Genomic DNA, 57,671 nt, shown 5'->3' with positions numbered 1-57,671 from the left:
CCGCCAACGTTTCGATGCGCTGGGCGTGCACCCAGACGACATCAAATCCCTGGAAGACCTGGCGAAATTTCCCTTCACCACCAAGACCGACCTGCGCGACAACTACCCCTACGGTATGTTCGCCGTGCCGATGCACGACATCGTGCGCCTGCACGCTTCCAGCGGCACCACCGGCAAGCCGACGGTGGTGGGCTACACCCAGAACGACATCGACACCTGGGCCAATGTCGTTGCCCGCTCGATCCGTGCCGCTGGCGGCCGCCGCGGCGACAAGGTGCATATTTCCTATGGCTACGGCCTGTTCACCGGCGGCCTCGGCGCCCACTACGGCGCCGAGCGCCTGGGCTGCACGGTGATTCCAATGTCCGGCGGCCAGACCGAGAAGCAGGTGCAGCTGATCAAGGATTTCCAGCCGGACATCATCATGGTCACGCCGTCCTACATGCTCAACATCGCCGACGAAATCGAACGCCAGGGCATCGACCCGCACAAGCTGGCCCTGCGCCTGGGCATTTTCGGTGCCGAACCCTGGACCGGCGAACTGCGCAGCGCCATCGAGAATCGCCTGGGGATTACCGCGCTGGATATCTATGGCCTCTCGGAAATCATGGGCCCGGGCGTTGCCATGGAGTGCGCAGAAACCAAGGACGGGCCGACCATCTGGGAGGACCATTTCTACCCGGAAATCATCGATCCGGTCACTGGCGAAGTGCTGCCGGACGGGCAGATGGGCGAGCTGGTGTTCACCTCGCTGAGCAAGGAAGCCTTGCCGATGATCCGCTACCGCACCCGCGACCTGACCCGCCTGCTGCCAGGCACGGCGCGGCCGATGCGGCGGATCGACAAGATCACCGGGCGCAGCGATGACATGTTGATCATCCGCGGGGTGAACGTGTTTCCGACGCAGATCGAGGAACAGGTGCTGAAGATCAAACAGCTTTCAGAGTGTTATGAGATTCATCTGTATCGCAATGGCAATCTGGACAGCGTTGACGTGCATGTGGAGCTCAAGGCCGAGCATCAGTATTTGAGCGAGGATCAGCAGAAGGCGGTTTGCGCTGAGTTGAGCCGGCATATCAAGACGTATATCGGGATCAGTTCGCGGATTGTTTTGCAGCCTTTGCATTCGATCAAGCGGTCTGAGGGCAAGGCTTGTCATGTGATGGACAAGCGTCCCAAGGGATGACTGCTGCACCCCTTTTTGGCCCCGCTTTGTCGGGGCTTTTTTTTTGGGTTTGATTGGGGATATATCCGCTTTTTTGTTATGGCTGGTCAGTTCCGCCCTTACGGCAGGTTGCACTGATTTTCCTGTAGGAGCTGTCGAGTGAAACGAGGCTGCGATCTTTTGATCTTGCTTTGTGTACATATCCTTTGCTGCGGTTACGGCTGCTTATGGTTCCGCCCTTACGGCGGGTTGCACTGATTTTCCTGTAGGAGCTGTCGAGTGAAACGAGGCTGCGATCTTTTGATCTTGCTTTGTGTACATATCCTTTCCTGCGGTTACGGCTGCTTACGGTTCCGCCCTTACGGCGGGTTGCACTGATTTTCCAGTAGGAGCTGTCGAGTGAAACGAGGCTGCGATCTTTTGATCTTGCTTTGGGTACATATCCTTTGCTGCGGTTACGGCGGCTTATGATTCCGCCCTTACGGCAGGTTGCACTGATTTTCCTGTAGGAGCTGTCGAGTGAAACGAGGCTGCGATCTTTTGATCTTGCTTTGTGTACATATCCTTTGCTGCGGTTACGGCTGCTTATGGTTCCGCCCTTACGGCAGGTTGCACTGATTTTCCTGTAGGAGCTGTCGAGTGAAACGAGGCTGCGATCTTTTGATCTTGCTTTGCGTACATATCCTTTGCTGCGGTTACGGCGGCTTATGATTCCGCCCTTACGGCGGGTTACTTTGAAAAGCGCAAAGTAACCAAACGCTTTGTGCCCTACCACTCGGCACCTCGCCTAGGCTCGGTGTGCCCTCACTCCGGCATTGCTCCGCGGGTCGCCGCGATGGGCCGTCCCTGGCCCAGCGCGGCTAAACCGGCATCCTTGCCGGTTTACCCGCTACGCAATACCTGCGTTCGGCCAGCGTGGTTAATGGGCGTCCGTGATCAACAACCGTGCCGTGGCGGCCTGCGGGCCGACCAAGGCATCAAGCCGGCGCGCTGCGCTTATCTGGACGTGCCTGGCCTCTTGCATTGCGCTAACCCTCTGTAGGAGCGAGCCTGCTCGCGATGGACGTGAACGATTACGCGTACTTCTTGAATACACACGACTCTCTGTAGGCGATAGCGCCCGCGAGACCGCCATCGCCGGCAAGCCGGGCTCCTACAGGGGTTTTCGTTGTGCCAAACAGTGCGTTCACGTAACACCACCAATGCAAAGCCGAACTACCCGTCAGGTCGGCTTTAAGGCCGCCTCGGCGAGGTTTTTGATCGCGGACGCCCCGTTAACCACGCTGGCCGAACGCAGGTATTGCGCAGCGGGTAAACCGGCAAGGATGCCGGTTTAGCTGCGCTGGGCCAGGGATGGCCCATCGCAGCGACCCGCTGCGCAATGCCTGCGTTCGGGCACACCGAGCCTAAGCGAGGTGCCAAGTGGTGGGGCAAAGACCTTTTGGTTACTTTTGGGGCCGTTTGCCAAAAGTGACCCGCCGTAAGGGCGGAACCCTAAGCAGCCATCACCGCAAAAACGGATATACACCCACCTCCCAAAGCGATACACAAAAACTACACGACACGATATTTTGTGTTTGATATTAATTTCTGTATCGCTTATAAAGTTCTCCATGCCATCAAACAGATTCACGGCGGGAGACCCCCCATGTACGCACAGCTAGTAGAAACAGGCGTAAAGCGCATAAAAGACCTGTCGGAGATGTCCGACCAGGAGCGCGCATTCCAAGAAAAAATCGATTCAGAAATCAAGATCGAAGCAAAAAACTGGATGCCTGACGCCTATCGCCAAACCCTCATCCGGCAAATCTCCCAACACGCGCACTCGGAAATTGTCGGCATGCTGCCCGAAGGCAACTGGGTCACCCGCGCGCCTTCGCTCAAACGCAAACTGCAACTGATGGCCAAAATCCAGGATGAAGCAGGACATGGCCTGTACCTCTACAGCGCCATGGAAACCCTGGGCGCAGACCGTGATGAGGAAATCGCCAAACTGCACAGCGGCAAGGCCAAGTACTCCAGCATCTTCAACTACCCGACCCTGAACTGGGCCGACATGGGCGCGGTCGGCTGGTTGGTGGATGGCGCCGCGATCGTCAACCAGGTGGTATTGCAGCGCACCTCCTATGGCCCCTACTCCCGGGCCATGGTGCGGATCTGCAAGGAAGAAAGTTTCCACCAGCGCCAGGGCTACGAAATCCTCCTGACCATGATGCGCCACGGTAATCAGGCGCAGAAAGACATGGTCCAGGACGCCATCAATCGCCTGTGGTGGCCGTCATTGATGATGTTCGGTCCAAGCGACGAACACTCACCCAACAGCGCCCAGTCCATGGCCTGGAAGATCAAGCGCCAGAGCAACGACGAACTGCGCCAGCGCTTCATCGACCAGACCATCCCGCAGCTCGAACTGCTGGGCTGCACCTGCCCCGATCCGGACCTGAAGTGGAATGCCGAACGTGGTCACTACGACTTCGGCGAAATCCAGTGGAGCGAATTCTACGAAGTGCTCAAGGGCAACGGTCCGTGCAACCAGGAGCGGGTCGCCACCCGGCGCAAGGCCATCGAAGACGGCGCCTGGGTCCGCGAAGCCGCAGTGGCCCACGCCCGCAAAAAACATAACAAAAACGCCGCCTGATTCGGCTACCTGATCTGGAGACACTGTCATGTCCGAATGGACCCTTTTCGAAGTCTTCGTGCGCAGCAAGCACGGCCTCAACCACAAGCATGTCGGCAGCGTGCATGCCGCCGACACCACCATGGCTATCGAGAATGCGCGGGAGCTGTACACCCGTCGCAGCGAAGGTGTAAGCCTTTGGGTGGTGCCCTCGGCGCTGATCACCGCGTCCTCGCCGGACGAGAAAGACCCGTTGTTCGACCCGGCTGACGACAAGGTGTATCGCCACGCCAGCTTCTATGAATTGCCAGCCGAAGTCGGGCACATGTGAGGTCGACCATGAACTCCAAGACTGATCTGATCGAATACTTGCTGCGTCTCGGCGACAGCGCCCTGATCCAGGGCCAGCGCCTGTGCCAATGGTGCGGCAAGGCGCCGGCGCTGGAAGAAGAGCTGGCATTGATGAACGTTGGCCTCGACCTCGTCGGCCAGGCCCGCAACTGGCTGGAATACGCGGCCGAACTGCTGGACGACGGCCGCGACGCCGATCACCTGGCGTTTCGCCGGGATGAACGGGCCTATCGCAACCTGCTGCTGGTGGAACAACCCAACGGCGACTACGCGGTGACCATCCTCAAGCAATTCCTCTACGACGCCTGGCATCTGCAGGTGCTCAAGGGTCTGAGCCAGTCCAGCGATGAACGCATTGCCGGGATTGCCGCCAAGGCCGTCAAGGAAGTCACCTATCACCTGCGTCGCTCAGGCGAGTGGGTTGAACGCCTGGGTGACGGCACCGAGCACAGCCACCAGCGTATGCTCGCGGCGATTCCCGAGGTCTGGCGCTTTACCGTCGAACTGACCAGTGCCAACGACAGCGAACAACGCCTGCACGCTGCCGGCATCATTGCTGACGCTGCCCAAGTCGCCGCCGCCTGGCACACCACCGTCAGCGAGATCTTCGCCAGCGCCACCCTGCCAGTGCCCGCCGCACCGAGTTACTTCTACCTCGATGCGCGCAAGGGCTTGCACTCCGAACACCTGGGCATCCTGCTGGCCGAGATGCAATGCCTGCCACGAGCGTACCCCGATGCAACCTGGTGAGCTGATCGCCAGCGACCTGGGCGCGCGGCCGCCACAACCGAGCGACCTGGCAGCCGCCTGGGCCACCCTGGCGAATGTCATGGACCCGGAAGTGCCGGTGGTCAGCGTGGTCGACCTGGGCATCGTACGCGATCTCGCCTGGCAGGCCGGGCACTTGCACGTGGTGGTGACGCCGACCTACTCCGGCTGCCCCGCCACCGAAGTGATCGAGAGCGACATCCGCGCCGCCCTGGAGCTCGCCGGGTTCAGGGCGCCACAGCTGGAGCGCAAGTTGACCCCGGCGTGGACCACCGACTGGATCACCCACAGCGGCCGCGAACGCCTGCGCGCCTACGGTATTGCGCCGCCTGATGGCAGTACCAGCAAACGCAGCCTGCTGGGCGAAAGCCCGGTGATTGCCTGCCCGCAATGCGGCAGTGCGCACACCGAAGTGCTCAGCGAGTTTGGTTCCACCGCGTGCAAGGCCTTGTATCGGTGCCGCGACTGCCTGGAACCGTTCGATTATTTCAAGTGCATCTGAGCGGCGCCTGGCCGTCCCAGCTGGAGAACAAGAATGAGTAAATTTCACAGCCTGACCATCAAGGACGTGCGCGCCGAAACCCGTGACGCGGTGTCCATCGCCTTCGAGATTCCGCAGCATTTGCAGGACAGTTTTCACTTCACCCAGGGCCAGCACCTGGTGATGCGCACGCAGATGGACGGCGAAGAAGTGCGCCGCTCCTACTCGATCTGCACCGGAGTCAATGACGGCGAATTGCGCATCGCCATCAAGCGCGTGGTCGGCGGGCGTTTCTCCGCGTTTGCCAACGAGCACTTGAAAGCCGGGCACAGCCTCGAAGTGATGCCGCCTGCCGGACACTTTCACGTCGACCTCGACCCCTCGCGCCACGGCAACTACCTGGCGGTAGCGGCGGGCAGTGGCATTACGCCGATCCTGTCGATCATCAAGACCACCCTGCAAACCGAGCCGCACAGCCGCGTCACCCTGCTGTACGGCAACCGTTCCAGCTCCGGCGCGCTGTTTCGTGAGCAGCTCGAAGACCTGAAAAACCGCTATTTGCAGCGCCTCAACCTGATCTTCGTGTTCAGCCGCGAACAGCAGGACGTCGACCTGTACAACGGCCGCATCAACTCCGAAAAATGCGCGCAACTGTTCTCCCGCTGGCTCGACGTCAAAGCGCTCGATGCGGCGTTCATCTGCGGCCCGCAGGAGATGACTGAAACCGTACGTGACAGCCTCAAGGCCAAAGGCATGCCGGCCGAGCGCATTCACTTCGAACTGTTCGCCGCCGCCGGCAGCCAGCAAAAACGCGAGGCTCGCGAGGCGGCCCGGCAGGTGGATGCGGCCGTCAGCCAGATCACCGTGATCAGCGATGGTCGCGCCCTGGCGTTCGACCTGCCACGCAACAGCCAGAGCATCCTCGACGCTGGCAATGCCCAAGGCGCCGAGCTGCCCTATTCGTGCAAGGCCGGAGTGTGCTCGACCTGCAAATGCAAAGTTATCGAGGGTGAGGTGGAAATGGACAGCAACCATGCCCTGGAAGACTACGAAGTGGCCGCCGGGTACGTGCTGTCGTGCCAGGCATTTCCGGTGAGCGACAAAGTGGTGCTGGATTTCGATCAGCTCTGACACCCCGCGATCCCTGTGTGGGAGCGGGCTTGCTCGCGAATACGGTGTGTCATTCAGCACACATATCGACTGACACGACCTCTTCGCGAGCAAGCCCGCTCCCACAGGGGACTGAGGTATGCCCGAAACCTGTTTCACCCAAAACAAAAACAACAAGGAGAGCCGTTATGACACCCCAAGACATCGACCTCATCCGCCAACATCCCGATTTCATCCAGCTGGTGCGCCGCAAACAAAACCTCTACTGGTCACTGTCGCTGATCATGCTGGTGATCTACTTCGGCTTCGTCCTGTTGGTGGCGTTCTCCCCCGCCACCCTCGGCCAATCCCTCAGTGGCGGAGTGACCACCGTGGGTATGCTGGTCGGTGTAGTGATCGTGGTGCTGGCGTTCGCGCTGACCGGTTTCTACGTCTATCGCGCCAACCACGTGATCGACCCGCTGAACGAAAAACTCAAGCAGGAGTGCGCCCGATGAGCCGGCTCCTGGCGTTGTTGCTGCTGCCACTGGCAGCGGTCACTGATCTTGCGGTAGCCGCCGACGGCGCGTCCCGTCCACTGAACTGGAACGCCATCGGCATGTTCCTGGTGTTCGTCCTGTTCACCCTCGGCGTCACCCGCTGGGCGGCGCTGCGTACTCGTTCGGCCAGTGATTTCTACACGGCGGGCGGTGGCATGAGCGGGTTCCAGAATGGCCTGGCGATTGCCGGCGACATGATCTCGGCCGCCTCATTCCTGGGCATCTCGGCGATGATGTTCCTCAATGGCTACGACGGCTTGCTCTATGCATTGGGCGTATTGGCCGGCTGGCCAATCATCCTGTTCCTGATTGCCGAACGCCTGCGCAACCTGGGTAAATACACCTTCGCCGACGTGGTGTCCTACCGCCTGGAACAGACCCCGGTGCGCCTGACCTCGGCCTTCGGCACCCTGACGGTGGCGCTGATGTACCTGGTGGCGCAGATGGTCGGCGCCGGCAAGTTGATCGAACTGCTGTTCGGCATCGACTACCTCTACGCAGTCATGCTGGTCGGTGTATTGATGGTGTTCTACGTGACCTTCGGCGGCATGCTCGCGACCACCTGGGTACAGATCATCAAGGCAGTGATGCTGCTGTTCGGCACCACATTCATGGCCTTCATGGTGCTCAAGCATTTCGGTTTCAGCACCGAGGCGATGTTCGCCGGCGCCACCGCCGTGCACGCCAAGGGCAACGCGATCATGGCGCCCGGCGGCTTGCTGTCCAACCCCATCGACGCTATCTCCCTGGGCCTGGGCATGATGTTCGGCACCGCCGGCCTGCCGCATATCCTGATGCGTTTCTTTACCGTCAGCGATGCCAAGGAAGCGCGCAAAAGCGTGTTCTACGCCACCGGTTTCATCGGCTACTTCTATCTGTTGCTGATCATCGTCGGCTTCGGCGCAATCGTCATGGTCGGCACCGATCCGGCATTCCGTGACGCCAATGGCGCGATCATCGGCGGCGGCAACATGATCGCCGTGCACCTGGCCCAGGCGGTGGGCGGCAATCTGTTCCTCGGCTTCATTTCGGCGGTGGCCTTCGCCACCATTCTCGCCGTGGTTGCCGGGCTGGCCTTGTCCGGAGCGTCGGCGGTGTCCCATGACCTGTATGCCTGCGTGATGCGCAAGGGCCAGGCCACCGAGCAGCAGGAGATCCGCGTGTCGCGCATCGCCACGCTGTGCATCGGCGTGCTGGCGATCATCCTCGGCCTGCTGTTCGAATCGCAGAACATCGCCTTCCTTTCCGGCCTGGTGCTGGCGATCGCGGCCTCGGTGAATTTCCCGGTGCTGTTCCTCTCGATGTACTGGAAGGGCCTGACCACTCGCGGCGCAGTCACCGGCAGCCTGGCGGGCCTGGTCTCGGCGATTGTCCTGCTGGTGCTGAGCCCGGCGGTATGGGTCAACGTCCTGCATTACGACCGGGCCCTGTTCCCGTATTCCAACCCGGCGCTGTTCTCCATGAGCCTGGCGTTTTTCAGCGCCTGGCTGTTCTCGGTCACTGACACCTCCCCCCGGGCAGCACTTGAACGCGGCCGCTACCTGGCGCAGTTCATCCGCTCAATGACCGGTATTGGCGCCTCGGGCGCCAGCAAACACTAACGACTTATTTGATAATCAGGAGCCTCCGTGATGTCCTCTTCACCTACACAGCACGCCCCTACCCTGCAAAGTTTCATCGCCAGTCGCTGGATCGGCCAACACGGCGCCCAGGTGCTGCGCAGCGCCATCGACGGCCATGAAATTGCCCGCACCCATGAGGAACGCCCGGACTTCGCCGAAGCCGTTGAGCACGGTCGCCGCCAGGGTGTCAGCGGGTTGATGGCGCTGGATTTCCAACAACGCGCCCAACGCCTCAAGGCGCTGGCCTTGTACCTCAGCGAGCGCAAGGAACAGCTCTACGCCATCTCCCACCACAGTGGCGCCACCCGCGCCGACAGCTGGATCGATATCGAAGGCGGCAACAGCACGCTGTTCACCTACGCCAGCCTCGGTGCCCGGGAATTGCCGTCGGGCAACATCGTCCATGAAGGGCCGGCGCTGCAACTGAGCAAGCTCGGGACCTTTGCCGGCACGCACATCCTGGTGCCGCGCGGCGGCCTGGCGGTGCACATCAACGCGTTCAACTTCCCGATCTGGGGCATGCTGGAAAAATTCGCCCCGAGCTTCCTCGCCGGCATGCCGTGCATCGTCAAACCGGCCAGCGCCACCAGCTACCTGACCGAAGCCGTGGTGCGCCTGATGGACCAATCCGGCTTGCTCCCTGCGGGCAGCCTGCAACTGATCATTGGCGGCACCGGCGACCTGCTCGACCGTCTGCAGGGCCAGGACGTGGTGACCTTTACCGGATCCGCCGACACCGCCGCCAAACTGCGGGTCAATCCGAACCTGATCCGCAACTCGGTGCCGTTCAATGCCGAGGCCGACTCGCTGAACTGCGCGATCCTCGCCCCGGATGTCACTCCGGATGATGAAGAGTTCGAGCTGTTCATTAAGGAAGTTGCGCGGGAAATGACCACCAAGGCCGGGCAGAAATGCACCGCCATCCGCCGCGCGATCGTGCCGGCCAAACACATCGATGCGGTGGCCACCCGCCTGCGCGAGCGCTTGCGCAAAGTCGTGGTCGGCGACCCGTCGGTGGAAGGCGTGCGCATGGGCGCGCTGGCTTCCCACGATCAGCAAAAAGACGTCACCGAGCGTTTGCAAAGTCTGCTGCAAAGCAGCGACCTGCTGTTCGGGGCCAGCGATGGATTTGAACCGCGCGGGGAAAACGTCGACCGGGGCGCGTTTTTTGCGCCGACCCTGTTGCAGGCCCGCGACCCGCACGCTGAAGGGGGTGCACATGACATCGAGGCGTTCGGCCCGGTCAGCACCCTGATGGCCTACGACGATCTGGACGAAGCATTGGTGCTGGCTGCTCGCGGCAAAGGCAGCCTGGTCGCCAGCCTGATCACCAAGGACCCGCTCATTGCCGCCAAGGCGATTCCGGTGGCCGCGGCCTGGCATGGTCGCTTGCTGGTGCTGGACCGCGAATCCGCCGCCGAATCCACCGGCCACGGCTCGCCCCTGCCGCAACTCAAGCACGGTGGTCCGGGCCGAGCCGGCGGTGGCGAGGAGCTGGGCGGCCTGCGCGCGGTGAAGCACTACCTGCAACGCGCGGCTGTGCAGGGGTCGCCGACCATGCTGGCGGCGGTTACCGGTGAATATGTGCGGGGCGCCAAGGTCATCGAAACCGAGGTGCATCCATTCCGCCGATTCTTCCAGGACCTGCAGATCGGCGAGTCGCTGCTGACCCATCGACGCACCGTCACCGAAGCGGACCTGGTGAACTTCGGCTGCCTGTCTGGCGATCACTTCTACATGCACTTCGACGACATTGCCGCCAAGGAATCGCAGTTCGGCAAGCGCATCGCCCACGGTTATTTTGTTCTGTCGGCGGCGGCCGGCCTGTTCGTCTCCCCCGCGCCCGGGCCGGTGCTGGCCAACTACGGGCTGGATACCTTGCGCTTCATCACTCCGGTGGGGATTGGTGACACGATTCAGGCGCGCCTGACCTGCAAGCGCAAGATCGATCAGGGCAAGAAGAGCCCCCAGGGCATCCCGCAGGGGGTGGTGGCCTGGGATGTGGAGGTGACCAACCAGTTGGGTGAGTTGGTGGCCAGTTATGACATTCTGACCCTGGTGGTGAAGCGCGAGAGCTAACCCATCCCCCTGTAGGAGCGAGCCTGCTCGCGGTGGTCGTTAACGATTACGCGGCAAGTCTGGCTCCGCGCGGTGTTCTCGAGCCCATCGCGAGCAGGCTCGCTCCTACAGGTTTATCTCATTAATGGCTACGCAACCACTCGATAAACAACGCAAACAACTCTGACTGCGACCCCACTTCAAGCTTCAAATACAGATTCTTGCGATGCATGCGCACCGTCTCCGGCGAAATCCCAAGCTCGCTCGCCGTGGACTTCACCGAGTGCCCCCGCAGCACCATGTGCGCCACCTCACGCTCGCGTTCGGTCAGCAAATCGCAGCCGAAGTGCTCGAATGCCGACTGCACCCGCTGCTTCAGATCATCCCCCACCCTTGCATCCTGCGGCCCCTGGACGGTCGCGATCCGCTGCATGCCGCGCAGGCTGAATTCACTGATAAATTCACGCACCAGTGGCTCGACCGCTCGCAACAGATTCAGCTGTTCACCGCGCAGGCTTTCACCCCCGAAGCCCTGAAACAGGCTGACCGATATCTTCGTGTCATTACCGGTATCGACAATGTAATAACTGTCTTCCGAGCATCCCGCCTTCAGGTAATAGGCGCGGTAATACTCACTGTCGAAAAAGTCATCCGGCGCTATTTCCTCCAGGTGATAAAAGCCCTGGGCCAAACCCTGTTCGACCGCCAGGCAGAACGGATCGAGCAAATATCCAGCCGAAAAATAGCGCTCGAGAATCGACACCTGGTATTCCTGCGCGATGCCCCGCTGGTACAGCAGTTGCGGCGGCCGCTCGCGGTGTTCTAGGCTGATCATCACCGATTCGATACCGACCAGATGCTCCAGGGCCGAGGCCAGGTAATCCAGCGCATCGGGGGCGTCGACATGGGCAAACGCCTCGCGCATCTGCCCGTGCCATTTGTGCAGCGCCCCGAAGGGCAATGCGATCAGCGTATCGTCGTGTGGTTTGCTCATGCCCCGCAGTCTAGCGGGTGATCCGGCGCCTGGTAACAGCCTGTTCGGCAAAATCATTGGCCCTGGTACTGCCCGCTCGCCTGCAGTTCGGCCGCCACCTCGAGAATGCACTCGCGCAGGGTCTCGACGATTTCATCGACCTGGGCACAGGTCAGGATCAACGGCGGCGACATGACATTGAGGTGCATGATCGGACGCACCAGCAAGCCTTTGGATTGCGCCCGGGAATGAATCCGCTCGCCAATGTTGATCTCGTCGGCAAACAACGCCTTGGTGCGCTTGTCCGCCACGAATTCGACGCAGGCCATGAATTTCTGGCAGCGCACATCGCCTACAAGCGGCAGGTCGCCGAGGGTGGCCAGGCGCTCCTCCAGATACGCACCGACCCGATCGACGTGTTCCAGCAGCTGTTCGCGCTCGATGATTTCGATGTTCTTCAACGCCGCCGTGCAGCACACCGGGTGCCCGCTGTAAGTGAAACCGTGGCTGAAGCAGCGGCCCTTGCCTGGCTCGGCGATGACTTTCCAGATGCGCTCGGAAAAGATGCAGGCGCCCAGCGGCAGGTAAGCCGAGGTCAGGCCCTTGGCGGTGGTGATGATGTCCGGCTGCACCTCGAACAGATCCCACGAGGCAAAGAATTTGCCCAGGCGCCCGAACGAGGTCACCACTTCGTCGGCGACGAACAGGATGTCGTAGCGCTGGCAGACTTCCCACATGCGCTTGAGGTAGCCCTTGGGTGGAATGATCACTCCGCCCGAGCCCATGATCGGCTCGGCGAAGAACCCCGCCACTCGATCGGCGCCGATGGCGAGGATCTTGTCTTCGAATTCCTGGACCAGGAACTCAAGAAACTGCGCCTCGTTCATGCCGTCCGGAGCGCGGTAAGGGTTGGGGTTGGACACGTGGTGGATGCGGTCGTGGGCGTAGTCGAATTCCGGGACGCGGTCGGCGGCCTTGTTGCCGATCGACATGGTCAGGGTCGTCGAGCCGTGATAGGCGTTGTAGCGGGCGATGATGTGCTTTTTTTCCGGCTTGCCGCGGCAGTTCTGGTAGTACTGGATCAGCCGGTAGGCGGTGTCCACCGCCGTGGAGCCGCCGGTGGTCAGGAACACGTGATCGAGATCACCCGGGGCCAGGCTGGCGAGCTTTTCGCAGAGCTGGATCGCGACGTTGTTCGACATGTCGCAGAACGGGTTGGAATAGGCCAGTTGGCGCACCTGGTCGGCGATCGCCAGGGCCATTTCTTCGCGGCCCAAACCGATATTGGTGCACCACATGCCGCCTACTGCGTCGAGAAAGCGATTGCCCTGGGTGTCGAAGATGTAAGCGCCATCACCGGCGACGATGTTCAGTGAACCCTGCTCGGCATGTTCGTCAAACATGTGATAACCGTGCATGTAGTGGGCTTTGTCGGCCTTGACCAGGCGCGACTCTTCAGCCGCAGACAGAATGTGTTGAGTTGGAGTTGCCATAGGAAAAACCTCGAACCGGATGGTTTGAACGATCAAATTCCGCTTTTTACCGTGCTCCAGACTCGCGTCATCGCGCGCATGTCCTTGGCATCCTGGGTCTTCTGCGGGAACAGGCGCTCGCGGGTCTCGTCATCGGGATAAATCGCCAGGTTGTTGCGCACTTCGGCGTTTACCAGGGGCGTGGCGGCCGCGTTGCTGTTGGCGTAGTGGATGTAATCGGTGACGTCGGCCATCACCTGGGGCTGCATCAGGTAGTCGAGGAACTTGTGCGCGTTAGCGACATGCGGCGCGTCAGCCGGGATGTACATGTTGTCGAACCAGATCAGGCTGCCTTCCTTGGGTATGAAGTACGCCAGGTTGATTTTCAGCTTGGCTTCTTCGGCACGGGCCATGGCCGTGGCGTAGTCGCCGGACCAGGTCATGGCCATGCACACATCGCCATTGGGCAGGCTGGTCAGGTAGTTCACCGAGTCGAACTTGCGAATGTACGGGCGCACCGACAGCAGCAACTCCTGCGCGGCTTTCAGGTCTGCCGGTGCAGCACTTCGCGGGTCGCGGCCGAGGTATTTCAGGGCCAGGGGAATCACTTCGGTCGGGGCATCCACCAGGGTCACTCCGCAGTCGGCGAAGCGCGAGACGATCTTCGGATCGAAGATCATCGCCAGCGAACCGATGGGCGCGTCCGGCATGCGTTCCTTGATCTTGTCGACGTTATAGGTGATGCCATTGCTGCCCCAGGTGTAGGGCGCGGAATACTGCGTGCCGGCGTCAAACCCCTGCAGGTCCTGCAGCACCTTGGGGTCGAGGTTGGTCCAGCCCGGCAGCAATTTCTTGTCCAGCGGCTGGAATACTTTGGCCTGGATCAGGGGGGGGGCGAGGGAGGCGTTGAGCACCACCAGGTCATACCCGGAATGCCCGGTAAGCAACTTCGCCTGCACCGTTTCGTAGGCATCGAAGGTGTCGTAGATGACCTTGATGCCACTGGCTTTTTCGAAGTCGGAAATGGTTTTCTCGCCTATGTAATCCGCCCAGTTGTACAACCGCAGCGTTTTCGCAGCGTCGACCTCGGCGCCGTGGACGCTGAGTGACAAAGGGACAAGGACTACACTGAAAATCAACTTGAAAGCCTTGCGCATGGCACATTCACCTTATCAAGCGTTCTTTATGACCGGATGCAGCCACTATTGAGCGATCAGGCGAGCGACGCTATACCCCGAATGGGTGTGTGGCCACCCTAGCGCCCGTAGACATGGCAAAAAGAAGCAGGTGCGTTGACCCGTTTTGTCATAGATCCGGCGCGGGTCTCGCGCTTAGAGTGGCCGACGCACCGAACAACAGAGTCGCTCATGAACGATCTGATCCAGCAGGACCGCAACGCCGGCGTACTGACGCTGACGTTTAACCGTCCCGACAAACTCAACGCGCTGAACAACGCCATGTACACGCAGCTGGCCAACCTGTTGCTGGCCGCAGACGAGGACCCGGCCATCGGCGTCGTCATCATCACCGGTGGCGACAGCTGTTTCACCAGCGGCAATGACCTGGTGGATTTCCTGCAGAACCCGCCCACTCACCTGGACAGCCCGGCATTTCGCCTGATGCAGGTGGTGACCCAGCTGCAAACGCCACTGATCGCGGCGGTGTCTGGCGCGGCTATCGGCATTGGCACAACCTTGCTGTTGCACTGCGATCAAGTAGTGGTCAGCCGCAACGCCAAGCTGCGCATGCCCTTCGTCAACATCGGCCTGTGCCCGGAATTCGGCGCCACGCTGCTGCTGCCGCGCCTGCTTGGCCACGCCCGCGCCTCCCGTTTATTGCTGCTGGGTGAAACCCTGAGCGGCGCCGACGCCGTGCAGTGGGGCCTGGCCAATGAACTGTGCGACGACGGCGCGCAATGCCTGGTTGCCGCCCGGCAACTGGCCCAACGCCTGCTGGCGTTGCCGCAAGGGGCATTGCGCCAGTCCAGGCAATTGCTCAAACAGGCTTCGCTGGCGGAACTGCAAGCCACCATACGCCAGGAAAACCTGCTATTTATCGAACGCCTGAACACTCAGGAAGCGCAAACAGCGCTGAACGCCCTGCTCAATCGCAGCACTGAAAAGAATCCGTCGAAAGGAACACCCCCATGAACACTCCAGAAGTTTTTGTCGTCAGCGCCGCTCGCACCGCCATTGGCACCTTTGGCGGCTCGCTCAAAGACGTGCCACCGGCCGACCTCGCGACGACTGCGGTCAAGGCCGCCTTGCAGCGCTCGGGCGTCGATCCGGCGCAGATCGGCCACCTGGTGATGGGTAACGTGATCCCTACCGAAACCCGCGACGCCTACATTTCCCGGGTGGCGGCGATGAATGCCGGCATCCCCAAGGAGACGCCCGCCTACAACGTCAACCGCCTGTGCGGGTCCGGCTTGCAAGCGATCATCAGCGCCGCCCAGACCTTGCTGCTCGGCGATGCCGAAATCGCCATCGGCGCCGGTGCCGAGTCCATGAGCCGCGGGCCGTACCTGCTGCCATCGGCGCGCTGGGGCTCGCGCATGGGCAACGTCCAGGCCATCGACTACATGCTCGGTATCCTGCATGACCCGTTCCACGGCATTCACATGGGCATCACCGCCGAGAACGTCGCCGCGCGCAACGGCATCACCCGCGAAATGCAGGACGCCCTCGCCCTTGAAGATCAAAAACGTGCGGCGTTTGCTATTGCCAATGGGTATTTCAGCGAGCAGATCGCTACGGTGGAAATCCAGGGACGCAAGGACACCATCCTGTTCAACGTCGACGAGCATCCTCGCGCAACCTCCCTGGAACAGCTGGCGCAGATGAAGCCGGCGTTCAAAAAGGACGGCTCGGTAACGGCGGGTAATGCTTCGGGGTTGAACGATGGTGCGGCGGCATTGGTGATGGCCACCGGTGATGCGGTGCAGCGCAATGGCCTGCGTCCGCTGGCGCGTTTGGTCAGCTATGCCCACGCCGGCGTCGAACCGGAACTGATGGGCCTGGGACCGATCCCGGCGACGCGCCTGGCGCTCAAGCGCGCGGGGCTGTCGGTGCAGGATATGGACGTGGTAGAAGCCAACATCGCGTTTGCCGCCCAGGCTTGCGCCGTCAGCCAGGAGCTGGACCTCGATCCGGCCAAGGTCAACCCGAACGGCTCGGGGATCGCGCTGGGGCATCCTGTCGGCGCGACCGGAGCGATCATTGCCACCAAGGCGATTCATGAACTGCAGCGGATTAACGGCCGGTATGCGCTGGTGACGATGTGCATTGGCGGTGGCCAGGGGATTGCGGCGATTTTTGAGCGGGTTTGAGGATGGGCCCTATGTTTTGAGCGTCGGGCTCGCTTTATCGCTGAAATGAGCGGTAGAGCTGCTCACGGCAGAGGCCGAACACTCCCATTTCAAACAAGGGGCGCCAAAAAGGCGCCCTTCTTGTACCTAGGCCTGCCCCTGCAGCCTACGACCGACAGCATCCATCAAGTCGCAACAAGGCAGCACCACCTGCGCTAGCTCGCTGCGCGCCAGTGGCAACCGAATGCAAAACTCAACGCCGTTTGACTCATTTTTCGGGCAATCCCACTGGCGGATGCAAATTGTCGAGCGCGCGGTTGACCAATAGCTCGCTCAGTGCGGACAGCTGCTGGATGGCCAGGATCACATGGCGACGTGGGCCTTCCAGTTCGCGGGCCAGGTCGGTGGCCATGACGCTAAGTGAGGCGAGGGTTTCCGAGGCGTGACACAGCATGGACTCGGTATCTACATCTGGAACCACGGCGAAGAAGTGGCTGGCCGGTTCGGGACGAGCGGAATTGCGTAGGGGCACGCTGACTAGCTGTTCGGCGACTTTTGTGGTGGCGGATAGACCGACGGTGCTATCGAGTGAAAAGTTCGGGTTTGCTGCGGCATTGGGTACAGTCTTTTTCACACCTGAGCTCCTTGCAAAAATAAATAACGCGCCCCACTCGTTCATCCGGGACTCGATGAGCGACTGTACGCGTATTAACGGCAAGGGAAAAACAATATAACCCAAAACAATAACCATTAATCAAACTTTTAAACAGATGTCCATTATGATGATTAATACTGATTAAAATTTAAACAGCCATATCAATGGGACTGTGGCCAGCGCTGAAGCAGAACGATATTGAGGTCTCCAGAGCTTCAGATGAAAAAAATCAACACCTTTCCGTAGGAAAATTCCCAAACTCAAGACCAATTTACTTTACGAAACATTATTTAACGTTCTACCAGGGTGCGAAAGCCCCGATCACGTACATAATTCAGAACAAAAAATGAGTGCAGCGCATTTGACTCAGCTTCTTATCCAACATGGAAGATTGCTTAATAAAAATAATGGTGATCAAAAATGCACAGAAAAGAGAAAACAGAAAACTTAAGAAATAACATCAGATACTTAATAAAAAGCCGCGGCACAACCCAGCTCTCTCTGTGTAATTCAGCGGGCTTAACCCGAACAACAATTTATAACATCCTGGAAGGTAAAGTCGTAAACGTCCAGCAATCAACTGTGCGCAAGATTTCTGATTTCTTTGGAGTTTCGTATAAAGAAATCGAATATATAAACCTTGAAGAAAAAGAAGTGATCGAGAGCAGCATATCCGTACAAGGCAATATGAATCCAGCAGCCATCCCAATAATCAAAGAAAGTTTACTTATCCAGAACCTAAACAAAAGAATTGGCGAGCTAGCGACACTTTACCCCCTTACCTACTACTTCGGCAGCGCATGCAATTTGATCGGCGTCCTTTTGGAGTGCGAAATTACAGGAGCCCATGAACCAGGCGACTTGCTAATCATCAATAAGAGCTTGGTAAATTGCGATCGACAGAAGCTGATATACAACAGATCCACAGAAAAACTTTATATAACCACGAACAGTTTTTTACCATCAGATGATTTTTGCGTAGTGGGAGCAATCATCGAGGAAAGATTTAATGGCTAAAGATGATTCAGTCGAAAATAGCAGATATAAATTGCTTGGGTTTGAAAATGACAAAAAACTAGCCATTATCATGATTATGTCAACTGGAAAGATTATAAAAATTTCATTAAACGAGTTAATAAAAAACGAGATACTCGACAATTTGAATAAAGCAGAAATAAAAACTATATATAGAAAATTCTACTCTGGCGGGACTGCGCCATCAGCATATGAAGTGAACGACCGCCACGAAAATTCATGGATGATTTTTGTTGCGCTAAATTTGCTGCTTTTCAGCTTGTATATATTTACCAATTTCGCAGCCGCAAAACCTTTTTACATAGAGCGATTAGGCACCATTATTACACCCGGGACATTTTTATACCCACTGACATTCTTGATAGTCGACTTATTAAACGAATTTTACGGCTTCAGATTGGCAAGAAAAGCAATCCTCTTCGCATTTTCCAGCAACGCCTTGATATTTTTTCTCTTGAGTGCCACGAGCTACCTTCCAGATCTGCCGGGGTGGCAACTCGATAATGCTTACGGGGAATTGGTCACCCATATTACATCCGTATTGGTGGCATCCTCCGTCTCCTTCCTATTCTCCGAATACGCCAACTCCTACTTGCTGTGCAAAATCAAAGAGCTGACAAATTCTAAATATCTTTTTATTAGAGTATTTCTCAGTAGTTTTTTTGCCGTGGTAATAGACAGCTTTCTTTTTTGCATCATTGCATTTTATGGCACTATGCCAGACAGCGAAATAATGCATATAATTTTCATTCAAATAGCGATAAAAATGTGTTTTGCTATTTTTAATATATTACCCGCCTACGGTGCGCGGGCCTTGTTCAAGAAACACGTAGCTGAACTCAGAACTGCGTAAGGCTTGTTAAGGAGTTAACAACAAGCCAACTCCTCAGCTGAACGTCTGAAGAGATCGCGTTTCGAACCTGTTGATTATGGATAGGCATTTGGGCGTGGTCACGGCGGCAATGGATACAGCGAAAACTTCGTCCTCCGCTTGGACGAGTCCGGCGAAAGTACATGGGAGGTGGCGTTTGTGAGGGCGTAAGGAACGACATCCCTGTCGTTTCGAGCTTTGCCACTGCGAGCAAGCTCACTCCTACCAGTTACATCAGAGGTTGCCCTCGTCGACGCCTGCCTGCAGCGCCTGGGTGTCGAATCGGCTGCCTACGCTGACCGGGCCGAAGTTGAGGGTTTGCAGGTCGCTGGTCGACTCGTTCGACGTGTTGCCACCTGCGGCCGCTTTTTGTGGCAGTTCCAAACCGGCCTTGATCCGGTGATCGAGGTTGCTCAAGGTGGTGGTATCGACCTTGGAGTCGCCCAGGTCAACGCGACCCTCTGGCGAGGCGATGCGGGCCCCCGTCAGTTGCGTTGCGCCGGCCACGGCGAGGTTTACGCCTTGGATACTATTGATGCCGGAGACCTGGCCCACGCTGTCCTTGTACGCATAGTCGCCGTCAAACTTGAGGGTCGGCTTGTAATCAAAGGCCTTGGGGGTGGCGTTCGCTGTGAGACTGTCGGGCTCGACCGCTGCAGGTTTCTTGCCGGTCAGGCTCAGGTCAACATCGAAGCGTTTGTGGTTCAACTGGTCCTGACGGCTTTGCACCTTCAGGTCGCCACCCACCTTGCCGCTGACCGCATCGGCATCGATCCGCGCCCCCGCCAGTTGCACGTCACCGGCGCTGTCGAGCACTACGCGATCGGCCTTCGTCAGGCTGTTTTGCGCAGTGGTGCTGCGCAGGTTGTCGATCCCCACCTTGGCCTGGCCATTGAAGCCGTAGTCAGTGGACGCAAGCCCATCTGGAGCTGCGGCTGTCGGTGTGCTGCCGCCCAGGTTACCACCGCCTTTGAGCTCGACATTCCAGTTGTCGCGGGTCTTGCTCGACTGGGCCGATTCGAGATTGATCCCGCCCTCCCCAGCGACCAAACGTACGTCCGGTGCACCAGATTGCGTGCCCTCCAGGCGAATCGACTCACCACCCAGGGTGATCCGTTCCTGGCTGGAGATCTTGCCGCCCGCCAGGGTACTGGAGGTTTCATTGACCCGGCCAACGTTCACGTTGGCGTTGAGCAGGCCCTTCTTCTCATCCGTCATCTCGCTACTGGTTTTGCTGCCGCCCAGGTTCAGGCCGCCACCCAGGTTAAGCCCGCGAGTCTGTTCGGTGTCGGCGGCGGCTTGCAGGTCGAGTTTGCCGTCGCTGATCAGCTCAATCGGTGCTGGTGTATCGATGGCTGTACCTTGATGAACCTGGTCGCCGCCACTGTTCAACTGCACTGGACCGCTGCCCTTGATACTGGCGACCCGGGCCTGGCTGTTATCGGTGCTGGCATTTTTGTAATCCAGCTGGACGCCACCGCCCACATCAATATTGGTGCCCTCTGCCCCCGGCAAGGTACCGCCTTTCACCCAGGCACTGCCGCGCAAACTGGTATCCTCGCTGCGCTCACGGTCGTTGGCCTGGTTCATCACCAGGTCGCCACCGGTCTGGACCTTGACGCCGGCCTTGCCACCGTCCAACTCGCTGCCCTCGAACCGTCCGTCACCGCCCAGCTCGATGTTCACACCCTGGTTGCCGGCATAGCGCCCGACTACCGCAGTGGACGTCTCTTTGTGCACGCGGCTGCTACCGCCTTCGCCGCTGCCAGTGACATTCACGTCTTCGCCGGTGGTGGTGTAGACGCGCACGTCGACCTTGGCATCCACCGCCGAGTCCGTCCGGTTGTGGGTGTTGCTGGCCGCTTCGGCGATCAATTGCTCGGCGCTGATGTTCAACGCACCGTTTTTCGCATCCCAGCGCGTCCCCTCGTCCCGGAGCGTGCCTTTGACGTTGACGTCCAAGGCGCCACCGGTGATCTGGCTGACCAGCGCGTTGCTGTTGTGCTCTTCGGAGCCAGCGCTTTTGTGGACCAGGCCAAGGTCGATCCCAACGTTAGGTTTGCCCAATTTGCCCAAGGCTTCGATGTCCGGCATGTTGCCGGTGAGCACGTCCTTGACGGCGCCGATAAGCGGCGGGACGATGTCTTTGTATTCAACGTTAATACCAGCATCGACTATGGAGTTGTTTTCCGTATGAGAGCTGTCGTCGGTGTCCTGCGCCGTCCGGTTTTCGACTTCGTCTGCCTCCAGTTTTACTCCCTGGTTGCCAGTCACCTGTGCCCCTGCGGTGACTAACTTGTCGGCAGTGATGTTGACTTGGCCACTGCTTTCAACTGTGGTGGTCTGGGCGGTGGTTTTGCTGGTGGTGTCCTTCGACGCCGAATGGCCGATTTCGGAGCCGCTGCCCAGGCGATCGACGCCGCCGGTGACGTAGAAACCACCACCGGTGGTGCTGTTTTCCAGCGAAGTGTCGAGGCGGTTGTTTTCCTCCAGGAGTTCGACCGTCTTGCCGCTGAGGTTCACATCACCCTTGGTGGCTTCAAGTTCGGCGCCTTTGATTTTCAGATCGCCGCCGGCGCTGACCTGCAATTGGCCACCGCTGAGGATGGATTTTTCATTGAGGGTTTCATTACGGCGCTCGGTCTTTTCATTGCCCGCGTACCGTACACCGGCACGGTACTGACCGGCGCCATGTTCCTTGGCGTAGCCGTCAAAACCGCGATCCTTGGTGGTGTCTGTGCGGTTGGTCTGGTCCTGCGCCGAGCTCACCTTCACGTCTTCCTGCGCATCGGCAGAGAGCGTGCCACGCGCCTTGATCGTCGAACCGACGACCTCGATGTCCTTGCGACTCCTGACGGTGAGGTTGCTGTCAGAGCTCAACTTGCTGCGCAGGGCGGTGCTGTTATCGCTGTCGTGGCTGGAGACTTTTTGCACGATGCCGAGGAATTTGTTGTCCTTGTTGTAGGTTGAGGATCGAGAAGTCTGCTCTACCCCGTCGACGACCAGCGATCCAACGTCGCTGATGACGGCCGAATCGGTAGCACCGCGAGCCTGGCTGCCGCTCACATGCACGTCGTCGGCCTTGATGATCAGACGACCCGATGCGTTGATGGCGCTGCCCTGGTGCCAGGTTCCCAACTGATCTTTCTGGTCCTTCTTGCCGAAAAATGCACCGCCGACCAGATCACCGCGGTAACGGTCATCCTTTGCGCTATTGGTGCGGGTGGTGGTCGCGATTTCCACGCGTTCTGCGGCCATCTGGATGTCGTGATCACTGTCAAGCTTGGCGCCTTCAGTGCGCAACAATTTGCCGGCGGACAAGGTGATGTTGTCGCCCAGCAGCTCGGTGATCACGCTGTTCTGTTCCTCTGAGCGGGTTTCCCAGTTTTGCCTCCAGAGAAACTTGCGCTCCTTACCCTCATGGATATCGGTAACGCTTTCGGTCGCGGCAGTGAGGCGCAGGTCCCCGGCACTGTCCGCCAGCAGCTGCTGCCCGGCTTTGATTTTGGAGGCCTTGATGTCCATGTCGGCGCCCGATGACAGATGCACGTCGCGACTTCCCGTGACCCGGTTGCCGTGATGACGCAGTTCGGTGTGAGTCTGCTTTTGCTCGAAGTTTTTTTTCCAGGTACCTGGATCTTGTTCGAACGTCTCACGAATCTTGCGACTTTCTACAGTCGTCAGCGTCAGGTTACGTCCAGCCTGAGCCTGGACATCCCGGGCCGACACATCGGTGGCGGCCAGGGTCATATCGCCGCTGCTGTGCAGGCCGATATCGCCCTGGCTACTGCTGAGGCTCGCGCGGATAATGCCGCGCTCGTTGGGTGCAGCCTTGCCACTGATCACCAAGTCGCCTGCGGAACGAATCTGCACACCGTCGCGGCCATCGACCTTGACCGCACCGACCCGCACGCCCGCGCCATCAGCGGTACTGACTATATTGATGCGTCCGGCCTGCATGGCTCCGAACAATTTCGCATCGATACGCCCTTCTGCGCTGTGCCCGATAGGGTCGACATACGTCACCCGGCCACTGGGATAGTCCACCGAGTTGCGTCCCAGGGTCACGTTCAACTGATCCCGGGCGGCGATCTTGCCCTCACTGTCGATGCGCGGCGCGATCAGGTTGATCGAACCTTCGCGGTTGTGCAGGCCGGCACCCTGAATCGCCAACTCGCCGCTGACATTACGGGTGCTCAAGGCCTGCAACTGGCCGTCGATGATTTCCGGACGCCCGACCACCAAGTGCGCGTTCGGCGTGTTGATGAAGCCGCCACCGTTGACCGACAGGCCATTGGGGTTGGCCAGCACGTAATCGGCAGAACGGCCGAATATCTCCTGGGTACCGTTGATGGCCGAGGCATTACGGCTGATCACTTCGTTGAGAATCACACTCGCCGCCTGGCCCTGGAACTGCGGGTTGGCGGCCAGTTGCCCGGCCAGTTGCGACGCGCCGGCCTGCAACGCGTTGTTCAACACCAGGCCCTGACGATCGACGTTGTAGTCGAGGAACTGGTTGTGCGACAGGCCCGATCCGTTGGGCGCAACAATGTTGACGATTGGCACGCCGTTGCTGGTCTGTAACTGCGCGATACCCCCCGGGCCAGGAGCAACCACGATCCCCTCGGCCAGCACATTGGGCAACGGCACGACGAGCAGCAGGCTGGCAATTGCCCAACGCAGCTGGCCTCGTGGCGATAGATGAAATGCGAATCTTTGTGCAGGCATAAAAACCTCTCAATTCAGGTGCAGTGTCGCGGCGCGCAGGAAGGATTGCCGTGGCTGGCGCGCACAGGACCAGCGACGGGTTTGTGGTGCTCAGATCTGCAAACCGACACGCATCAGCCATACCGCGGGCTCGGTTCTGAAACCGTCAGGCGTGTTGAGGCTGCGTTGGTAATCAACGTCCACTTGCAGGTTTTTCCAGGCGAAATTAACCCCCAGGCCAGCGCCATTCAGACGTTGGCTGGGGGCATCGCGATCGGGCTTGATCCAGCCGCTGTCCAGGCTCAGGCGTGGGGTGATGCGCAGCGGTTGATCTGTGCTCAGCGGCAGGCGCAGCGTGTTGCGCCAGACGGCGCCCGTGGCTCCGGATGTGCTGTTGAGCCGATAGCCGCGCACCGCTGAATCGTCGGTGCCCAGCAGTTGTTCGATGGCGGGCAGCGGGTCCTGGCTGTACTGCACGTTAAGCTGGCTTTGCCACTGCCAGACTTGCTGTCCGAGCTGGCCATTACGCCACTGGCCGAGGCCGGCGCGGTACTTGCGAAACTGTGCCCTGGGTTGGCGTGTGTTCTGGCGATCAGCGTCATCATCCGCGCCGAACCAACGCAAGCCCTGGGCGTAGTTGACGTCCAGGTTCCATATCGCGCTGTCGAGCCAGAACAGGTTCAACCCGGCCTCGGCTACGGTGAGGGTCGGGCTCTGGATGGCCAGGCGGACATCCTCGACAAAGCTGTCGACATCCTTGTGCGCCAGCTGCAGGTTGGCGCTGAGCAGCTGGTTCTGGCCGCGCCATAACACCCGGTCGGCGCGCAGGGCGAACTGATCGCTGGTCCCGTCGGTTTGCAGACGCAGTGCGCCGATCTTGAACGGCGCCCGATATTCGGCATGACTGGCCAATACACTCCAGGTCCAGTAACCGTAGGGGACGGCGTAATACAGGCTGACGCTGCGGCCGAACCGGTCGCCGTGGTTGAGCGTGTCGCTGAAACCGACGCTCAACACATCGTTTAACTGCAGCGGAGAATCAAACACCAGGCTCGAAGTGCTGCGGTCACGGCCAGTCCTGGCGCTGCCGAGGTTGTCCAGGCCCAGGTTCAATACCCAACGCGATTGGCCGGCAGTCCGTGGTTTCAGGATGATCCGCGAAGCACCGGGCTGCTCGCCGGGGACGATGTCGGCGCTGAGGTCGAACGAGCGCAGGCGGTTCAGTTGATCCAGCCCCTGCTCCAGATCCCGCAGGTTAAGCACCTTGCCGAGCATGCCCGGGAATGCGCCAGCGAGGGAAATGGGCAGGCTCTGATCCGCGAGCTCGATGGCTTCGACGTAACCTTCGTCGACCAGGATATCCAGGGACTGCCCGGCTGCAGGTGGGGCGCTCAGGTAGGGTCTACTGGCGATGTAGCCCGCCTGCACGTACAGCTCGGTGATGGCCGCCAGTAACCGATTGATCTGGCTGGGCCCCATGCAGGACATTACCAGTGGACTGATTTTGCGGTCGAGGGCTTGCCGGTCGATCAGCGTTGCGCCACCGACTCGCACCCCGGACAACGGCCAGCAGCGCTCATCGGCAGCGACGCCAGCGGACTTGATCGGCACTTCTGGCCCTGCCCCCAAGCTGCCACGCTCCAGTTGGCGACTGCGCTGTTCCAACTGCAATTGCTGCAGGTCGCGCTGTTGCTGCTGGTGCTGGCGCAACACCTCCTGGCCGGGCGTTGCCAATTCGGCGGCATACAACGGCGATGCACTGAGCCCTATCAGCAGCGATGCCGCAAGGTACGAGCTGGGGCGGGGATGACGAGGTACAGCGCGAATGAAATTCGGCACCTGACTTCCTGACGGTTCTGAAAAAGCGTGGTGCCCTTTCGTCTATGGAATTCATCGTCAGGGGGCGGCTCGGGCTTATGCAATATCGCGATTACACTTCTTAAACACATCTAACATTTTGTATAACCTGACCTCTGTGCCTCACATTTTTCCTTCCAGATTCCTACTTCTTCTCTACGAATTTCCCTACGCACAGCGGCCTACATCTGACAGTCGGTAGGAAAAATAAATTGCCAGAAAATATTACATGCGTCATATTACCATCGTAATAATATCTCGCCTCCACAGGTAGTTCGTCATGACCAGCATGCCAAGTCCCGATCCTGAAGTTGCTGCCCTGGCACCCTCCAGATCTCCCCTGCGCAAGCGCTTATTGCTGCTGACAACTGCCCTAACCGCGCTGATTTGCGCGGGCCTATACGCTTCACACTGGTGGACCAGCGGTCGGTTCATCGAGGAAACCGACGATGCCTATATCGGTGCCGATGTGACGGTGATCGGCCCCAAGGTCGCGGGCTACATTGAGCAAGTACTGGTCACCGACAACCAGCAGGTCAAGGCCGGTGACGTGCTGATCCGGCTCGATTCACGGGACTACCGCGCCCGCCTGGCCAAGGCGGAGGGCGCGGTGGCTGCCGAAGAAGCATTGCTGGCGAACCTCGACGCCACCGAACAATTGCAGCACGCAGTGATCGGCCAGGCGCGCGCCGGGATCGACGCCACCAGTGCTGAAACTGCCCGCTCACGTGATGACAACGTGCGCTACAAGCGCCTGGTCGGCAGCAACGCGGTATCGGTGGAAAGCGCCCAGCGGGTGGATGCCACTTACAAGACCGCACAAGCCTTGAGCGCCCGGGCCCAGGCCGAACTGCTGGCCGCGCAACGCCAGCTCAACGTGATCGCGACTCAGAAGCAACAGGCTCGCGCCGCCCTGATTCAGGCCCGCGCCGAGCGCGACCTGGCGCAATTGGATGTGGGCTACACCGAGCTGAAAGCGCCGGTAGACGGTGTGGTGGGCAACCGTCGGGCGCGGGTCGGCGCTTTTGCTCAGGCCGGCTCGCAATTGCTCTCGGTGGTGCCTGCCAGCGGCCTGTGGGTGGATGCCAATTTCAAGGAAGACCAGCTGGCGCGCATGACTGCCGGGCAGCGGGTGATCATTCATGCGGACGTGCTCTCCGGCCGTGAATTCCATGGCCACCTGGACAGCCTTGCACCGGCCAGCGGTGCGCAATTCAGCGTGCTGCCGCCGGAGAACGCCACCGGCAACTTCACTAAGATCGTGCAGCGGGTGCCGGTGCGCATCCTGCTCGATCCGGCAGACGGCGTGCTTGGCCACCTGCGTCCGGGGCTGTCGGTCACCGCCGAAGTGGACACCCGCGCCGAACCGGCGGCGCCGGCCGTGGCCAGCGCACCATGAGCCGTGCCCTCGCCGCGCCCGCGCAACCGTTCGATGCCGCCACGATGGCCACCGGCACCAAGGTCTTCGCCTTCGCCAGCATGTGCATCGGTATGTTCATTGCCTTGCTGGACATCCAGATCGTCTCGGCATCCTTGCGTGACATCGGCGGCGGGCTGTCTGCCGGAACCGATGAAACCGCCTGGGTGCAGACCAGTTATCTGATCGCCGAAATCATCGTCATCCCGTTGTCCGGTTGGTTGTCGCGGGTGTTCTCGACCCGTTGGCTGTTCAGCGCATCGGCAGTCGGTTTCACCCTGGCCAGCCTGTTGTGCGGGCTGGCCTGGAACATCCAGAGCATGATTGCCTTCCGGGCCCTGCAAGGATTTCTCGGCGGCTCGATGATCCCGCTGGTGTTCACCACCGCGTTCTTTTTCTTCACCGGCAAACAACGGGTGATTGCGGCGGCGACCATCGGCGCGGTCGCGTCCCTGGCCCCCACTTTAGGCCCGGTGATCGGTGGCTACATCACCGATGTTTCATCCTGGCACTGGCTGTTCTACATCAACCTCGTCCCGGGGATATTCGTCGCCGTGGCAGTGCCCCTGCTGGTGAAAATCGACCAACCTGAACTGTCGCTGCTCAAGGGCGCCGATTACCTGAGCATGTTGTTCCTTGCGCTGTTTCTTGGCTGCCTGGAATACACCCTCGAAGAAGGCCCGCGGTGGAACTGGTTCAGCGACTCGACCATCCTCACCACCGCATGGATCAGCGGCCTGTCGGGCCTGGCATTTATCGGCCGGACCCTGCACGTAGCCAATCCGATCGTCGACCTGCGGGCCTTGAAGGACCGCAACTTCGCCCTGGGCTGTTTCTTTTCGTTCGTCACCGGCATCGGCCTGTTCGCCACCATCTACCTGACGCCGCTGTTCCTCGGCCGGGTACGCGGTTACAGCGCGCTGGATATTGGCCTGGCGGTGTTTTCCACCGGGGTGTTCCAGGTCCTGGCCATTCCGCTGTATGCCTTCCTGGCCAATCGCATCGACCTGCGCTGGATCATGATGACCGGCCTGGGCCTGTTCGCGCTGTCGATGTGGGATTTCAGCCCGATCACCCATGACTGGGGCGCCAAGGAACTGATGCTGCCCCAAGCCCTGCGCGGCATCGCCCAGCAACTGGCCGTGCCCCCCGCCGTTACATTGACCCTCGGCGGTCTGGCCCCGGCACGACTTAAACACGCCTCGGGCCTGTTCAACCTGATGCGCAACCTCGGCGGCGCCATCGGCATCGCCGCCTGCGCCACCATCCTCAACGACCGCACCAACCTGCACTTCACTCGCCTGGCGGAAAACCTCAACAGCACAAACGAGGCGTTGAATCAGTGGTTGTCCCAGGTTGGCCACAACTTTGCGACGTTGGGCCAGAGCGGTGACATCGGCGTGACGGCGAGCCTGCGGCAGTTGTGGTTGCTGACGTATAGGGAAGCGCAGACGCAGACGTATGGCGATGCGTTCTTGATGATCATGGTGTGTTTTGTGATTGCGACAGCGATGGTGCCGTTGATGCGCAAGGTGCAACCGCCGGCAGCGCCTTCGGCGGATGGGCATTGAGCCGTTCAGTTCATGATCGACGTACTGGGGGGGCAAGCACCTCACCCATCCACAGGAGCCTCATGACCTCACGAACTTCCTGCATGTTGCGCCGGCCAGCGCGGTTATAGCGCTCCCAGGACTTCTTGAACTCGGCCGTGCGGTCAGTCCGCTTTGGGAGTGGCGCACGTTTTTCGTTCGGCTGCTGGGTTTGCGACTTCGCCATCGAGATCCTTGAACAGCTCGTCTATCGAATCAAACCGACTACAGATCTGGGCAGCCTGCGCTAATGCACGGGCGGCTTTTTCCGAAGGAACATGCACCTCGAAAGGCAGCCCTTGCGGTGCAACAACCTGGCGGAGAAAAAGGCGCATAGCGTCGCTGAGGCTCAGGCCACAAGCCTTGAGCACATTAGTGCGCTTTCCTTTAAATCCACCATCCGGCCTGCCTCGACAGCAAAAAGCCCACCTGAGTGGGCTATGGCGCTGCATCTACAATTCTGCTCAGTCCTGCGGCATCTTGCGAAAGCCCACCGCCAGACGGTTCCAACTGTTGATGGTAGTAATCGCTACAGTCAGGTCGACCATTTCCTTGGCGCTGAATTCCGCGGCCAGTTGCTCGTAGTCCTCATCCGGCGCGTGGGTCTGGCTCAGCAGGGTCAAGGACTCGGTCCAGGCCAGGGCGGCGCGTTCACGCGGGGTGAAAAACGGAGTTTCGCGCCAGGCAGACAGCGTGTACAGCCGACGCTCGGCTTCGCCGCCTTTGCGCGCATCGGCGCTGTGCATGTCCAGGCAGAAGGCGCAGCCGTTGATTTGCGAGGTGCGCAGCTTGACCAGTTCGATCAGGTTTTTTTCCAGCGGCAGTTTCGAGACGGCGGACTCCAGGGCGATCATGGCTTTGAGTGCGTCTGGGGAAGCGGTGTAGAAATCGATCCGAGGTTTCATTGCGGGCTCCGGGGACAAGTGAATGTGGAGCTACGTTAAACCCGCTGCTGGCCTGCACAAATAGCCAATATTCAAGAAGTCGGGTAGGCCACTAGCCTTCCCTGTGGCGACGCAGCCACTGCAGGAAGCCTTTTTTCTCCTGCACTTTTGGCGTTTCCTGGGTCAGGCTGCGCGCCTTGTTCAGGCGGAAATCCAGCAGCGCCGTCATGGCTTCGCTGATGTCGTGACGCGCATCGAGGCAGGGTTTCAGGTAATCCTTTTCGATGCGGTACAAGCTGCAGAAGGTTTTGGCGGTGAAGTCTGCCGGCAGCGCGGTATCGGAGAGGATGCCGCCTTCGCCGATCACTTCCCCCGGGCCCATGCGTCCGGACTCGAACTTGACGCCCTCGCGGCTGAGCTCGACGGACACTACGCCGGATTCGATGATGAACAGATGATCGCTGACCTCCCCTGCCGGAAGAATCAACTCACCGGCGCGGAAGTTCTGCAGCTTCATGTTCTGACTGAAGGTCTCTTTTTCATCCTGGCGCAAGGTCGAGAATATGCTCGAGCTGTCCAGCAACGCCATAGGCCGCGACAGGCCGGCCGGCGCGTTGGATTCGACGCTCGACAGCAGGCTCACTCCCGACGCCTGCAAATGACGGAACGCCAGGTCAAACAGCTGGTTGCGCACCATGCGCTTCTGCTCCATGGACGCCACAAACCCGCTGATCTCATACTCCACACCCGCCGCACTGGAGCCTTTGAGTGCGACGCTCGGCGCCGGTTTGGCCAACAGATAACGGCAGCCCTGCATGGCCCGCTCCAGTGCATCGATGACTTTTTGCGGTCGCGCGTGCGGGCTCAGCTGCAGGCTGATCGAGACGCCGAACATGTCGGTCGGACGGCTGAAATTGATGATCTTGGCCTTGGCCGCCAGCGAGTTGGGGATCACCGCCATGCTGCCCTGGGCGGTCTGCAGGCGCGTGGCGCGCCAATCGATGTCAGTCACGCGGCCTTCGGTGCCGTCGATGGAGATCCAGTCATCCAGTTGGTAGGGCTTGGTGGTGTTAAGGACGATCCCGGAGAACACGTCGCTCAGGGTGCTTTGCAGCGCGAGGCCGACGATGATCGCCAGGGCACCGGAGGTCGCCAGCACGCCCTTGACCGGCAAATCCAGCACGTATGCCAGGGCGGCGATGATTGCGATGAGGAAAATCACGGCGCCGAGCAGGTCCTGGAGCAGGCGCCCGGTGTGCCCGACTCGCTGCATCATCACGGCGCCGATCAACACCGTGAGGGTACGTGCGCCGAACAGCCACCAGCCGATCTGCAAGCCGGTCGCCGCCAGGTGCAGTGGCACGTTATCGGCCCAGGGCGCCGGCTCCAGAGGGTTCAAGCCTTCGTTGAACAGCAGGACGCTGAACAGCGCGAAGATGACCAGCCGCACCATCAGTTTCCAGTTGCTGCCATTGGCACTGATCAGCCGCCACAGCCCGAGATCGATGAGGATCAGGACCAGCGCACAGAACAACGGGTGATCGGTGAGCAATGACAGCATTGAGCGGCTCCGACAAGGTACGAATGGGCACAGTGTAGGAGCAATTGGGTATTTCAGGACAACGCAAAACATCCTGTGGGAGCGGCGATGCCGCTCCCACAGGATGATGCAAAGCTTACTTGCTGTTGGTCAGCGTGTTGTAGCTGGTCATGAGGTTGCGGTAGTCCGGGATGTGGTTGGAGAACAGAGTGGCCAGGCCTTCCACATCGTTACGCCAGTCGCGATGCAGCTCGCAGGCCAGGCCGAACCAGGTCATCAGTTGCGCGCCGGAGGACGACATGCGGTCCCAGGCGGATTGCCGGGTCAGCTCGTTGAACGTGCCGGAAGCGTCGGTCACCACGAAGACTTCAAAACCTTCAGCCAGGGCCGACAGGGCCGGGAATGCCACGCAAACTTCGGTCACCACACCGGCAATGATCAGCTGCTTCTTGCCGGTAGCCTTGATCGCCTTGACGAAATCTTCGTTGTCCCAGGCGTTGATCTGGCCAGGTCGGGCAATGTAGGGCGCGTCGGGGAACAGCGCCTTGAGCTCTGGCACCAGCGGGCCGTTCGGACCGGTTTCAAAGCTGGTGGTCAGAATGGTCGGCAGCTTGAAGTACTTGGCCAGGTCGGCGAGCGCCAGCACGTTGTTCTTGAAACGGTCCGGATCAATGTCGCGTACCAGCGACAACAAGCCCGCCTGATGATCGACCAACAGAACCGCGGCGTTATCCTTGTCGAGACGTTTGTAGGAAGTAGTCATGGGGTAATCCTCGCTATTTATTGATGCCGATCAGGCCGGCGCAGTGATTTGGGTTTTTACTTCAATCGCGGCTTGGCAAGCGTAGTCACACGAGCCAGCCGCGCCACAGCGGTGCAGCAATCAGTTCAACCGCTCATCCGGCCAAAGCGGCCCGATTGAAAGTCGGCAAAGGCCTGGTGGATTTCCTGCTCGCTGTTCATCACGAACGGACCATGGCCGACGATGGGTTCGTCGATGGGCTCGCCGCTGAGCAGCAACACCACCGCGTCGTTATTAGCTTCCAGGCTGAGCTGGTGACCGTCGCGTTCGAACAGTGCCAGCTGTCCTTCGCGCACCAGTTCCAGGCCGTTGACCTGGACCGTGCCGCGCAGCACCACCAGTGCCGTGTTGCGGCCTTCGTGCAAGTCCAGGGTCAGCGATTTGCCACCTTTGAGGCGCAAATCCCAGACGTCGATCGGGGTAAAGGTGCGCGCCGGCCCGGTGTGGCCGTCGAATTCTCCGGCGATCAGGCGCAGGCTGCCGGCACCGTCCTTCAACTCGACGAGCGGAATGTCGCCGTCAAGAATCGTCTGGTACCCGGCGTCAGCCATTTTGTCCTTGGCCGGCAGGTTGACCCACAGCTGCACCATCTCCAGGGTGCCGCCGCTTTTGGCAAAGCCTTCAGAGTGAAACTCTTCGTGAAGGATGCCCGAGGCAGCAGTCATCCATTGCACGTCACCCGGACCAATTTTGCCGCCGCTGCCGGTGGAGTCGCGGTGTTCCAGTTCGCCCTTGTAGACGATCGTCACGGTTTCGAAACCGCGGTGCGGATGTTGACCAACGCCTCGGCGCGCCGTAGTCGGGCTGAATTCAGCCGGACCGGCGTGATCCAGCAGAAGAAACGGGCTGATGTGCTTGCCCAGGTTGTCGTAGGAAAACAGCGTGCGGACCGGAAAACCGTCACCGACCCAATGACTGCGCGGGCTGGTGTAAATACCGATGATGTTTTTCATGAGGCCTCCGAATCTGTTGTTTGCTGCGATGGATAAAGCTTAAAACCGAAGCCTTTGGTGCGCTAGACTGCAAAAATCAGTCATAGCGTTCTATTTGGAGAACGATGGTGGAAGATCTCAACACCCTGTATTACTTCACCCAGGTGGTGGAGCATGGTGGCTTCGCTGCGGCCGGACGGGCCCTGGACATGCCCAAGTCCAAGCTCAGCCGCCGTATCGCCGAGCTCGAAGAGCGCCTGGGTGTGCGCCTGCTGCACCGCACCAGCCGGCATTGTTCGCTGACCGAAATCGGCCAGGCCTATTACCAGCGATGCCTGGCCATGCGGGTGGAAGCCGAAAGCGCCGCCGAACTGATCGAGCGCAATCGCTCCGAACCCCAGGGCCTGGTACGCATCAGTTGCCCGACCGCCCTGCTCAACTCCTGGGTCGGGCCGATGCTGACCCGCTACATGCTCAAGTACCCGCTGGTCGAGTTGTTCATCGAGAGCACCAACCGCCGGGTCGACCTGATTCACGAGGGCTTCGACATCGCCCTGCGCGTGCGCTTCCCGCCATTGGAAAACACCGACATGGTGATGAAGGTCCTGGGCAACAGCACCCAGTGCCTGGTGGGCAGCCCGGCCTTCGCGGCACGCCTGTCATCCCCCGCCACTCCGGCCGACCTCAGCGGCTTGCCGAGTGTGCACTGGGGTGCGGCGCAGCGCGATTATCAGTGGGAGCTGTTTGGCGCCGAGGGCGCCAGCGCACTGATTCGGCATGCGCCGCGCATGGTCACGGATGACTTGCTGGCGCTGCGTCATGCGGTCTTGGCAGGCGTCGGTGTGGCGCATCTGCCCAGCGTCGTGGTGCGCGATGACATTGCGGCCGGGCATTTGGTGGAGCTGGTACCGGGGTGGGCGCCGAAGTGCGGGATCGTGCATGCGATCTTCCCGTCACGGCGCGGATTGCTGCCTTCAGTGCGGGCGTTGATTGATTTTCTTGGGGAGGAGTTTAGTCATGCGGATATTGCTTAGGGGGTAAGAGGGATTGGGGGATCTTGGAAAGATCGCAGCCTCGTTTCACTCGGCAGCTCCTACAGGGTGGCGCCAGCACGGAGGGTGCCTGGTATGCCGCCATCGCGAGCAAGCTTTGCTCCCACAGGTATCACCTCCCAGAGATACTCAGTTCACACCGGAGAACTCAGACCAAACTCAGGAAAGGTGCACGACCAGAAGCGCAGCGCGCCGGCTTGTTGCCTTGGTCGGCCCGCAGGCCGCCACGGCAAGGCTCTTGATCGCAAGCGCCCCGTTAACCACGCTGGCCGAACGCAGGCATTGCGTAGCGGGTAAATCGGCAAGGATGCCGGTTTAGCTGCGCTGGGCCAGGGATGGCCCATCGCAGCGACCCGCAGAGCAATGCCTGGGTTCGGGCACACCGAGCCTTAGCGAGGTGCCGAGTGGTGGGGCAAAGACCTTTTGGTTACTTTTGGGGCGTTTGCCAAAAGTGACCCGCCGTAAGGGCGGAACCACAATCAGCTGTTACCGCAGCGATGGATATGTACACAGGGAAAGATCAAAAGATCGCAGCCTCGTTTCTCTCGACAGCTCCTACCAGCTCCTACAGCAGGCTGAGCTCCAGGCGGTGCATGGCTTGCTGCAACTGGTCGACGGCCTCGTCGATCAGGTGCTGACGGCCATCGCGACAAGCACCCTCCAGCTGCTCGCAGCGCTCGATCAGATTGCCCGCCCGGACCATCATCGCCCCGCCCTTGATACGATGCGCCAGTGCCTGCAGAGCCTGATAATCGCTGCGGGCATGGGCCGCAAGCAGTTCGTTGCGATCAATGCGATTGGTCACCAGTACATCCTGCAGCAGTTGCTCGATCAACTCTCGATCGGCACCAACAAACTGTTCCAGGCCGCGCAGGTCGATCTCGGCATTGGCGCGAACCTCGATCACTGCGGGCGTTGCTCCAAACCTCGACGCCAACCAGACATTGAGGTCGGCCAGGCTGATGGGCTTGAACAGGCAATCATCCATGCCCGCCTCCAGGCACCGAGCGCGCTCCTCTGGCTGGGCGTTGGCAGTAAATCCCAAAATCAGCATCCGCTGCAGTGCGCGGGCGCGCTCTTCATCCCGTATCGCTCCTGCCAATTCGTACCCGCTGAGCAGCGGCATGTTGCAGTCGGTTATGACCACGTCGAACTCATGCTCGCGCCACTGCCTAAGCCCCTCTTCGCCATTCTCGGCCACCAGAACCTGGTGCCCCAGGTAGCCTAGCTGGCGCGAGAGCAGCAGACGATTGGCCGGATAATCGTCGACCACCAGGATGCACAACGCCCGCACCGGAGCCTGCACAGCAGCGGGAACCTCACTGCTGGGCAACGGTTGCAACACCAGCAGATCAAGACTGATCACAATTGCGGTGCCGCGCCCCAGCGCGCTGTCGAGCAGCAGTTGCCCGCCCATTCTTTCGCACAATGTACGGCTGATCACCAGCCCCAATCCGGAGCCCTGACGCCCCGATTGTGGATTATTGCCAGCCTGCACAAACGGACTGAACAGGCGTTTCTGATCGAACTCGCTGATGCCGATACCGCTGTCCTCGACCCGCACGCTGACCGCCAGATGCCCGTCGCGGGCCGTTTCCACTTGCAGCGTGAGGCTCACACCACCGTGCGCGGTGAACTTGATGGCGTTGCTCAATACGTTGGACAGAATCTGTTTGAATCGAGTGGGATCGATCATCACGTCGCAGTCGCTGCCTGGCGCCAACTCGACGTGCCACTGCAGATTTTTCTGCCGGGCCAGGCCTTCGAAAACCCGGCACACCGAGTCGACCAAGCTGCGTAAATTAGCCCGTTCGGGGCTCAGCGACAGGTGCCCGGACTCGATTCGCGCGATGTCCAGGATGTCGCCGATCAAACCCAGCAGCTGTTGCGCCGCCGTGGACGCAACCTCGATCGCCGGGCGGTCGACGAAGCCCTGCTCGGCGCGCTTGAGTGCCAGCTCGAGCATGCCGATCATGGCATTCATCGGCGTTCGGATTTCGTGACTCATGGTCGCCAGGAAAGTCGTCTTCGCCCGATTTGCATCGTCGGCGGCGTCCTTGGCCTCCTGCAATTGCTGCAGCAACTGCTGACGCTGGCGAATCTGCCGGCGCTGCCAGACTATCCACGCCAGCGCCAGCAGCAGCAATGCCCCAGCGGCGGCGAACCCGCGCAGAATATCCTGGCGATGGCGCAACCAGTAGCTGGGTTCGACCATCAGGTCGTTGCGCCAATACTGAGTCATGTCTTCGATTTCTTCGGGCGAAATACTGAGCAGTGCCTTGTCCAGGATCGAGTGCAACTGCGCAGATTCACGACCGGTTGCCAGGGTACTGCGAGCCGGGTCGGTGCCGACGGTGCTGGTCACTTTCAGTCGCCCGGGGAACTGCCGCGAAATCATATAGCGGGCGCCGATCAGCGAATTGATCGCACCTTCTGCCTCGCCCCGGTCAACCATCTCCATCGCTTGCGCCGTCAGGGGTGCGGCGATCAATTTGATCTGCGGGTAGTGCTGACGGAGGAACTCTGCGGTGCTATTGCCCTGGGTCACCGCCAGGGTTTTTCCGGCCATTTCGTCAAGCGTCGCCGGGCTCCACGGCGCATCACGGATCACCAGCACGTTCGGGCTGGTCATGAATGGGCGAGTGAACTGCAAATCGATTTCGCGCTCACTGCTGGGGCTGATTCCGGCAATCAGGTCGACTTGCCCCGACTTTATCTGCTCGATCATCCGGCCCACGGACGGCACCGCCACGACGTCGAATTTCAAGCCGGTGCGCACACTGATCTTGCCCAAGACATCGGCGGTGATGCCCCGAAATTGGCCCTCACCGTCGATGAAAGAGATGGGCATCAGATTGTCGTTGATCGCCACTTTCACCCGCGGGTGCGCGTCGAGCCAACGCTGTTCGACCGCCGTGAAATGCAGCGACTGGGTGCCGGCAATGGAAGGCCCGCTGGCGCCCCATCGATGCAGGATATTCAGTCGTTCATCGATCGGCACAGCCGCCAAAGCCTGGTTGACGATCCGCTGCAGCCGTACGTTCTCGTACTTCATGGCGAAGGCAAAGCGACCAGATTCAAGCTGCGAGAAATCCGCCAGCTGTACGTTGTTGATGTAATTTTCGCTGATCAGGTAATGAGTGCTGATGGCATCGCCCAGGTACACGTCGGCCTGACCAAACGCCACAGCCCCCACGCCCTCCAGTGTCGAGGGGAAGAGTTGCACCTGTGCATCGGGATAAAAACCCTGCACGGTTTTCTCGGGCAGGTAGTGGTACAGCATCGCCAGGCGCTTGTCGGCCAATTGCGGGTCCAGTGGCTGTGTCGAGCCCAGGCGAGTGACCAGCACCGGCTGGTCCACGGCGTAGGCGCTGGACATGCGCAACTGCGGATCCTGGGCTTCATAACGGTTGGCCGTCCCCAGCAAATCGGCCGCGCCCTGCTTGATCGCGCGGACCGCTTCTTCCCGGGACGGATAACGATGCACCTCGATGTCGACGCTCAACAGTTGTTTGAGCAGGCCGGCGTAGTCGGCAGTCAGGCCTTCCAGGGAGTTGCCCGCGGTGGTGATATCGAAAGGCGGATAATCGGGCGCCGAGACCGCAAGCACCAGGCGGCCCTTGTGCCCGAGCCAGGCGGCATCGCTCGCCGACAGCCGGGCGCTGTAGCCGGTGACTTCGGAGCGACACAATAAGGCCATGGTTTGCGGTTGCGCCCAGGCCGGGTTGAGCCACAGCCAATGGCCCAGCAACAATGCTGCAATCAGGCGACGTGGGCGCAGGAATATGTTCATTCAGATCAAGCAATTGCGCAGGGCGAAATCCCTCAGGTGGACCGCCGACTTGACGTCGAGTTTTTCAATCAGCCGCGTCTTGTAGGTGCTGACTGTCTTATGGCTCAGGTGCAGGGTTTCGGCGATCTGCTTGTTTGATATGCCCATGGCCAGGTAGCGGAAGATGCTCAGCTCGCGGTTGGACAGGCCATCGATGCGCTGCTTTTCACTGCGTTGCAGGGCACTGAGGGAAACCGAGGTCGAGAGCTGGGCGAAATAGGTGTAGCCGGCCGTAATGGCGTGGATGGCCTTGTGCAAATGCTCCAGGTCGTTCGACTTGGCAACATAGGCTGCGGCGCCAGCGCGGATGCAGCGGTCCTGGAAGAACATCGCTTCGTGGGAGGAAAAGACCACTACCCGGCAGCGCTCGCCACTGTCCTGGAGCCTTGCCAGTACCTCCAGCCCATCGAGCTTGGGCAGGGAAATATCCAACACCAGCACGTCCGGTTGGTGCTCGCGGACCAATGGCATGACCTCGTTACCACTGCTGGCTTCGTAAACCCGTTGAAATCCTTCCTGTCGGAGCACGATTTTGACTGCGGCGCGAACCACCGGATGATCGTCCACAATCAGCGCTGACTTCATGACAACTCCATGTACAAAAACACGACGATTGAGCATCGGATGCTCACGGGACAGGCGCGGATCAAACGCAACAGCTGCGCGAAAATTCTGACATGGGGACTCCGGTGAAACTACCTGACAGAAATGACAGTCCCGACGGACGGCAGGCGGCGATCAACCAGTGCCATCAGACGGCTGATCGCGGCCAGGTCCGGCAAAGATGACGGGCTGACCTGGATTTTCTGCTGCTCGCTAGCGCGAACTGGCGGCAACTTTGCGCGATGGCCGTCGTAGATGAAGGTATGACGCACCTGGGCGTTATCGCGAAAGAAATCCACCAGGTTCAAAGCATCGCCTGCCATTGCAGCATTGATCACCACCAGATCGAACGGCTCGCAGCCGTACTCCACCAGCGTCAGCAATTCCTCAAGGCAATGCACCGGTGCAACCCGGTAATAGTTGAGCTGATTGAACAATCGTTCGATTCGCATGCGCTGAAAATGCTGCTCGTCGGCAATCAGGATACGCAAGGCTTTGTTCGACAACGTAGGCCCCCAGCAGGGTGTCAAATTCGAGATGGCGCAAGGCTACGCATGCGCCAGGGAGCTTTCTGTAGGACTTTTCCTAAAAACCGCCCCCATTTGTCCGACTATCGCCTTCAGCTATCGCTCAAGGATTCGCCCTGCAATTGCAACCATGCCAGCAAATCTTCACCACTCATGGGCCGTGCATACCAGTATCCCTGCCCCTGGATGCAACCGAGCGCCATCAGGTGCAGGCGCTGAGCGTCGGTCTCGATGCCTTCGATGACGACCGACATGCCCAGGCTGTCCCCCAGCGCCAGGGTGCTGCTGATGGCGGCACGACAGCGCGGTTCGTGTTCCAGGTTGCGGACAAACTCGGCATCGAGCTTGATCTCGTTGAAAGGCAGCTGACACAGGCGTTGCAGTGAAGAAAAACCCGCGCCGAAGTCATCAATGGACAGCCGGCACCCCATCATTCGCAGGCGGACCAGGTTGCCCAGGCTGGTGGCGGGTGCTTCCAGCAACCCGCTTTCCGTGAGTTCGAAGGTCAGCCCGCAGCCCGGCGCGCCATGGCGGTTCAGGATGCGCCGGATGCTGGTGGTCAGTTCGCTGCCAGCCAGTTGCGCGGTTTGCAGGTTGAACGCCATGTTCAGGGAAAAGCCCCGGCTGGCCGCCTCCCGTTGCAGGATCAGCGCCTGCTCCAGCTGGGCGAATAACAACCGGTCCATCTGCCCGTGCTGCTCCAGTATCGGCAGGTACACCGCCGGTGACAGGACGCCCCTCTGCGGATGCAGCCAGCGGCTGAGCACCTCGACACCGCAGACCTGGCCGGTGTGCAGATTAAATTTAGGCTGGTACCAGGACTCGATCTGCTCAAGGACCAGTGCCTCGCACACTTCCTCCTCGCTGGCCAATTGCAGGGGCGCTGCAGTTGCTGGTGTGACCGGCACAGCATTGCGGTGTTTGTCGAGCAACTCGCGCAACACCTGTGGGTGCAGCGGCTTGCCAACATCGCCCAGCAACTCGAGGCCGAGCAAAGAGACGATCTGGTGCACCGCCCGCCGCAGATCCGCCGACAGCGAACTGCTGATGATGATCGATTTGACCTGCCCGCCGGCCCCTAGCTGGCGAAAGAATTCCAGGCCGTCCATGCCCTCCATCTGCAAATCGCACAGGGCGATGTCTACCGGGCCGACTTCCTGCAAGACCGCCAGCGCCTGGGCGCCGTCGCACGCTTCGAACACCTCGCGACAGCCTGCCTGCTTGAACATGCTCACGGCCACGGAGCGTTGAAAGGCATGGTCTTCGAGTATCAGAACGCGCAGTGGCAGGCAGGTCATGTCGTCTCGACTCGTCTTGGAAGGGACGTCGATTATCCAGAACGTGCGGTGGATGCAATTTAGGAAATTTCCCAAACCTTGTAGGAAATTTCCCAAAGTTCTTTCGGGTGATGTCTGACAGCCGTCACGCCAAGCGCTCGGCCAGTCGTTCCATCGCCTGATGCAACTCGTCAACAGCCTCGGTCAACTGCCCCGGATGCACTCCGTTGCAAGCCGCTTCCAGGCGTTCGCAAGCCTCGATCAACGCCTGGGCCTTGATGATTCGCGCACCGCCCTTGATACGATGAGCGAGGTTCGCCAGGCCCGGCATGTCGTTTTGCGTGAACAGCCGCATCAACCGCGCCATGTCCTCGTCGTTGCTCGACGCCAGGTCGTCCAGCAGGCGTTTGATCGACGCCGCGTCACCCCCGGTCAACTGGCGCAGCCCTCCCAGGTCGAGATCATCCGTGGCGGGCGTTACGACCTGCCCGGTACTCGGGATCAGGCTGGCCAGCCGGGCGCCGAGGTCCCCGAGGCTGATCGGCTTGAACAGGCAGTCATCCATTCCCGCGTCCAGGCAGCGCTGCTTTTCCTCGGGTTGGGCATTGGCGGTAAAGCCCAGGATAAGGCTGGGGGCGAGCCCCTTGGCGCGCTCTTCCTCGCGGATGGCCCGGGCCAATTCGTACCCGGTCATGACCGGCATGTTGCAGTCGGTGATGACCACATCGAACGGCTGGCCGCGCCAGGCGCGCAACCCCAGCATGCCGTCTTCAGCGTCCCGGACCTTGTGCCCGAGGTAGCTCAGTTGCTGGGAGACCACCAGGCGGTTCGCCGGGTAATCGTCGACCACCAGGATGCTCAATGGACGATGCGCCGGTATCGCTTCGACTCGCACAGGCTCCGCCTCATCCAGCGCTTGCAACATGGGCAGATCGAGGGTGACGTCGACCTCGGTGCCCTTCCCCACCCTGCTGCTCAACGTCAGCCGGCCGCCCATCATTTCGCACAACGTGCGGCTGATCACCAGCCCCAGTCCCGAGCCGCTGCGCGCCGATTGGCGATTGTTGCTGGCCTGGGTGAAGGGGCTGAACAAACGCAGCTGATCCTCATCGCTAATGCCGATGCCGGTATCGGCTACCTGCAGGCACAGCGACAGGCGCTCGTCTGGCCCGGGCTGGACCTTGACTCGCAGGCGCACTTCGCCTGCCTCGGTGAACTTGATGGCGTTGCTCAACAGGTTGGACACGATCTGCTTGAAACGCAGCGGATCGATCAGTACCTCGCGATGGGCTGCGACATCCAGTTCGAGGATCAGGCGCAGCTGCTTCTGTCGCGCCAACCCCTCGAAAATGCGCGTGACGGCAATCACCAGTTCACCCAGGTTGGCGCGCTCCGGGGTTAGGCTCAAGTGTCCGGATTCAATGCGCGAGACATCCAGGATATCGCCGATCAGGTCCAGCAGGCTGCGCGCGGCACCTGAGGCCACTTCGATGGCAAAACGATCGGTCAGCCCCTGATCGGCTTTTTTCATCGCCAGTTCCAGCATGCCGATCACCGCGTTCATTGGCGTGCGGATCTCGTGGCTCATGGTGGCCAGGAAAGTGGTCTTCGCCCGATTGGCGTCGTCGGCGTCGTCCTTGGCTTCGCGCAGTGCCTGGACCAGGCGTTGGCGTTCGCTGATATCGATCCAGCCACCGATCAGACCGCTGACCTCACCGTTGCTGGCGCGGTACGGCAGCATCCAGTGGTAGATGGTCAGCACGTCTGCGCCCAAAGTTAGCTGGCGATCCTGCACCCGCGGCTGGCCGTCTTGCATGACCTGCAGATAGTCTTCATGGTAAACCGCAGCTTCCTGCACGTTCTTGAACATGCCTTCGATCACTGTCTTGCCGACCACTGCGTCGCGCTCGATACCGAACACGTCGAGGTAGCCCGAATTGCAGATCAGCAGCCGTGCCTGGCGGTCGCGCACGTAGATCGGGTGCGGTGTGCCGTCGATCAACACGCGCATGAACTCCAGCTGGTCGCTGAGGGCCACTTCCGCCTGTTTGCGCTTGGCGATCAACTGGCGCAGATAGGCGATCCAGCCCAGGGCCAGCAACAGCAACACGGCCGCCAGGGCAAAGCCCTGAATGATTGCCGCGCGATGCCGCAACCAGTAGCTGTCGTCCACCACCACTTCGCTGCGCCAGCGGTTGGACACTTCGTCCAGCTCCTCCGGAGGAATACTCAGCAGCGCCTTGTCGAGGATCGAATACAGTTCGCTGGCATCGCGAGCGGTGGCGAAACCCAGGCGGGCGGACGTGGTGCCGACGGTGCTGGTAATGCGCAACCGGTCGCGGTACTGCCGTGAAATCATGTAGCGCGCAGTAATCAGCGCGCTGACGGCGGCCTCCGCCTGACCGTTGGCCACCAGGGTCATGGCGTGCTCGGCGTTATCGGCATCGACCAATTTAATGCTCGGATACTGCGCGATCAACTGGTCGCGCACCGGCGTCCCACGGATCACCGCCAGGCGTTTGCCAGCCATCTCGTCCAGGGTCGCTGGACTGCCACTGGCCGAACGGCTGACCAACACATACGGCGTGCTGAGGTAGGGTCGGGTGAACCGCAAGGACTGCTCGCGCTCGGCGCTGGGCGTCAGGCTGATCAGCAGGTCGGCCTGGCCGGATTCGACCTGCCGAATCAGCTCGGGGACCGTGCGCAGGCGTTGAATATCGAACTTCAACCCGGTGCGCAACGCCACTTTGGCCAGCACATCGGCGCCGAGGCCGCGAAACTTGCCATCCTGACCGTAGAACGACAGCGGCAGGAAACTCTCGTCGATGGCCACTTTGACGTGGGGGTGCTGCTCCATCCAGCGCTGTTCGGCGCTGCTGAAGTGCAACAGGTGCAACCCGCTCATGTTCGCCCCGCCCGCGCTCCAACGACGCTGAATGGTCAGCCGCTCGCTCGCGGGAATCACCGCCAGCGCCGCATTGACGACGCGCAGCAGCTGCGGGTTGTCCCGGGCAATGGCGAAGGCGAAGTCGTTGACGTTGGTGTCGAGAAACGCCGCCAATTGCACGTTGTTCAGGTAATTTTTGTTGATCAGGTAATTGGCGCTGATCGAGTCGCCCAGATAGACATCGGCCGTGCCAAAAGCTACTGCGCCGATCGCACTCAGTGTCGAGGGATACAGTTGCAACCGGGCGTTGGGGAAGTGCGCCGTGACGGTTTCCGGCGGCAGGTAGTGGTAGAGCATTGCCACCTGCTTGCCGGCAAGGTCGGGCGTAGCGTTCTGGCTGTCGCCGATGCGCGTGACCAGGCTCGGCTGGTCCTCGGCGTAGGCACTGGACATCACCAGCTGCGGGTCCGCCGCCTCGTAGTCGTTGGACGTGCCCAGCAAGTCCACCTCGCCCTGATGAACCGCATGCACTACATCAGCCCGGGATGGATAACGCCGCACCTCGATGCGCACCTGCAACAGCTCGGCCAGCAGCGCCGCGTAATCCGCCGTCAGTCCTTCATAGTCTCGCCCGGTGCCAGTGATGCCGAAGGGTGGGTAGTCCGGCGCCGAAGCGCCCAACACCAGTACGCCCTTGTCACGCAGCCATTGCCGGTCGGGCTCATCGAGAACCGCCTGGTAGCCATCCACCTGGGAACGTCCCAGCACCCGCAGGTTTTCCACCGGCGCCGCTGCGGCCCATAAACAATGAACGGAGCCCGCCAACAGCAATCCGACCAGCCATTTACCCAAGCCCTGATTCATTCACACCAACTGATTACGCTTGGCAAAATCGGCGAGATACACCACGGACTTCACGTTGAGTTTTTCGATCAGGCGGGTCTTGTAGGTGCTGATGGTCTTGCTGCTCAGCAGCATGGCTTCGCCGATCTCCTTGTTGCTCATGCCATTGGACAGCTGCTGCAGAATCGTCAGTTCACGATCGGACAGGCTCTGGATCAGTTCCATATCACTGGCCTGGGTATCGCTGCGCCGCACTGAACTGGTGGCCAGGTTGGGAAAGAATGTGTAGTCGCTCAAGACGGCCTTGATGGCTCTGACCAATTCATCGAGGTCATCGTTCTTGCTGATGTAACCGGCAGCGCCGGCCTTCATCGAGCGCATGGCGTAGAAGATCGGTGACTGCGAGGTGAGCACTACAATCTTGCACTTCGGTTGGTCGGCCATGATCCGGCTGATGACCTGCAGACCGTCGAGCCTGGGCATGGCGATGTCGAGGATGATCAGGTCGGGCGCGTGTTCGCGGGCTCGTTGCACGGCATCCGCGCCGTTGTCCGCCTCGGCGATCACTTCGATGTTTTCCTGCTGCAGGAGCATTGTGACCGATGCCCGAATGAACGGGTGATCGTCTACCACCATCGCTTTGACCATAGGAACCTCTGCAAGACATGGCAGGCATTGTAGCGAGGCGGGCGCGGCGATGGCTGCCTGATGGCAGTTTTTTTGATGGGGTGGGCGCAACCCCTGTAGGAGCCCGGCTTGCCGGCGATGCGATCTTGCGGGCGCCATCGCCGGCAAGCCAGGCTCCTACGGTTGATTCGGGTGTACGCGGAAATTGGGCTCGGCACAAATCCGTAGGAGCCCGGCTTGCCGGCGATGGCGATCTTGCGGGCGCCATCGCCGGCAAGCCGGGCTCCTACGGGGATATGGGTATGGCGTGATAGTGGAGAGCACCCTCCCCCAGCGGCTAAAGATATCTCAGCTGGCGGTAGCCAAGAGCAAATCCACCATCGTGCGGCTATGCCCACGGTGCTTGGCATGTTCATACAACGATCCGGCAATCTCGTCCGCGCGGATCGGCAGGATGGATAGCAGGGTATCGCTCAAGCCGTGACTCGCCTGGCAAAAACCCTGCATATAAATGCCGGCCTTGCAGCGCTCGTCAGTGATCACTTTGTAATTACGATCCACCTCGAAATCACCCAGGTACTGTTCAAGCGGCGCCAGCAGTTTGCGGTGCATCTGCCGCTCGTAACCGGTGGCCAGCACCACGGCGTCGTAGAGCCGAACCGTCACTTCCCCGGTGGCGTTGTTGCGCACTGCCAACTCGATGCCGCGCTCGGTCGCGGTGGCTTTTTCGATGGTGGTCAACGTGCGGAACGCATGGCGAGCGATGCCCGAGACTTTCTGGCGGTAGAAGATGCCGTAAATGCGTTCGATCAGGTCAATGTCCACCACCGAATAGTTGGTGTTGTGGTACTCGTTCACCAGGCGCTCACGCTCGGTGCTGGCTTGCTGGAACACCAGGTCGGTGAACTCGGGGGAAAATACTTCGTTGACGAAGGGGCTGTCGTCCGCAGGTTTTAGCGCCGAGCCACGCAGGATCATGTCCACCTGCACTGAAGGAAAGCTGTCGTTCAGGTCGATGAAGGCCTCGGCTGCACTCTGCCCACCGCCGATGATCGCGATGCTCATCGGCTGGTTGTTGACGCAAGGCAGGCTGGCCATCTGCGCCAGGTATTGCGAATGATGGAACACCCGGCTGTCGCCCTTGAGCGTCTTGAACGCCTCGGGAATGCGTGGGGTGCCGCCAGCGCTGACCACCACCGAACGGGTGGTACGCAAATGCTGCTGGCCTTGTGCGTCGCGGGAAATCACCCGCAGTGCCTCGACCTGCTGGTTGTGCAGCACCGGCTCGATGGTCAGTACCTCCTCGCCGTAGCGGCTCTGCGCGGCGAACTGCGCGGCGACCCAACGCAGGTAGTCGTTGTATTCCATGCGGCACGGGTAAAAAGTGCCGAGGTTGATGAAGTCCACCAGGCGCCCGTGGTGCTTGAGGTAATTGACGAACGAGTAGGGGCTGGTGGGGTTGCGCAGGGTCACCAGGTCCTTGAGGAAAGAGATCTGCAGCTCGCTCTGGGTGACCAGGGTGTTGCCATGCCAGCGGTAGTCGGCCTGTTTGTCGAGGAACAGCACATCCAGTTCACCCTGGGTCGGCCCGCGCTCTTGCAGGGCGATGGCCAGCGCCAGGTTCGAAGGGCCGAAACCGACGCCAATCAGGTCGTGAACGATGGGCGATGCAATTGCCTGTGTCATTTCCAGTGTCCTCTGGATGAACCCCTCAACAGCGGGGAGAAAAAGCTGAGTGACCTGAGCATCGGGTGCCAGGTCGTCTGTTGAGATGGACGAGGACAGTGAAACTTAATTTAACAACTTTGGATCAATGGCCATCCCACTGCCGCATCCGCACCCGGCAGTGTTTCATCGCGTTGACGATGTGTTTTTCCACCAGGGCTCGGGAAATGCCCAGGTGCTCGGCGATTTCCGGGTGGGACAGACCATCGATCTTGCGCAGCATAAAGCTCTCGCGGCACAGCCGAGGCAATTCGGCCAAGGCCCGCTGGAGCATTTCCAGACGCTGGCCGTGGTCGAGGCTGTTGTGCGGTGAGGGGGTGAAGTAGCGCTCCTCGTTATCGAGCACCTCCAGCGACTCGACCTGGCGCAGGGCATTGCGGCGGTGATCGTCGATCACCAGGTTGAGCGCGGTGCGATAAAGGAAAGCGCGGGGCTGCTCGATCGGCGTGGTGCTGGAGCGTTCAAGCACCCGCAGATAGGCGTCATGCACCACATCTTCGGCCACCTGACGGTTGCCTAGCTTGGCGTTCAGGAAACACACCAGCTCACGATAGTAGTTTTCCAACATGACTCCCAGCCGCACGAGTGCGGATTCAATCCTTGAGCCACCCTGTCGACCGCCGAAATGGGCAGTGGCAAGATAGTGGCAGAGCGAGGCGCGTAATTTATAGTAATTCTCATATAGATTTAAAGTATTGCTTGGTCTTGCCCGACAAATTGTCATGGTCTATATGTGTGCCCACATGTGTCCGCGCCTAAATTCGCCGCGGCTTTTCTCGTATTAAGGACAGCTCCCCGTCTCTGTCGGCCTGCCGGCAGCGTTCAACTATTGCCGGATATATTTCGGCTGAGCGAACGACGGGTCGATTTCCATTGGCCGGAACCCTGCATGAAACGTCCCCGACACACCCGACGCGCCCTGCTTGCAGCCCTGTGTCTGATCCCCGTTATCGCCGTCGCCGCCTGGCAGATGATCCCGCCCGGTCGGGACAAATTCGCCACCGTGCAGGTCAGCCGTGGCGACATCGAAAGCAGTGTCACCGCGCTGGGCACCCTGCAGCCGCGGCGCTATGTCGACGTCGGCGCCCAGGCTTCCGGGCAGATCCAGAAGATCCACGTGGAAGTCGGTGACATCGTCAAGGAAGGTCAGTTGCTGGTGGAAATTGATCCGTCGACGCAACAGGCCAAACTCGACGCAGGGCGCTTCTCGATTGAAAACCTCAGGGCGCAGCTCGCGGAACAGCGGGCCCAGCATGAGTTGGCGCGGCAGAAATTCCAGCGTCAGCTGCACCTCAAGGCTGGCGGCGCCACCCGCGAGGAAGACGTGCAAACCGCCCAGGCCGAACTGCACGCTACCCAGGCCCGGATCGATATGTTCCAGGCGCAGATTCGCCAAGCCCAGGCCAGTCTGCGCAGCGACCAGGCGGAACTCGGCTACACGCGGATCTACGCGCCCATGGCCGGCACTGTCGTTGCCCTCGATGCCCGGGAAGGTCAGACGCTTAACGCGCAACAGCAAACCCCGCTGATCCTGCGCATCGCCAAGTTGTCGCCGATGACGGTCTGGGCCGAGGTTTCGGAGGCCGATATCGGCCACGTCAAACCCGGCATGCAGGCCTGGTTCACCACCTTGAGCGGCGGCACCCGACGCTGGAGCAGCACCGTTCGGCAAATCCTCCCGGTGCCACCCAAGCCTCTGGACCAGACCAGCCAAGGCGGAGGCAGCCCGGCCAGTTCGAGCAAAAGCGGCAGCGCGCGAGTGGTGTTGTACACCGTATTGCTCGATGTCGATAACGCCGACAATGCCCTGATGGCAGAGATGACCACCCAGGTATTTTTCGTTTCCGACCAGGCCAGGAACGTCCTCACCGCCCCCATCGCCGCCCTGCAAGCCGGCCCCCAGACCGACCAGCAAACTGCCCAGGTAGTGGCCGAAAACGGCAGCCTGCAGCAACGACTGGTGCGCACGGGCATCAGCGATCGCCTGCGGGTGCAGATAATCGACGGCCTGGAGGAAGGCGATCACCTGCTCATCGGTCCGGCCGACGGGAGTGGCGGCTGAATGCTGACGCCCCTGATCGACCTGCAGGATATCCGCAAGTCCTATGGCGGCGGCGACGCCCCTGAAGTCCACGTATTGCGCGGGATCGACCTGTCGATCCACGCCGGCGAATTCGTCGCGATAGTCGGAGCTTCCGGTTCCGGCAAGTCGACCCTGATGAACATCCTCGGCTGCCTCGACCGCCCGACTTCGGGCGAGTACCGCTTCGCCGGGGAAAATGTCGCCGGCCTCGACAGCGACGAGCTGGCCTGGCTGCGCCGTGAAGCCTTCGGGTTCGTGTTTCAGGGTTATCACCTGATTCCGTCCGGCTCAGCCCAGGAAAACGTCGAGATGCCGGCGATCTACGCAGGCACGCCAGCCGCCGAGCGCCACGCCCGCGCCGCCGCCCTCCTCGACCGCCTGGGCCTGGCCTCACGCACCGGCAACCGTCCGCACCAGCTCTCCGGCGGCCAGCAACAACGGGTGTCAATCGCCCGCGCGCTGATGAACGGCGGTCATATCATCCTCGCCGACGAACCCACCGGCGCCCTCGACAGCCATAGCGGCGCCGAGGTCATGACCCTGCTCGACGAACTCGCCAGCCAGGGCCACGTGGTGATCCTGATCACCCACGACCGCGAAGTGGCGGCGCGGGCCAAACGCATTATTGAAATTCGCGACGGGCTGATCATCAGCGACAGCGCCCAGGACAATCCCCAGGTGCAGGCCTCGGCCAATCCCGGCGCACTGCAGGCGGTAGACTTGCGCAAGCGCCTGAGCGAGGGCGCCGAAGCCACTGGCGCCTGGAAAGGTGAACTGGTCGACGCAGTGCAAGCCGCGTGGCGGGTCATGTGGATCAACCGCTTTCGCACCGCCCTGACACTGCTGGGGATCATCATCGGCGTTGCGTCGGTGGTGGTGATGCTCGCCGTCGGCGAAGGCAGCAAGCGCCAGGTCATGGCGCAGATGGGCGCGTTCGGCTCCAACATCATTTACCTCAGCGGCTCCTCGCCCAACCCGCGAACGCCCCTGGGTATCGTGACCCTGGACGAGGTCAAGGCAGTCGGCAGCCTGCCGCAGGTGACGCGCATCATGCCGGTCAACGGCCAGGAAGCCGGGGTGCGTTTCGGCAATCTCGACCACCTGAGCTACGTCGGCGGCAACGACACCAACTTCCCGGCGATCTTCAACTGGCCCGTGGTCGAAGGCAGCTACTTCACCGAAGCGGACGAACAGAACGCCGCAGCGGTTGCGGTCATTGGCCACAAGGTGCGGCAGAAGCTGCTGAAGAATGTCGCCAACCCGATCGGCCAGTACATCCTCATTGAAAACGTGCCGTTCCAGGTGGTCGGCGTGCTCGCGGAAAAAGGCGCCAGCTCCGGCGATTCCGACAGCGACGACCGCATCGCCATTCCGTATTCCGCAGCGAGCGTACGCCTGTTCGGCACTCACAACCCGGAGTACATCGCCATCGCCGCCGCTGATGCACGCAAGGTCAAGGAAACGGAACAGGCGATCGAGCAACTGATGCTGCGCCTGCACAATGGCAAGAAAGATTTCGAACTGACCAACAACGCCGCCATGATCCAGGCCGAAGCGCGCACGCAGAACACCCTGTCGCTGATGCTTGGCTCGATCGCCGCGATCTCCCTGCTGGTGGGCGGGATCGGCGTGATGAACATCATGCTCATGACGGTGCGCGAGCGCACCCGCGAGATCGGCATCCGCATGGCCACCGGCGCTCGCCAGCGCGATATCCTGCGCCAGTTCCTGACCGAGGCGGTGATGCTCTCGGTGGTGGGCGGGCTCGCCGGTATCGCCCTGGCGCTGATCGTCGGCGGCGTGCTGATTATCAGTGAAGTGGCGGTCGCATTCTCCTTGATAGCGGTGCTCGGCGCGTTTGGCTGCGCCCTGGTCACCGGTGTTGTCTTCGGCTTCATGCCGGCCCGCAAAGCTGCCCGACTCGACCCGGTCACGGCCCTTACCAGTGAATGATCGATTTATGAAGCCGCCACTCAGCCTGTTGACTCTCTGCCTGTTGCTCAGCGCCTGCGGCAGTCCCGCCCAGCGTCCGGACAGTGGTCTGCAGCCACCTGCCACCTGGCAATCACCGCACATCGATGGCGCTGTCCGCAGCAATACGCAGTGGTGGTCGCAGTTCGGCAGCCCGCAGCTTGACCTGCTGGTCGAGCAAGCCCGAGTGGGCAGTTTCGACCTGGCAGCCGCGATGGCCCGAGTCCGCCAGGCCCAGGCCGAGACAGTGGTGGCCGGCGGTTCGCAGTTGCCGGAGGTCAAGGCTGGCCTGAATGCCAATCGCCAAAAATTGCTGCGCGGCAATGGCTACAGCCAACTGGACGCCGACAGCAGCAACAAGGCGGTGGACTACTTCGACGCCAATCTCAGTGCCAGCTATGAAATCGATTTCTGGGGCGGTCAGCGTGCGTCCCGCGACAGTGCGCAGTTCGCGCTGCAGGCCAGTCAATTCGATCAGTCCACGGTGGCGTTGACTCTGCAGAGCAGCGTCGCCAACGGCTATGCGCAAACCCTGTCGCTGCAGGAACAGCAGCGTATCGCCGAGTTGAACCTGGCCAACGCGCAGAGCGTGCTGAGCCTGGTGCAGACCCGCTATGACTCGGGTTCGGCAACGGCCCTGGAGCTGGCGCAGCAGAAGAGCCTCGTGGCGGCGCAGCAACGGCAGTTGCCATTGGTGCAGCAGCAGGCCCAGGAGGCGCAGATCAACCTCGCCGCCCTGCTCGGCCGGCCGGTGCAGCAGCTGTCGTTGGGCCAGGAGCGTTTTGCTCAGCTGGCATGGCCGACCATCGCCGCCGGCGTGCCCAGCGAATTGCTCAGCCGCCGCCCGGACATCGCCAGGGCCGAAGCGCAGCTGGCTGCCGCACAAGCTGATGTAAAGGTCGCTCGTGCGGCGATGTTGCCCAAAGTTACCCTGAGTGCCGACCTGGGCTCTGGCGCCGACCGTGCGGCGGATATCCTGCGCAGCCCGTTCTACAACCTCACCGCTGGATTGCTCGCCCCGGTGTTCAACAACGGACGCCTGGGCGCCGAACGTGACAAGGCCACAGCCCGCCAGGAAGAGCTGCTGGAGAATTATCGCGGGGCGATCATCAATGGTTTTGCCGACGTGGAAAAAGCCCTGAACAGCATTCGCGGTCTGGATCAGCAGCGTCAGTGGCAAGGGGAAGAACTGAACCAGGCGCAGACGGCGTTCAACATTGCGCAAAATCGCTATGAGGCCGGGGCCGAGGACTTACTGACGGTGCTGGAGACGCAGCGCACTTTGTATGCGGCGCAGGATCTGAATGTGCAGCTGCGGCTGGCGCGGTTGCAGGCAAGTATTGCGTTGTACAAGGCGTTGGGTGGGGGGTGGCAGGCTTTGTGATGTTGGGGTGTCTGCCAGGGCCCCATCGCGAGCAGGCTCACTCCTACACGACACTGCCCCTGTAGGAGTGAGCCTGCTCGCGATGAAATGCCCCTGTAGGAGTGAGCCTGCTCGCGATGAACGATCACTCGGTCTTCAAGCCTGTTTAGCCTTCAAATGCCGCGCATACCAGGGTCGTCGCGGCACCTTGCGAAACAGCTCAGCCAGCTTTTTCTCGTCATCGCCAAAGGTAATACGCAACGCCAGCTTCATGGTTTCTGGATCCAGCTCCACCGACTTGCCCGCCTGCAACCCCGGCGTGGTACTGCAACCATGAGTCCCCGGACCCAGCCACGGATCATCCACCTCAACCCAGCGCCCAGGCGCAAACCAGGCCACGCCATTGACCTCCAGACGACTCACCTGCCCCGGATGAAAACGCTCGTGGGCGCGGAACCAGTCCTCCAGGCGATCATCAATCCAGCCATGGAAATGCCAGAACACCGGGCTCACATGGGAGGAAAACGGGTCGCCAAGAAAATCGTTCTCCGCCGCAAACCAGCGCGCGGAAAAGTCTGCAGGGTCACGGGCAAACGGCACCGGCTGGCCATTGGACGGGTCGCGCGGCACCGAGGCCCAGCGCATGTGCAGCCAGTCATGCAGGCCCAGCTCGACCTCGGAACCGAACTGCCCCAGGGTCAGCTTCGACAGATAACGCGGGTCACGATAGCGCGACTCCCACACCTGGAAATTGCTGTGGTAGGTTTCGGCGGTCTTGATGTCGGCCACCCACTGCGAGTACTCGGCATCGTCGTCAGCCAGCCAGGTGGGCGGCAGCGACGTGCCATCGTGATTGTCGAAATACCGCGCGAAGCCGATTCGATCCCGCACCAGTTCCGGCTGTGGCAGCGGAAAATGCGGCCACGACGGCAGGTCCTGCATCGAGCGCGCCGTACCGAGCATATGCCGGTGCATGAAGAAAAAATCCACCCCCGAACCGTTGCGATCCTTGCGCGTGCCCCGGGCATCGCGCTCCCTGTCCCGCGGCCCAGGCTGCCAGCCGATACCGCGCAGGGCGTTGCGCTTGTCTTCAGAAAGGGTGTGCCACTTGTCCCGGGAAGCGTGCCACAGCTGGTGGAACAGCCGGTGCTCGGGGGAGATCAGCCACGCCAGCAGCTGCGGGTTGAGGCCGGTGCGCTCACGGGCTTCGGGAAACACTCGCTTGACCGCGATAAATCGGTTGTCCTGGGCAGTCATCATCAACGGGCGATTCAGGTTCAACACGCGGCCACTGAGGGTGCCGCTGCCGGCATTGCCGAAGCCCGCCCAGACTTCGTCCAGCGCCATGCTGAACTCGTAGTTCGGTGTGTCATGCAGCGCATCCAGCGCATCGGCGCCGATCAAGCGCCAGCTGAGTTCGGCGGGCTTGGCATCCGCCAGATCACCCAGCACCCGGTAACGCGGCGGTTCACTGGAGCGCAGGCGCTCGGCGGTGTCGAGGTAGCCGCTGAGACCGCGGCCTTTGTGGCCGATGTCGAGAAACACCTCCAGGCCGTCCCGGGGCAAACCTTCGATCCCGCCATCACGGCCCTCGAAGCGAATCTGCCAGACGCCTCGCAACGTGTTCGCCAGGTGCTGGCCGGCCACATCCGCCACGTCGAACGTCGCTTCGCCGGGGGTGATCGTCGGGTCCGGCCTTGTCCATTCGCGATGCCCATAAAAAGCCGCAGGCACGGCGGCACCGGTCAGCGCCAGGCCTGCCATGAACCATCGTCGAGAAATCGTCATTGCCCTACCTGTGTCAGCCATGAAGCAGGCTTTATCCAAGCTAGAACGTTTGTTGCCTTCAAGAATTTAAGAGCATCGCGGGCAAGCCTTGCTCCCACAGGGACCTGCATCTCGGCACGATCCCTGTGGGAGCAAGGCTTGCCCGCGATGGGGCCCGCACATTCAGCTAAATTCTCCCACCTGCCAATCGTTCTTCCCAGATAACCAAGGCCCCTGCGCCCGCACCGGGGCGGCGAACCTGACTGAGATGGCAATGACAAAACCACGTTCGAAAAAGGCACTCTACATCGGCCTGCCGCTGGCGTTGGCCATCAGCGCCGCAGCCGGCTTTGCGGCCTGGGATTATTGGTTCAAGGACAACCCCGGCTACCCGGTGAAAGTGATGAAGCAGGCCGATGAACTGCAGGAACGCATCCTCTCGTTCGACAGCCACGTCACCGTCCCACTCGACTTCGGCACCGCCGGCAACGAAGCCGACAAGGAGGGCAGCGGCCAGTTCGACCTGGTCAAGACCGGTCGCGGACGCCTGTCCGGAGCGGCCCTGACCATCTTCGGCTGGCCGGAAATCTGGAATGGCGAAAACGCCCCGCACCGGCCCACCGCAGGCTTTGTCGACGAAGCGCGATTCGAGCAGGAAACCCGCTTCAAGATCATCAGCACCCTGGTGCGCGACTTCCCCAACCAGGCCGCCATCGCCTACACCCCCGACGACTTCCGCCGTCTGCATGGCGAAGGCAAGTTCGCGATTTTCATCAGCATGCTCAACGCCTACCCGCTGGGCAACGACCTCAACGCCCTGGATAAATGGGCCGCGCGCGGCATGCGCATGTTCGGCTTCAGCTACGTGGGCAACAACGCCTGGGCCGACTCCTCACGACCGCTGCCGTTTTTCAACGACTCGCGCGACGCCCTCGGCGGCCTGTCGGAGCTTGGCCAGCAGGCCGTGCACAGGCTCAACGACCTCGGCGTAATCATCGACGTATCGCAGATGTCGACCAAGGCCCTGGAACAGGTCGCGCAACTGAGCCGTACGCCGATGGTTGCCTCGCACTCGGCGCCCCGGGCGCTGGTGGACATCCCGCGCAACCTCAGCGACGCCGAAATGCAGCTGATCAAGCAGAGCGGCGGCGTGGTGCAGATCGTCGGCTTCCCGACCTACATCCGCCCGCTCAGCCAGGCAACCCAGGACAAACTCAATGCCCTGCGTGCGCGCTTCGACCTGCAACCGTTGCAGGGGTTGGAGATGGCCTTGATGCCCGGCGATCCGATCATCACTGTCTGGTCGGAACAACGCTTCGGCGAGTACGCCAGCCAGCTCTATGCAATTGTCGATGAGGAACCCAAGGCCACCCTCAAGGATTACGGCGATGCCATCGACTACGCGGTAAAAAAAATCGGCATCGACCATGTCGGCATCAGCTCCGACTTCAACGACGGCGGTGGCCTCGATGGCTGGAAAGACGTCAGCGAAGCCCGCAACGTGACGGCCGAGTTGATCAGTCGCGGTTATAGCGAGGCCGATATCGCCAAGCTCTGGGGCGGCAATTTCCTGCGGGTCTGGGACCAGGTGCAGCAGTCGTCGAAACCGCTGGCGAACCACTGAATCCCACTTTGCAAAAGCGAACCTGAGCCATGACCAACCGTCGATCATTCCTCAAGCAGGCCGGCATAATCGCTGCCGGCCTGCCCCTGGGTGCCGCTGTAAACCTGCCGGCGCTGGCGACCAATCCGGCGCCGTTGCCGAAGGACAAATGGGCGCAGTTGCGTCAGCTGTTCAATCAGGATCCCGACTACCTGCACTTCGCCAACTTCCTGGTGACATCGCACCCAAGGCCAGTGCGTGAGGCCATCGAGAGGCATCGCGCCAACCTCGATCGCAACCCCGGTCGGGCGATGGACTGGGACTTGGGGGAAACCGAGAAGCGCGAACAGGAAGTGCGCGTGTGGGCGGCTCGCTACCTCAAGGCTACGCCTGAGCAAATCGCCCTCACCGGCAGCACCACCGAAGGCTTGTCGCTGATCTACGGCGGCATTCATGTACGGGCCGATCAGGAAATCCTCACCACCGAGCACGAGCACTACGCAACCAACTACGCGCTGGATTACCGCCAGCAGAAAGACGGCGTGAAAGTCCGCAAGCTCAAGTTGTTCGAGCACAGCCGCAAGGTCTCGGCGGATGAAATACTGGGCTCGATTGCCCAGGGCATTCGGCCCAACACCCGAGTGCTGGGCATGACCTGGGTGCAATCGGGTTCCGGGGTGAAACTGCCCATTGGCGAAATCGGCAAGCTGGTGCAAGAGCACAACCGCGACCGCGCGGACCAGGATCGCATTCTGTACGTGGTCGACGGCGTGCATGGTTTTGGCGTCGAAGACCTGGACTTTCCCGACATGCACTGCGACTTCTTCATCGCCGGCACCCACAAATGGATGTTCGGCCCGCGCGGCACCGGGATCATCTGCGCCCGCTCTGCGGAACTCAAGGACGTGACGCCGACCATCCCGACCTTCTCCGAAGCCACCGCGTTCTCAACCATCATGACCCCGGGCGGCTACCACAGCTTTGAACATCGCTGGGCGCTGGACGAGGCGTTCAAGCTGCATCTGGAACTGGGCAAGGCCGAAGTCCAGGCACGCATCCACGGGCTGAACACCTACGCAAAAAATCGCCTGCTGGAGCGCCCGCAGATCGAGCTGGTCACCCCCGCCAGCCCGCAGCTGTCGGCCGGTTTCACCTTCTTCCGAATCAAGGATCGCGACTGCGAAAAAGTCGCTGCACAGCTGATGGAAAACCGCGTGGTGTGCGACTCGGTGGACCGCGACGTCGGCCCGGTCATCCGCATCGCCCCTGGGTTGCTCAACAGCGAACACGAGATCGACCGGTTCATGGCCTTGCTGGGCAAACTCGCCTGATGCCTAACCCACAGGCTGTCCACATCCATTGGATTTGCCCTCCCTCCTGTAGGAGTGAGCCTGCTCGCGATAGCGGATCTCCTGTCACAGGAGATCCAACTGCCCAACCGCCATCGCGAGCAGGCTCGCTCCTACATTGGACCTCTTGAACCAGCAATCCCCCGTATTTTCCTTCGAGATGACTTATGAACCGAGACTTCCCCCTTGCGCCGTTGAAGGCACTCGCCCTCACCGCACTCATCGCCGCACTCTCCCCAACCACCACCCTGGCCGCCAGCCCACCGCAACCGGGCAAGGTGTTCAAGGACTGCCGCGACTGCCCGGAAATGGTCGTGCTACCCGCTGGCACCTTCACCATGGGCACACCGGAAGACGAAGTCGGCCGTGAACCCGATGAAGGGCCGATGCACGAGGTGACGTTCGCCAAGCCGTTCGCCATGAGCCGCTTCCAGGTCACCGCCGGCGAGTGGGACAGCTACGTGCGCGAAAGTGGCGTGACCATTGCCAATGGCGACACCCGCCCCGGGCGCGAATGCATCGCGAGCAAACCACGCTACTCCCAGAGTCCGCGCCAGCCAGCGGTGTGCATGAACTTCGATGACGTGAAGAACTACGTCGCCTGGCTGTCGAAAAAAACCGGGCAAAAATACCACATGGTCAGCGAGGCCCAACGCGAATACGCCGCACGTGGAGGCAGCAAAGGCCCCTTTCCTTTCCCGTTCGACGAGGGCAAGCAATACAGCATCGCCAAACATGCCAACACCTACGGCCCGGCCGACGGCTACAGCTACAGTTCGCCGGTCGGCAGCTATCCAGCGAACGCCTTTGGCATGTACGACATGCACGGCAATGTCTATGAATGGGTCGAAGACTGCGAACACCCCAACTACGTCGGCGCTCCTGCCGACGGCAGCGCGTGGGTCGAGGCCAATTGCGAAGCGGTGCGGATTCGCGGCAACGACTGGGGCGAAGCGCCGGTGTTCTCCCGCTCGGGCAATCGCAACAGCCAGTATCCGCAAGAGCGTGGTGACTGGATCGGGTTTCGCGTAGTGCGCGATCTCTAACCCCCACAAACCCGTAGGAGCCCGGCTAAATTAACCCCCGCACCAGACGTTCTACTGGGTATCTGCCTTTACACCCAAGGAACCGTCTTCCATGACCCAGCCTCCCCGTGGCGCCATCGGCGAGTTGTTCGCCCTGTTGAAACCCTTTCGGCTGATCGTCGCCGCGTCCATCTTCCTGGGCATGGTCGGCGGCCTGAGCGTCACGGTATTGCTGGCGACCATCAACAACGCCCTGCACTCCGAAACTGGCCTCACTCAAGGCGTGGTCGCGTTGTTCGCCGGCCTGTGCCTGCTGGCACTGGCCAGTTCGATCTGCTCGGACATCGGCACTAATTACGTCGGCCAGCACATCATCGCCACGCTG

Annotated in this window: 44 protein-coding genes (2 of these 44 cut by a window edge); 23 read left to right on the top strand and 21 right to left on the bottom strand. The window is 60.7% G+C overall.

What is annotated here, in order from left to right; translation table 11 throughout:
* On the top strand, nucleotides 1–1,186 hold the 3' portion of the coding sequence (gene paaK / locus ORL50_RS19990) for a phenylacetate--CoA ligase PaaK (protein ID WP_266017493.1). It extends 140 nt beyond the left edge of the window; 1,186 of the gene's 1,326 nt are visible here — the last part of the coding sequence; its start codon lies off the left edge, out of view; it ends in the stop codon at nucleotides 1,184–1,186.
* A gap of 76 nt (nucleotides 1,187–1,262) precedes the next feature.
* On the opposite strand, the gene ORL50_RS19985 is transcribed toward paaK, so the two are convergent.
* Nucleotides 1,263–1,940, bottom strand: a complete 678-nt coding sequence (locus ORL50_RS19985) for a hypothetical protein (protein ID WP_266017491.1) — start codon at nucleotides 1,938–1,940, stop codon at nucleotides 1,263–1,265.
* Between the two features lie 873 nt (nucleotides 1,941–2,813).
* On the opposite strand from ORL50_RS19985, the gene paaA reads away from it, so the two are divergent.
* The 8 genes from paaA to paaZ all read left to right on the top strand — a co-directional run bounded on the left by paaA (nucleotide 2,814) and on the right by paaZ (nucleotide 10,732).
* Nucleotides 2,814–3,803, top strand: a complete 990-nt coding sequence (gene paaA / locus ORL50_RS19980) for a 1,2-phenylacetyl-CoA epoxidase subunit PaaA (RefSeq protein ID WP_266017490.1) — start codon at nucleotides 2,814–2,816, stop codon at nucleotides 3,801–3,803.
* A gap of 28 nt (nucleotides 3,804–3,831) precedes the next feature.
* Nucleotides 3,832–4,113: a 1,2-phenylacetyl-CoA epoxidase subunit PaaB gene (gene paaB, locus ORL50_RS19975; RefSeq protein ID WP_003208899.1), complete on the top strand. Its 282-nt coding sequence runs from the start codon at nucleotides 3,832–3,834 to the stop codon at nucleotides 4,111–4,113.
* Between the two features lie 8 nt (nucleotides 4,114–4,121).
* Nucleotides 4,122–4,883 (top strand): 1,2-phenylacetyl-CoA epoxidase subunit PaaC, encoded by a 762-nt coding sequence (gene paaC / locus ORL50_RS19970; RefSeq protein ID WP_266017483.1) that lies wholly within the window; start codon nucleotides 4,122–4,124, stop codon nucleotides 4,881–4,883.
* Nucleotides 4,870–5,403: a 1,2-phenylacetyl-CoA epoxidase subunit PaaD gene (gene paaD, locus ORL50_RS19965; RefSeq protein ID WP_266017481.1), complete on the top strand. Its 534-nt coding sequence runs from the start codon at nucleotides 4,870–4,872 to the stop codon at nucleotides 5,401–5,403. Before paaC ends, paaD begins: the two co-directional genes overlap by 14 nt.
* Before the next feature lie 33 nt (nucleotides 5,404–5,436).
* Nucleotides 5,437–6,513, top strand: a complete 1,077-nt coding sequence (gene paaE, locus ORL50_RS19960) for a 1,2-phenylacetyl-CoA epoxidase subunit PaaE (protein WP_266017480.1) — start codon at nucleotides 5,437–5,439, stop codon at nucleotides 6,511–6,513.
* A gap of 167 nt (nucleotides 6,514–6,680) precedes the next feature.
* Entirely contained in the window at nucleotides 6,681–6,989 is a 309-nt protein-coding gene (locus ORL50_RS19955; RefSeq protein WP_266017479.1) for a DUF485 domain-containing protein, read from the top strand.
* A complete protein-coding gene (locus ORL50_RS19950) occupies nucleotides 6,986–8,632 on the top strand; it encodes a cation acetate symporter (RefSeq protein ID WP_266017477.1) in 1,647 nt (548 codons plus the stop codon). The genes ORL50_RS19955 and ORL50_RS19950 overlap by 4 nt, the downstream gene beginning before the upstream one ends.
* Before the next feature lie 30 nt (nucleotides 8,633–8,662).
* Entirely contained in the window at nucleotides 8,663–10,732 is a 2,070-nt protein-coding gene (paaZ, locus tag ORL50_RS19945) for a phenylacetic acid degradation bifunctional protein PaaZ (protein WP_266017475.1), read from the top strand.
* Between the two features lie 121 nt (nucleotides 10,733–10,853).
* Here paaZ and ORL50_RS19940 read toward each other — a convergent pair whose 3' ends face one another.
* Genes ORL50_RS19940 through ORL50_RS19930 form a run of 3 tightly spaced genes read right to left on the bottom strand, consistent with a single transcriptional unit; the run spans nucleotide 10,854 to nucleotide 14,313 of the window.
* The gene (locus tag ORL50_RS19940) at nucleotides 10,854–11,762 is read right to left on the bottom strand and encodes a helix-turn-helix transcriptional regulator (protein ID WP_266017473.1); all 909 of its coding nucleotides are present in this window, start codon (nucleotides 11,760–11,762) and stop codon (nucleotides 10,854–10,856) included.
* On the bottom strand, nucleotides 11,759–13,177 hold the full coding sequence (locus ORL50_RS19935; protein ID WP_266017472.1) for an aminotransferase: 1,419 nt from the start codon (nucleotides 13,175–13,177) through the stop codon (nucleotides 11,759–11,761). The genes ORL50_RS19940 and ORL50_RS19935 overlap by 4 nt, the downstream gene beginning before the upstream one ends.
* A 32-nt stretch (nucleotides 13,178–13,209) precedes the next feature.
* Nucleotides 13,210–14,313 carry a polyamine ABC transporter substrate-binding protein gene (locus ORL50_RS19930; RefSeq protein WP_266017470.1) on the bottom strand — a complete coding sequence of 368 codons (1,104 nt, stop codon included), beginning with the start codon at nucleotides 14,311–14,313 and terminating at the stop codon, nucleotides 13,210–13,212.
* A gap of 210 nt (nucleotides 14,314–14,523) precedes the next feature.
* Between ORL50_RS19930 and ORL50_RS19925 the strand changes: the two genes are divergently transcribed.
* The gene (locus ORL50_RS19925) at nucleotides 14,524–15,306 is read left to right on the top strand and encodes an enoyl-CoA hydratase (protein ID WP_266017469.1); all 783 of its coding nucleotides are present in this window, start codon (nucleotides 14,524–14,526) and stop codon (nucleotides 15,304–15,306) included.
* Nucleotides 15,303–16,484, top strand: coding sequence for an acetyl-CoA C-acyltransferase family protein (locus ORL50_RS19920; protein WP_266017467.1), 1,182 nt, complete (start codon nucleotides 15,303–15,305; stop codon nucleotides 16,482–16,484). Before ORL50_RS19925 ends, ORL50_RS19920 begins: the two co-directional genes overlap by 4 nt.
* Nucleotides 16,485–16,731: 247 nt before the next feature.
* Here ORL50_RS19920 and ORL50_RS19915 read toward each other — a convergent pair whose 3' ends face one another.
* Nucleotides 16,732–17,097 carry a DUF6124 family protein gene (locus tag ORL50_RS19915; protein ID WP_266017466.1) on the bottom strand — a complete coding sequence of 122 codons (366 nt, stop codon included), beginning with the start codon at nucleotides 17,095–17,097 and terminating at the stop codon, nucleotides 16,732–16,734.
* Nucleotides 17,098–17,538: 441 nt separating this feature from the next.
* Here ORL50_RS19915 and ORL50_RS19910 point away from each other — a divergent pair, with 441 nt between their 5' ends.
* Nucleotides 17,539–18,135 carry a helix-turn-helix transcriptional regulator gene (locus tag ORL50_RS19910; RefSeq protein WP_266017464.1) on the top strand — a complete coding sequence of 199 codons (597 nt, stop codon included), beginning with the start codon at nucleotides 17,539–17,541 and terminating at the stop codon, nucleotides 18,133–18,135.
* A complete protein-coding gene (locus ORL50_RS19905; protein ID WP_266017462.1) occupies nucleotides 18,128–19,006 on the top strand; it encodes a queuosine precursor transporter in 879 nt (292 codons plus the stop codon). Before ORL50_RS19910 ends, ORL50_RS19905 begins: the two co-directional genes overlap by 8 nt.
* Before the next feature lie 252 nt (nucleotides 19,007–19,258).
* Here ORL50_RS19905 and ORL50_RS19900 read toward each other — a convergent pair whose 3' ends face one another.
* Nucleotides 19,259–23,752, bottom strand: a complete 4,494-nt coding sequence (locus tag ORL50_RS19900) for a hemagglutinin repeat-containing protein (protein WP_266017461.1) — start codon at nucleotides 23,750–23,752, stop codon at nucleotides 19,259–19,261.
* A 90-nt stretch (nucleotides 23,753–23,842) separates the two neighbouring features.
* On the bottom strand, nucleotides 23,843–25,570 hold the full coding sequence (locus ORL50_RS19895; RefSeq protein WP_266017460.1) for a ShlB/FhaC/HecB family hemolysin secretion/activation protein: 1,728 nt from the start codon (nucleotides 25,568–25,570) through the stop codon (nucleotides 23,843–23,845).
* A gap of 298 nt (nucleotides 25,571–25,868) precedes the next feature.
* On the opposite strand from ORL50_RS19895, the gene ORL50_RS19890 reads away from it, so the two are divergent.
* Nucleotides 25,869–26,987, top strand: a complete 1,119-nt coding sequence (locus ORL50_RS19890; RefSeq protein ID WP_266017459.1) for an HlyD family secretion protein — start codon at nucleotides 25,869–25,871, stop codon at nucleotides 26,985–26,987.
* The gene (locus ORL50_RS19885) at nucleotides 26,984–28,576 is read left to right on the top strand and encodes a DHA2 family efflux MFS transporter permease subunit (RefSeq protein WP_266017457.1); all 1,593 of its coding nucleotides are present in this window, start codon (nucleotides 26,984–26,986) and stop codon (nucleotides 28,574–28,576) included. Before ORL50_RS19890 ends, ORL50_RS19885 begins: the two co-directional genes overlap by 4 nt.
* 143 nt (nucleotides 28,577–28,719) lie before the next feature.
* On the opposite strand, the gene ORL50_RS19880 is transcribed toward ORL50_RS19885, so the two are convergent.
* The 5 genes from ORL50_RS19880 to ORL50_RS19860 form a co-directional block, all read right to left on the bottom strand.
* Nucleotides 28,720–29,046 carry a type II toxin-antitoxin system RelB/DinJ family antitoxin gene (locus tag ORL50_RS19880; RefSeq protein WP_266017456.1) on the bottom strand — a complete coding sequence of 109 codons (327 nt, stop codon included), beginning with the start codon at nucleotides 29,044–29,046 and terminating at the stop codon, nucleotides 28,720–28,722.
* A gap of 12 nt (nucleotides 29,047–29,058) precedes the next feature.
* Entirely contained in the window at nucleotides 29,059–29,499 is a 441-nt protein-coding gene (locus ORL50_RS19875; protein WP_266017454.1) for a carboxymuconolactone decarboxylase family protein, read from the bottom strand.
* A 91-nt stretch (nucleotides 29,500–29,590) separates the two neighbouring features.
* Nucleotides 29,591–31,039, bottom strand: a complete 1,449-nt coding sequence (locus ORL50_RS19870; RefSeq protein WP_266017452.1) for a mechanosensitive ion channel domain-containing protein — start codon at nucleotides 31,037–31,039, stop codon at nucleotides 29,591–29,593.
* A 115-nt stretch (nucleotides 31,040–31,154) separates the two neighbouring features.
* Nucleotides 31,155–31,781 carry an isochorismate family cysteine hydrolase YcaC gene (gene ycaC, locus ORL50_RS19865; protein ID WP_008011497.1) on the bottom strand — a complete coding sequence of 209 codons (627 nt, stop codon included), beginning with the start codon at nucleotides 31,779–31,781 and terminating at the stop codon, nucleotides 31,155–31,157.
* 125 nt (nucleotides 31,782–31,906) lie between these two features.
* Nucleotides 31,907–32,773 carry a pirin family protein gene (locus tag ORL50_RS19860; protein ID WP_266017450.1) on the bottom strand — a complete coding sequence of 289 codons (867 nt, stop codon included), beginning with the start codon at nucleotides 32,771–32,773 and terminating at the stop codon, nucleotides 31,907–31,909.
* Between the two features lie 104 nt (nucleotides 32,774–32,877).
* Here ORL50_RS19860 and ORL50_RS19855 point away from each other — a divergent pair, with 104 nt between their 5' ends.
* The gene (locus tag ORL50_RS19855) at nucleotides 32,878–33,786 is read left to right on the top strand and encodes a LysR family transcriptional regulator (RefSeq protein WP_266017449.1); all 909 of its coding nucleotides are present in this window, start codon (nucleotides 32,878–32,880) and stop codon (nucleotides 33,784–33,786) included.
* Between the two features lie 583 nt (nucleotides 33,787–34,369).
* Here ORL50_RS19855 and ORL50_RS19850 read toward each other — a convergent pair.
* The 8 genes from ORL50_RS19850 to ORL50_RS19815 form a co-directional block, all read right to left on the bottom strand.
* A complete protein-coding gene (locus ORL50_RS19850) occupies nucleotides 34,370–37,597 on the bottom strand; it encodes a transporter substrate-binding domain-containing protein (RefSeq protein ID WP_266017448.1) in 3,228 nt (1,075 codons plus the stop codon).
* Nucleotides 37,598–38,221, bottom strand: a complete 624-nt coding sequence (locus ORL50_RS19845) for a response regulator transcription factor (RefSeq protein ID WP_266017446.1) — start codon at nucleotides 38,219–38,221, stop codon at nucleotides 37,598–37,600.
* Between the two features lie 110 nt (nucleotides 38,222–38,331).
* The gene (locus tag ORL50_RS19840) at nucleotides 38,332–38,745 is read right to left on the bottom strand and encodes an ANTAR domain-containing protein (RefSeq protein ID WP_266017445.1); all 414 of its coding nucleotides are present in this window, start codon (nucleotides 38,743–38,745) and stop codon (nucleotides 38,332–38,334) included.
* Between the two features lie 113 nt (nucleotides 38,746–38,858).
* The gene (locus ORL50_RS19835; RefSeq protein WP_266017444.1) at nucleotides 38,859–40,064 is read right to left on the bottom strand and encodes an EAL domain-containing response regulator; all 1,206 of its coding nucleotides are present in this window, start codon (nucleotides 40,062–40,064) and stop codon (nucleotides 38,859–38,861) included.
* A gap of 124 nt (nucleotides 40,065–40,188) precedes the next feature.
* Nucleotides 40,189–43,794 carry a transporter substrate-binding domain-containing protein gene (locus ORL50_RS19830; RefSeq protein ID WP_266017443.1) on the bottom strand — a complete coding sequence of 1,202 codons (3,606 nt, stop codon included), beginning with the start codon at nucleotides 43,792–43,794 and terminating at the stop codon, nucleotides 40,189–40,191.
* Nucleotides 43,795–44,421: a response regulator transcription factor gene (locus tag ORL50_RS19825; RefSeq protein WP_266017441.1), complete on the bottom strand. Its 627-nt coding sequence runs from the start codon at nucleotides 44,419–44,421 to the stop codon at nucleotides 43,795–43,797.
* Between the two features lie 327 nt (nucleotides 44,422–44,748).
* Nucleotides 44,749–46,086: a lysine N(6)-hydroxylase/L-ornithine N(5)-oxygenase family protein gene (locus ORL50_RS19820; RefSeq protein ID WP_266017439.1), complete on the bottom strand. Its 1,338-nt coding sequence runs from the start codon at nucleotides 46,084–46,086 to the stop codon at nucleotides 44,749–44,751.
* Between the two features lie 124 nt (nucleotides 46,087–46,210).
* A complete protein-coding gene (locus ORL50_RS19815) occupies nucleotides 46,211–46,693 on the bottom strand; it encodes a sigma-70 family RNA polymerase sigma factor (protein WP_314533800.1) in 483 nt (160 codons plus the stop codon).
* A 321-nt stretch (nucleotides 46,694–47,014) separates the two neighbouring features.
* On the opposite strand from ORL50_RS19815, the gene ORL50_RS19810 reads away from it, so the two are divergent.
* Genes ORL50_RS19810 through ORL50_RS19800 form a run of 3 tightly spaced genes read left to right on the top strand, consistent with a single transcriptional unit; the run spans nucleotide 47,015 to nucleotide 51,563 of the window.
* Nucleotides 47,015–48,187 (top strand): efflux RND transporter periplasmic adaptor subunit, encoded by a 1,173-nt coding sequence (locus tag ORL50_RS19810; protein ID WP_266017437.1) that lies wholly within the window; start codon nucleotides 47,015–47,017, stop codon nucleotides 48,185–48,187.
* Nucleotides 48,188–50,161 (top strand): MacB family efflux pump subunit, encoded by a 1,974-nt coding sequence (locus ORL50_RS19805; RefSeq protein WP_266017435.1) that lies wholly within the window; start codon nucleotides 48,188–48,190, stop codon nucleotides 50,159–50,161.
* Between the two features lie 7 nt (nucleotides 50,162–50,168).
* A complete protein-coding gene (locus ORL50_RS19800; protein WP_266017433.1) occupies nucleotides 50,169–51,563 on the top strand; it encodes an efflux transporter outer membrane subunit in 1,395 nt (464 codons plus the stop codon).
* A 135-nt stretch (nucleotides 51,564–51,698) separates the two neighbouring features.
* Here the strand turns inward: ORL50_RS19800 and pvdP are convergent, their stop codons facing one another.
* Nucleotides 51,699–53,330, bottom strand: coding sequence for a pyoverdine maturation tyrosinase PvdP (pvdP, locus tag ORL50_RS19795; RefSeq protein WP_266017431.1), 1,632 nt, complete (start codon nucleotides 53,328–53,330; stop codon nucleotides 51,699–51,701).
* Between the two features lie 253 nt (nucleotides 53,331–53,583).
* Here pvdP and pvdM point away from each other — a divergent pair, with 253 nt between their 5' ends.
* The 4 genes from pvdM to ORL50_RS19775 form a co-directional block, all read left to right on the top strand.
* Entirely contained in the window at nucleotides 53,584–54,933 is a 1,350-nt protein-coding gene (gene pvdM, locus ORL50_RS19790) for a pyoverdine-tailoring dipeptidase-like protein PvdM (protein ID WP_266017429.1), read from the top strand.
* Nucleotides 54,934–54,962: 29 nt separating this feature from the next.
* Nucleotides 54,963–56,243 (top strand): pyoverdine-tailoring periplasmic protein PvdN, encoded by a 1,281-nt coding sequence (gene pvdN, locus ORL50_RS19785; protein WP_266017427.1) that lies wholly within the window; start codon nucleotides 54,963–54,965, stop codon nucleotides 56,241–56,243.
* A 185-nt stretch (nucleotides 56,244–56,428) separates the two neighbouring features.
* Nucleotides 56,429–57,307, top strand: a complete 879-nt coding sequence (gene pvdO / locus ORL50_RS19780) for a dihydropyoverdine dehydrogenase (protein WP_266017425.1) — start codon at nucleotides 56,429–56,431, stop codon at nucleotides 57,305–57,307.
* Nucleotides 57,308–57,398: 91 nt separating this feature from the next.
* Nucleotides 57,399–57,671: the 5' portion of a cyclic peptide export ABC transporter gene (locus ORL50_RS19775; RefSeq protein WP_266017423.1), read on the top strand. It continues 1,377 nt past the right edge of the window; 273 of the gene's 1,650 nt are visible here — the first part of the coding sequence; it begins with the start codon at nucleotides 57,399–57,401; the stop codon falls past the right edge of the window.

The organism is Pseudomonas sp. RIT-562, assembly GCF_026241895.1.
Taxonomy (GTDB): domain Bacteria; phylum Pseudomonadota; class Gammaproteobacteria; order Pseudomonadales; family Pseudomonadaceae; genus Aquipseudomonas; species Aquipseudomonas mandelii_F.
The sequence above is the reverse complement of the archived record's forward strand: the minus strand, read 5'-3'. Positions and strand labels throughout refer to the sequence as shown.

Bases quoted from the DNA above. Each gene is read 5' to 3' on its own strand.
- ORL50_RS19855 (WP_266017449.1), top strand. From the start codon at position 32,878: ATGGTGGAAGATCTCAACACCCTGTATTACTTCACCCAGGTGGTGGAG.
- ORL50_RS19825 (WP_266017441.1), bottom strand. From the start codon at position 44,421: ATGGTCAAAGCGATGGTGGTAGACGATCACCCGTTCATTCGGGCATCG.
- ORL50_RS19830 (WP_266017443.1), bottom strand. From the start codon at position 43,794: ATGAATCAGGGCTTGGGTAAATGGCTGGTCGGATTGCTGTTGGCGGGC.
- ORL50_RS19910 (WP_266017464.1), top strand. From the start codon at position 17,539: ATGCACAGAAAAGAGAAAACAGAAAACTTAAGAAATAACATCAGATAC.
- paaZ (WP_266017475.1), top strand. From the start codon at position 8,663: ATGTCCTCTTCACCTACACAGCACGCCCCTACCCTGCAAAGTTTCATC.
- ORL50_RS19860 (WP_266017450.1), bottom strand. From the start codon at position 32,773: ATGAAAAACATCATCGGTATTTACACCAGCCCGCGCAGTCATTGGGTC.
- ORL50_RS19845 (WP_266017446.1), bottom strand. From the start codon at position 38,221: ATGAAGTCAGCGCTGATTGTGGACGATCATCCGGTGGTTCGCGCCGCA.
- pvdM (WP_266017429.1), top strand. From the start codon at position 53,584: ATGACAAAACCACGTTCGAAAAAGGCACTCTACATCGGCCTGCCGCTG.
- ORL50_RS19925 (WP_266017469.1), top strand. From the start codon at position 14,524: ATGAACGATCTGATCCAGCAGGACCGCAACGCCGGCGTACTGACGCTG.
- paaE (WP_266017480.1), top strand. From the start codon at position 5,437: ATGAGTAAATTTCACAGCCTGACCATCAAGGACGTGCGCGCCGAAACC.
- paaB (WP_003208899.1), top strand. From the start codon at position 3,832: ATGTCCGAATGGACCCTTTTCGAAGTCTTCGTGCGCAGCAAGCACGGC.
- ORL50_RS19875 (WP_266017454.1), bottom strand. From the start codon at position 29,499: ATGAAACCTCGGATCGATTTCTACACCGCTTCCCCAGACGCACTCAAA.
- ORL50_RS19850 (WP_266017448.1), bottom strand. From the start codon at position 37,597: ATGAACATATTCCTGCGCCCACGTCGCCTGATTGCAGCATTGTTGCTG.
- pvdN (WP_266017427.1), top strand. From the start codon at position 54,963: ATGACCAACCGTCGATCATTCCTCAAGCAGGCCGGCATAATCGCTGCC.
- paaC (WP_266017483.1), top strand. From the start codon at position 4,122: ATGAACTCCAAGACTGATCTGATCGAATACTTGCTGCGTCTCGGCGAC.
- ORL50_RS19950 (WP_266017477.1), top strand. From the start codon at position 6,986: ATGAGCCGGCTCCTGGCGTTGTTGCTGCTGCCACTGGCAGCGGTCACT.
- pvdO (WP_266017425.1), top strand. From the start codon at position 56,429: ATGAACCGAGACTTCCCCCTTGCGCCGTTGAAGGCACTCGCCCTCACC.
- ORL50_RS19905 (WP_266017462.1), top strand. From the start codon at position 18,128: ATGGCTAAAGATGATTCAGTCGAAAATAGCAGATATAAATTGCTTGGG.
- ORL50_RS19955 (WP_266017479.1), top strand. From the start codon at position 6,681: ATGACACCCCAAGACATCGACCTCATCCGCCAACATCCCGATTTCATC.
- ORL50_RS19800 (WP_266017433.1), top strand. From the start codon at position 50,169: ATGAAGCCGCCACTCAGCCTGTTGACTCTCTGCCTGTTGCTCAGCGCC.
- ORL50_RS19930 (WP_266017470.1), bottom strand. From the start codon at position 14,313: ATGCGCAAGGCTTTCAAGTTGATTTTCAGTGTAGTCCTTGTCCCTTTG.
- ORL50_RS19820 (WP_266017439.1), bottom strand. From the start codon at position 46,086: ATGACACAGGCAATTGCATCGCCCATCGTTCACGACCTGATTGGCGTC.
- pvdP (WP_266017431.1), bottom strand. From the start codon at position 53,330: ATGACGATTTCTCGACGATGGTTCATGGCAGGCCTGGCGCTGACCGGT.
- ORL50_RS19885 (WP_266017457.1), top strand. From the start codon at position 26,984: ATGAGCCGTGCCCTCGCCGCGCCCGCGCAACCGTTCGATGCCGCCACG.
- ORL50_RS19920 (WP_266017467.1), top strand. From the start codon at position 15,303: ATGAACACTCCAGAAGTTTTTGTCGTCAGCGCCGCTCGCACCGCCATT.
- ORL50_RS19900 (WP_266017461.1), bottom strand. From the start codon at position 23,752: ATGCCTGCACAAAGATTCGCATTTCATCTATCGCCACGAGGCCAGCTG.
- paaD (WP_266017481.1), top strand. From the start codon at position 4,870: ATGCAACCTGGTGAGCTGATCGCCAGCGACCTGGGCGCGCGGCCGCCA.
- ORL50_RS19805 (WP_266017435.1), top strand. From the start codon at position 48,188: ATGCTGACGCCCCTGATCGACCTGCAGGATATCCGCAAGTCCTATGGC.
- ORL50_RS19880 (WP_266017456.1), bottom strand. From the start codon at position 29,046: ATGCAGCGCCATAGCCCACTCAGGTGGGCTTTTTGCTGTCGAGGCAGG.
- ORL50_RS19815 (WP_314533800.1), bottom strand. From the start codon at position 46,693: ATGTTGGAAAACTACTATCGTGAGCTGGTGTGTTTCCTGAACGCCAAG.
- ORL50_RS19835 (WP_266017444.1), bottom strand. From the start codon at position 40,064: ATGACCTGCCTGCCACTGCGCGTTCTGATACTCGAAGACCATGCCTTT.
- ORL50_RS19870 (WP_266017452.1), bottom strand. From the start codon at position 31,039: ATGCTGTCATTGCTCACCGATCACCCGTTGTTCTGTGCGCTGGTCCTG.
- ORL50_RS19935 (WP_266017472.1), bottom strand. From the start codon at position 13,177: ATGGCAACTCCAACTCAACACATTCTGTCTGCGGCTGAAGAGTCGCGC.
- ORL50_RS19890 (WP_266017459.1), top strand. From the start codon at position 25,869: ATGACCAGCATGCCAAGTCCCGATCCTGAAGTTGCTGCCCTGGCACCC.
- ORL50_RS19940 (WP_266017473.1), bottom strand. From the start codon at position 11,762: ATGATTTTGCCGAACAGGCTGTTACCAGGCGCCGGATCACCCGCTAGA.
- paaA (WP_266017490.1), top strand. From the start codon at position 2,814: ATGTACGCACAGCTAGTAGAAACAGGCGTAAAGCGCATAAAAGACCTG.
- ycaC (WP_008011497.1), bottom strand. From the start codon at position 31,781: ATGACTACTTCCTACAAACGTCTCGACAAGGATAACGCCGCGGTTCTG.
- ORL50_RS19810 (WP_266017437.1), top strand. From the start codon at position 47,015: ATGAAACGTCCCCGACACACCCGACGCGCCCTGCTTGCAGCCCTGTGT.